The sequence below is a fragment of the Proteus mirabilis ATCC 29906 genome, from assembly GCF_000160755.1.
Classification (GTDB): domain Bacteria; phylum Pseudomonadota; class Gammaproteobacteria; order Enterobacterales; family Enterobacteriaceae; genus Proteus; species Proteus mirabilis.
Map to the genome: position 1 here is coordinate 46,781 of NZ_GG668580.1, position 57,671 is coordinate 104,451.

General features: G+C 39.4%; 51 protein-coding genes, 7 tRNA genes and 3 pseudogenes. 51 read left to right on the forward strand and 10 right to left on the reverse strand.

Annotated elements, in window-relative coordinates; all coding sequences use genetic code 11:
* From HMPREF0693_RS19590 to HMPREF0693_RS13460, 4 genes and pseudogenes are all read left to right on the forward strand, one after another.
* Window positions 1-106 (forward strand): annotated as a pseudogene (locus HMPREF0693_RS19590) (SAM-dependent methyltransferase); the annotation flags it as partial.
* Window positions 103-705 (forward strand): annotated as a pseudogene (locus HMPREF0693_RS13450) (MT-A70 family methyltransferase). The pseudogenes HMPREF0693_RS19590 and HMPREF0693_RS13450, both read left to right, overlap by 4 nt.
* Window positions 706-739: 34 nt before the next feature.
* Window positions 740-985, forward strand: coding sequence for an excisionase (locus HMPREF0693_RS13455; protein ID WP_004246013.1), 246 nt, complete (start codon window positions 740-742; stop codon window positions 983-985).
* Window positions 942-1,943, forward strand: coding sequence for a tyrosine-type recombinase/integrase (locus HMPREF0693_RS13460; RefSeq protein WP_036932466.1), 1,002 nt, complete (start codon window positions 942-944; stop codon window positions 1,941-1,943). Before HMPREF0693_RS13455 ends, HMPREF0693_RS13460 begins: the two co-directional genes overlap by 44 nt.
* A gap of 227 nt (window positions 1,944-2,170) precedes the next feature.
* Here HMPREF0693_RS13460 and nagE read toward each other — a convergent pair whose 3' ends face one another.
* Window positions 2,171-4,174, reverse strand: coding sequence for an N-acetylglucosamine-specific PTS transporter subunit IIBC (gene nagE, locus HMPREF0693_RS13465; RefSeq protein ID WP_004252221.1), 2,004 nt, complete (start codon window positions 4,172-4,174; stop codon window positions 2,171-2,173).
* Between the two features lie 387 nt (window positions 4,175-4,561).
* Here nagE and nagB point away from each other — a divergent pair, with 387 nt between their 5' ends.
* From nagB to fghA, 13 genes are all read left to right on the forward strand, one after another.
* On the forward strand, window positions 4,562-5,368 hold the full coding sequence (nagB, locus tag HMPREF0693_RS13470; protein ID WP_004246018.1) for a glucosamine-6-phosphate deaminase: 807 nt from the start codon (window positions 4,562-4,564) through the stop codon (window positions 5,366-5,368).
* A gap of 122 nt (window positions 5,369-5,490) precedes the next feature.
* Complete coding sequence (gene nagA, locus HMPREF0693_RS13475) at window positions 5,491-6,654, forward strand: N-acetylglucosamine-6-phosphate deacetylase (RefSeq protein WP_004246019.1); 1,164 nt, start codon at window positions 5,491-5,493, stop codon at window positions 6,652-6,654.
* A gap of 9 nt (window positions 6,655-6,663) precedes the next feature.
* The gene (nagC, locus tag HMPREF0693_RS13480; RefSeq protein WP_004246020.1) at window positions 6,664-7,896 is read left to right on the forward strand and encodes a DNA-binding transcriptional regulator NagC; all 1,233 of its coding nucleotides are present in this window, start codon (window positions 6,664-6,666) and stop codon (window positions 7,894-7,896) included.
* A 413-nt stretch (window positions 7,897-8,309) separates the two neighbouring features.
* Window positions 8,310-8,386 (forward strand) — tRNA-Met (locus tag HMPREF0693_RS13485).
* A gap of 8 nt (window positions 8,387-8,394) precedes the next feature.
* Window positions 8,395-8,479, forward strand: a tRNA-Leu gene (locus HMPREF0693_RS13490).
* A gap of 25 nt (window positions 8,480-8,504) precedes the next feature.
* Window positions 8,505-8,579: transfer RNA gene (locus HMPREF0693_RS13495), tRNA-Gln, on the forward strand.
* Between the two features lie 44 nt (window positions 8,580-8,623).
* Window positions 8,624-8,698: transfer RNA gene (locus tag HMPREF0693_RS13500), tRNA-Gln, on the forward strand.
* Window positions 8,699-8,742: 44 nt separating this feature from the next.
* A tRNA-Met gene (locus tag HMPREF0693_RS13505) sits at window positions 8,743-8,819 on the forward strand.
* 3 nt (window positions 8,820-8,822) lie between these two features.
* Window positions 8,823-8,897 (forward strand) — tRNA-Gln (locus tag HMPREF0693_RS13510).
* Between the two features lie 51 nt (window positions 8,898-8,948).
* Window positions 8,949-9,033: transfer RNA gene (locus HMPREF0693_RS13515), tRNA-Leu, on the forward strand.
* A gap of 262 nt (window positions 9,034-9,295) precedes the next feature.
* Complete coding sequence (gene frmR / locus HMPREF0693_RS13520; RefSeq protein ID WP_004246023.1) at window positions 9,296-9,571, forward strand: formaldehyde-responsive transcriptional repressor FrmR; 276 nt, start codon at window positions 9,296-9,298, stop codon at window positions 9,569-9,571.
* Window positions 9,572-9,590: 19 nt separating this feature from the next.
* Window positions 9,591-10,703: an S-(hydroxymethyl)glutathione dehydrogenase/class III alcohol dehydrogenase gene (locus tag HMPREF0693_RS13525; protein WP_004246024.1), complete on the forward strand. Its 1,113-nt coding sequence runs from the start codon at window positions 9,591-9,593 to the stop codon at window positions 10,701-10,703.
* Between the two features lie 53 nt (window positions 10,704-10,756).
* Complete coding sequence (fghA, locus tag HMPREF0693_RS13530; RefSeq protein WP_004246025.1) at window positions 10,757-11,587, forward strand: S-formylglutathione hydrolase; 831 nt, start codon at window positions 10,757-10,759, stop codon at window positions 11,585-11,587.
* A gap of 48 nt (window positions 11,588-11,635) precedes the next feature.
* On the opposite strand, the pseudogene ubiF reads toward fghA, so the two are convergent.
* A pseudogene (ubiF, locus tag HMPREF0693_RS13535) lies at window positions 11,636-12,824 on the reverse strand (3-demethoxyubiquinol 3-hydroxylase).
* 212 nt (window positions 12,825-13,036) lie between these two features.
* Here ubiF and miaB point away from each other — a divergent pair.
* The 6 genes from miaB to HMPREF0693_RS13565 all read left to right on the forward strand — a co-directional run bounded on the left by miaB (window position 13,037) and on the right by HMPREF0693_RS13565 (window position 19,260).
* Entirely contained in the window at window positions 13,037-14,467 is a 1,431-nt protein-coding gene (gene miaB, locus HMPREF0693_RS13540) for a tRNA (N6-isopentenyl adenosine(37)-C2)-methylthiotransferase MiaB (RefSeq protein ID WP_004246028.1), read from the forward strand.
* 28 nt (window positions 14,468-14,495) lie between these two features.
* A complete protein-coding gene (locus HMPREF0693_RS13545; protein ID WP_004246031.1) occupies window positions 14,496-15,557 on the forward strand; it encodes a PhoH family protein in 1,062 nt (353 codons plus the stop codon).
* A complete protein-coding gene (gene ybeY / locus HMPREF0693_RS13550; RefSeq protein ID WP_004246032.1) occupies window positions 15,550-16,017 on the forward strand; it encodes an rRNA maturation RNase YbeY in 468 nt (155 codons plus the stop codon). Before HMPREF0693_RS13545 ends, ybeY begins: the two co-directional genes overlap by 8 nt.
* A 70-nt stretch (window positions 16,018-16,087) precedes the next feature.
* Window positions 16,088-16,969, forward strand: coding sequence for a CNNM family magnesium/cobalt transport protein CorC (gene corC / locus HMPREF0693_RS13555; protein ID WP_004246033.1), 882 nt, complete (start codon window positions 16,088-16,090; stop codon window positions 16,967-16,969).
* A gap of 7 nt (window positions 16,970-16,976) precedes the next feature.
* Window positions 16,977-18,500, forward strand: coding sequence for an apolipoprotein N-acyltransferase (gene lnt / locus HMPREF0693_RS13560; protein ID WP_017827458.1), 1,524 nt, complete (start codon window positions 16,977-16,979; stop codon window positions 18,498-18,500).
* A 76-nt stretch (window positions 18,501-18,576) separates the two neighbouring features.
* Window positions 18,577-19,260: a hypothetical protein gene (locus HMPREF0693_RS13565; RefSeq protein WP_004246035.1), complete on the forward strand. Its 684-nt coding sequence runs from the start codon at window positions 18,577-18,579 to the stop codon at window positions 19,258-19,260.
* An 8-nt stretch (window positions 19,261-19,268) separates the two neighbouring features.
* On the opposite strand, the gene HMPREF0693_RS13570 is transcribed toward HMPREF0693_RS13565, so the two are convergent.
* The 4 genes from HMPREF0693_RS13570 to HMPREF0693_RS13585 all read right to left on the reverse strand — a co-directional run bounded on the left by HMPREF0693_RS13570 (window position 19,269) and on the right by HMPREF0693_RS13585 (window position 23,009).
* Window positions 19,269-19,772: a protein disulfide oxidoreductase gene (locus HMPREF0693_RS13570; protein WP_004246036.1), complete on the reverse strand. Its 504-nt coding sequence runs from the start codon at window positions 19,770-19,772 to the stop codon at window positions 19,269-19,271.
* Entirely contained in the window at window positions 19,772-20,503 is a 732-nt protein-coding gene (locus tag HMPREF0693_RS13575) for a DsbA family protein (RefSeq protein WP_004246037.1), read from the reverse strand. The genes HMPREF0693_RS13570 and HMPREF0693_RS13575 overlap by 1 nt, the downstream gene beginning before the upstream one ends.
* Window positions 20,503-22,539 carry a protein-disulfide reductase DsbD family protein gene (locus HMPREF0693_RS13580; protein WP_004246038.1) on the reverse strand — a complete coding sequence of 679 codons (2,037 nt, stop codon included), beginning with the start codon at window positions 22,537-22,539 and terminating at the stop codon, window positions 20,503-20,505. Before HMPREF0693_RS13580 ends, HMPREF0693_RS13575 begins: the two co-directional genes overlap by 1 nt.
* 80 nt (window positions 22,540-22,619) lie before the next feature.
* The gene (locus tag HMPREF0693_RS13585; RefSeq protein WP_004246039.1) at window positions 22,620-23,009 is read right to left on the reverse strand and encodes a hypothetical protein; all 390 of its coding nucleotides are present in this window, start codon (window positions 23,007-23,009) and stop codon (window positions 22,620-22,622) included.
* A gap of 356 nt (window positions 23,010-23,365) precedes the next feature.
* Between HMPREF0693_RS13585 and HMPREF0693_RS13590 the strand changes: the two genes are divergently transcribed.
* The 8 genes from HMPREF0693_RS13590 (at window position 23,366) to nadD (ending at window position 31,716) form a co-directional block, all read left to right on the forward strand.
* The gene (locus HMPREF0693_RS13590; RefSeq protein ID WP_004246040.1) at window positions 23,366-24,259 is read left to right on the forward strand and encodes an amino acid ABC transporter substrate-binding protein; all 894 of its coding nucleotides are present in this window, start codon (window positions 23,366-23,368) and stop codon (window positions 24,257-24,259) included.
* Window positions 24,260-24,377: 118 nt separating this feature from the next.
* Window positions 24,378-25,118, forward strand: a complete 741-nt coding sequence (locus HMPREF0693_RS13595) for an amino acid ABC transporter permease (protein ID WP_004247440.1) — start codon at window positions 24,378-24,380, stop codon at window positions 25,116-25,118.
* Window positions 25,118-25,792 carry a glutamate/aspartate ABC transporter permease GltK gene (gene gltK / locus HMPREF0693_RS13600; protein ID WP_004246042.1) on the forward strand — a complete coding sequence of 225 codons (675 nt, stop codon included), beginning with the start codon at window positions 25,118-25,120 and terminating at the stop codon, window positions 25,790-25,792. The genes HMPREF0693_RS13595 and gltK overlap by 1 nt, the downstream gene beginning before the upstream one ends.
* Entirely contained in the window at window positions 25,793-26,518 is a 726-nt protein-coding gene (locus HMPREF0693_RS13605) for an amino acid ABC transporter ATP-binding protein (protein ID WP_004246043.1), read from the forward strand.
* Between the two features lie 359 nt (window positions 26,519-26,877).
* Window positions 26,878-29,460 (forward strand): leucine--tRNA ligase, encoded by a 2,583-nt coding sequence (gene leuS / locus HMPREF0693_RS13610; RefSeq protein WP_004246044.1) that lies wholly within the window; start codon window positions 26,878-26,880, stop codon window positions 29,458-29,460.
* A 12-nt stretch (window positions 29,461-29,472) separates the two neighbouring features.
* Window positions 29,473-30,021 (forward strand): LPS assembly lipoprotein LptE, encoded by a 549-nt coding sequence (gene lptE / locus HMPREF0693_RS13615; protein ID WP_004246045.1) that lies wholly within the window; start codon window positions 29,473-29,475, stop codon window positions 30,019-30,021.
* Window positions 30,018-31,052 carry a DNA polymerase III subunit delta gene (gene holA, locus HMPREF0693_RS13620; RefSeq protein ID WP_004246046.1) on the forward strand — a complete coding sequence of 345 codons (1,035 nt, stop codon included), beginning with the start codon at window positions 30,018-30,020 and terminating at the stop codon, window positions 31,050-31,052. Before lptE ends, holA begins: the two co-directional genes overlap by 4 nt.
* On the forward strand, window positions 31,045-31,716 hold the full coding sequence (gene nadD, locus HMPREF0693_RS13625) for a nicotinate-nucleotide adenylyltransferase (RefSeq protein ID WP_004246047.1): 672 nt from the start codon (window positions 31,045-31,047) through the stop codon (window positions 31,714-31,716). Before holA ends, nadD begins: the two co-directional genes overlap by 8 nt.
* Window positions 31,717-31,729: 13 nt before the next feature.
* On the opposite strand, the gene HMPREF0693_RS13630 is transcribed toward nadD, so the two are convergent.
* Entirely contained in the window at window positions 31,730-32,485 is a 756-nt protein-coding gene (locus tag HMPREF0693_RS13630; RefSeq protein ID WP_004246048.1) for a YbgA family protein, read from the reverse strand.
* Between the two features lie 390 nt (window positions 32,486-32,875).
* On the opposite strand from HMPREF0693_RS13630, the gene rsfS reads away from it, so the two are divergent.
* The 11 genes from rsfS (at window position 32,876) to HMPREF0693_RS13685 (ending at window position 43,051) form a co-directional block, all read left to right on the forward strand.
* Window positions 32,876-33,202, forward strand: coding sequence for a ribosome silencing factor (gene rsfS, locus HMPREF0693_RS13635; protein ID WP_004246049.1), 327 nt, complete (start codon window positions 32,876-32,878; stop codon window positions 33,200-33,202).
* Between the two features lie 2 nt (window positions 33,203-33,204).
* Window positions 33,205-33,675 carry a 23S rRNA (pseudouridine(1915)-N(3))-methyltransferase RlmH gene (gene rlmH / locus HMPREF0693_RS13640; protein ID WP_004246050.1) on the forward strand — a complete coding sequence of 157 codons (471 nt, stop codon included), beginning with the start codon at window positions 33,205-33,207 and terminating at the stop codon, window positions 33,673-33,675.
* A gap of 37 nt (window positions 33,676-33,712) precedes the next feature.
* Window positions 33,713-35,608 (forward strand): peptidoglycan DD-transpeptidase MrdA, encoded by a 1,896-nt coding sequence (mrdA, locus tag HMPREF0693_RS13645; RefSeq protein ID WP_004246051.1) that lies wholly within the window; start codon window positions 33,713-33,715, stop codon window positions 35,606-35,608.
* Window positions 35,609-35,612: 4 nt separating this feature from the next.
* Entirely contained in the window at window positions 35,613-36,725 is a 1,113-nt protein-coding gene (mrdB, locus tag HMPREF0693_RS13650; protein ID WP_004246052.1) for a peptidoglycan glycosyltransferase MrdB, read from the forward strand.
* Between the two features lie 10 nt (window positions 36,726-36,735).
* Window positions 36,736-37,701 carry an endolytic peptidoglycan transglycosylase RlpA gene (gene rlpA, locus HMPREF0693_RS13655; RefSeq protein WP_004246053.1) on the forward strand — a complete coding sequence of 322 codons (966 nt, stop codon included), beginning with the start codon at window positions 36,736-36,738 and terminating at the stop codon, window positions 37,699-37,701.
* 126 nt (window positions 37,702-37,827) lie between these two features.
* A complete protein-coding gene (gene dacA, locus HMPREF0693_RS13660; RefSeq protein ID WP_004246054.1) occupies window positions 37,828-39,039 on the forward strand; it encodes a D-alanyl-D-alanine carboxypeptidase DacA in 1,212 nt (403 codons plus the stop codon).
* A gap of 198 nt (window positions 39,040-39,237) precedes the next feature.
* Window positions 39,238-39,501, forward strand: coding sequence for a DUF493 family protein YbeD (gene ybeD / locus HMPREF0693_RS13665; RefSeq protein ID WP_026090527.1), 264 nt, complete (start codon window positions 39,238-39,240; stop codon window positions 39,499-39,501).
* A 351-nt stretch (window positions 39,502-39,852) separates the two neighbouring features.
* On the forward strand, window positions 39,853-40,497 hold the full coding sequence (gene lipB, locus HMPREF0693_RS13670; protein ID WP_004246056.1) for a lipoyl(octanoyl) transferase LipB: 645 nt from the start codon (window positions 39,853-39,855) through the stop codon (window positions 40,495-40,497).
* Window positions 40,498-40,598: 101 nt separating this feature from the next.
* Complete coding sequence (gene lipA, locus HMPREF0693_RS13675) at window positions 40,599-41,564, forward strand: lipoyl synthase (RefSeq protein WP_004246057.1); 966 nt, start codon at window positions 40,599-40,601, stop codon at window positions 41,562-41,564.
* 15 nt (window positions 41,565-41,579) lie between these two features.
* Window positions 41,580-41,954, forward strand: coding sequence for a fluoride efflux transporter CrcB (gene crcB / locus HMPREF0693_RS13680; protein ID WP_004246058.1), 375 nt, complete (start codon window positions 41,580-41,582; stop codon window positions 41,952-41,954).
* Window positions 41,955-42,562: 608 nt separating this feature from the next.
* Window positions 42,563-43,051 (forward strand): hypothetical protein, encoded by a 489-nt coding sequence (locus tag HMPREF0693_RS13685; protein ID WP_004246061.1) that lies wholly within the window; start codon window positions 42,563-42,565, stop codon window positions 43,049-43,051.
* A 302-nt stretch (window positions 43,052-43,353) separates the two neighbouring features.
* Here HMPREF0693_RS13685 and cspE read toward each other — a convergent pair whose 3' ends face one another.
* Together cspE and HMPREF0693_RS13695 are read right to left on the reverse strand one after the other, a co-directional pair.
* Window positions 43,354-43,563 carry a transcription antiterminator/RNA stability regulator CspE gene (gene cspE, locus HMPREF0693_RS13690; protein ID WP_004246068.1) on the reverse strand — a complete coding sequence of 70 codons (210 nt, stop codon included), beginning with the start codon at window positions 43,561-43,563 and terminating at the stop codon, window positions 43,354-43,356.
* Between the two features lie 197 nt (window positions 43,564-43,760).
* The gene (locus HMPREF0693_RS13695; RefSeq protein WP_004246069.1) at window positions 43,761-44,234 is read right to left on the reverse strand and encodes a methylated-DNA--[protein]-cysteine S-methyltransferase; all 474 of its coding nucleotides are present in this window, start codon (window positions 44,232-44,234) and stop codon (window positions 43,761-43,763) included.
* Window positions 44,235-44,515: 281 nt separating this feature from the next.
* On the opposite strand from HMPREF0693_RS13695, the gene nrdH reads away from it, so the two are divergent.
* The 7 genes from nrdH (at window position 44,516) to proX (ending at window position 52,450) form a co-directional block, all read left to right on the forward strand.
* Window positions 44,516-44,740, forward strand: coding sequence for a glutaredoxin-like protein NrdH (gene nrdH, locus HMPREF0693_RS13700; RefSeq protein ID WP_004246071.1), 225 nt, complete (start codon window positions 44,516-44,518; stop codon window positions 44,738-44,740).
* Window positions 44,741-44,751: 11 nt separating this feature from the next.
* Window positions 44,752-45,156 carry a class Ib ribonucleoside-diphosphate reductase assembly flavoprotein NrdI gene (nrdI, locus tag HMPREF0693_RS13705; RefSeq protein WP_004246072.1) on the forward strand — a complete coding sequence of 135 codons (405 nt, stop codon included), beginning with the start codon at window positions 44,752-44,754 and terminating at the stop codon, window positions 45,154-45,156.
* A 28-nt stretch (window positions 45,157-45,184) separates the two neighbouring features.
* Window positions 45,185-47,311, forward strand: a complete 2,127-nt coding sequence (nrdE, locus tag HMPREF0693_RS13710; RefSeq protein ID WP_004252248.1) for a class 1b ribonucleoside-diphosphate reductase subunit alpha — start codon at window positions 45,185-45,187, stop codon at window positions 47,309-47,311.
* 25 nt (window positions 47,312-47,336) lie between these two features.
* Window positions 47,337-48,305 (forward strand): class 1b ribonucleoside-diphosphate reductase subunit beta, encoded by a 969-nt coding sequence (gene nrdF / locus HMPREF0693_RS13715; protein ID WP_004247427.1) that lies wholly within the window; start codon window positions 47,337-47,339, stop codon window positions 48,303-48,305.
* Between the two features lie 608 nt (window positions 48,306-48,913).
* A complete protein-coding gene (proV, locus tag HMPREF0693_RS13720; protein ID WP_004246075.1) occupies window positions 48,914-50,113 on the forward strand; it encodes a glycine betaine/L-proline ABC transporter ATP-binding protein ProV in 1,200 nt (399 codons plus the stop codon).
* Window positions 50,106-51,335: a glycine betaine/L-proline ABC transporter permease ProW gene (gene proW / locus HMPREF0693_RS13725; RefSeq protein ID WP_004246076.1), complete on the forward strand. Its 1,230-nt coding sequence runs from the start codon at window positions 50,106-50,108 to the stop codon at window positions 51,333-51,335. The genes proV and proW overlap by 8 nt, the downstream gene beginning before the upstream one ends.
* Window positions 51,336-51,454: 119 nt before the next feature.
* Window positions 51,455-52,450 (forward strand): glycine betaine/L-proline ABC transporter substrate-binding protein ProX, encoded by a 996-nt coding sequence (proX, locus tag HMPREF0693_RS13730; RefSeq protein ID WP_004246077.1) that lies wholly within the window; start codon window positions 51,455-51,457, stop codon window positions 52,448-52,450.
* 87 nt (window positions 52,451-52,537) lie between these two features.
* Here proX and HMPREF0693_RS13735 read toward each other — a convergent pair whose 3' ends face one another.
* The gene (locus HMPREF0693_RS13735; protein WP_004246078.1) at window positions 52,538-54,931 is read right to left on the reverse strand and encodes a TonB-dependent hemoglobin/transferrin/lactoferrin family receptor; all 2,394 of its coding nucleotides are present in this window, start codon (window positions 54,929-54,931) and stop codon (window positions 52,538-52,540) included.
* A gap of 378 nt (window positions 54,932-55,309) precedes the next feature.
* On the opposite strand from HMPREF0693_RS13735, the gene HMPREF0693_RS13740 reads away from it, so the two are divergent.
* Together HMPREF0693_RS13740 and mprA are read left to right on the forward strand one after the other, a co-directional pair.
* Window positions 55,310-56,518, forward strand: a complete 1,209-nt coding sequence (locus HMPREF0693_RS13740) for an MFS transporter (protein WP_004246079.1) — start codon at window positions 55,310-55,312, stop codon at window positions 56,516-56,518.
* 492 nt (window positions 56,519-57,010) lie between these two features.
* Window positions 57,011-57,538 (forward strand): transcriptional repressor MprA, encoded by a 528-nt coding sequence (gene mprA, locus HMPREF0693_RS13745; RefSeq protein WP_004246081.1) that lies wholly within the window; start codon window positions 57,011-57,013, stop codon window positions 57,536-57,538.
* Window positions 57,539-57,671 lie beyond the last annotated feature (133 nt).

The window sequence follows — 57,671 nt, forward strand, 5'->3', positions numbered from 1 at the left end:
TGTCAAACAAATTTTAGCACTAACAGACCAAAAACCAACAGCAATACAACGTGTAGGGAAAAATGATAAGACGCACTGGATCTCTTTTCTTAAGGAAGTTAAATGAAAAAATACGACCTTATCTATTGTGATCCTCCGTGGGATTACAAAAATAAAGTTTCAAACGGTGCTGCTAAAAATCATTATCCAACAACCTCCCTCTTCAATTTAACCCATATCTCTATTCATTCTATTGCATCTGATAACGCAGTTCTTGCCATGTGGTATACAGGCAATTTTGTACTCGAGGCTATCAGGTTAGCTGAAGCTTGGGATTTTAAAGTTAAGAATATGTTTGGGTTCGCATGGGTTAAATTAAATAAAAATGCAGGAGATAGAATAAATAAAAAACAGCCAGAGGACTTTTTCGATTTCATGGAAATATTAAATAATGAGACGAAAATTAATTGTGGTAATTATACTCGTCAAAATATCGAAATGTGTTTAATAGCCACAAGAGGAAATGGATTACCTCGTCAATCTGCAAGTGTTCGACAAGTTATTTATTTGTGCTTAGATGAACACAGCTAAAAGCTCAAAGAGGTACATCATCGTTTAGAAGAATTATACGGAGATGTTCCTCGCATCGAATTATTTGCTCGAGAGAAATACGGTGATAGAGATGTATATGGCGACAAAGCGGAAGAAAGTATTCAATTAATATAAAAGGAATAAAAAAAGTAAATAGGAGAAACAATAAATGAAGCGGATAACATTATCAGAATGGAATAATAAATATTTCGCCAAACCTAGAAGTCCACGGCAATTATCTCGCTATATAAAGGAAGGTAGGTTATACCCTGCTCCAGAAAAGGTTGGTAGAGAATATGAGTTAGAGCCGTGGACAATTCTAACAAATGACAAAATGGTAAGGGAACCGCAATATTTAATGGAGAAAATTAATGGGCAGAAGCAGAAGTGCAAAGAACAAGGGGCTACCGCCTAACTTGTATTTGCGTAAAGGGATTTACTATTACAGGGATGTAAGAACTAAAAAGGAATTTTCTGTTGGCTCAAACAAATCATTGGCAATAACCGAAGCCATACAAGCCAATTTAGCTATTTATAAACCTAAAGAGCCATTAGTTGACAGAATTAATAATGTTCACTGTGTAACATTGCATGAGTGGCTTGATACTTATAGGGGGAAGGTAAACAGCAGGGGGTTAAAAGAGAAGACGCTCTACGATTACGAATCAAGAATAAAGTTAATCAAATTACACTTTAATGACTGTCCAATTGAGAATGTAACACCAAGAGATGTAGCCACATTTATTTCAGAGTACCCTAAAAAGGCAATGGCAAAATTACTAAGGTCCACTATGCTAGATGCTTTTAATGAAGCCATTGCGGATGGTGTGATAAAGGAAAATCCCGTTTCCGTGACAAAGCCGCCAAAAACAAGCGTTCAGCGATCAAGGTTATCGCTAGAAGAGTTTAAATACGCCTTGGAGCACACAAATGACAAATATAGGCATATGTTTCTACTAGCGGCCCTTACAGCTCAGCGCATTAGCGATATTATCAATATGAAGTGGGATGATATAAAAAATGATAGGCTGTATGTCACCCAAATAAAAACAGGTTCTAAAGTAGCAATACCACTCTCATTAAGACTTGAGTCTATTGGTTATTCTATTAAAGATGTTTTAAATCTCATGAATAGGAACTCAGATAAAATCTGTGGCAATACCACAGCAAAAACATTAAGAGGTAAGTTTATCGAAGCCCTACCTGAGTATTTGGAAAATAAACCAACATTTCATGAAATTAGAAGTTTATCTGCAAGATTATATGAAGAAGAAAAAAGTGCTGAGTTTGCAAAGAAAATACTTGGCCACAAATCTATGAGAATGACAGATAAATACCTTGATGATAGAGGTAATGGCTACGTTGAATTGTGAGTTAATAGTGAGTGATTGTGAGTATCGATATGTATGATATTGATTTATAATACAAAAAAACGAACACCACTATAATCCAATAAGCAGGTTTCATAAATACCCTAGCGAAAGAGAGCGCAGAGATATTTATCAAGATAGGGATAAAAAAACGGGAAGTAGACAACACTCCCCGTTTTATCGTCTTATTTAACCATCTCTTTATAGAGGATTAAATATCTATATGATATTTATTTTAATACTTTATATATTATGGTGTTATTTGCCGTCACTTGACCGGATGCAATATCACTCACTTTATCAAAGTCATCGATATTACTGATGATAACCGGACTTATCATTGATTTAGCATTAGTGTTTAAATACTCAAGATCTAGCTCTAAGATAGGCTGGCCGAGTTTAACCTCTGTACCTTCTTCAACCAGACGTTTAAAGCCTTTTCCTCCTAATGCGACCGTATCAATCCCCATATGGACGATAATCTCAACACCGTTATCCGTTTCAATGCAAAATGCGTGGTTAGTATCAAAGATTTTTACTACCGTACCGGCAGCAGGTGCCATCACAATATTTGATGTGGGTTTAATAGCAAGACCATCTCCCACGACACCGCTTGAGAAAGCTTCATCAGGCACATCTTTTAATGCAACCACTTCACCATCAAATGGCGCGACCATTTCAAGAATGACTTTGGCATCATTATTAGTCTGTTTTTCTGATGTTTTTTCTGTCGATACCGCGTTATCTGTATGTCTACCAGCATAAGCGGCAACTGGGCCTTGTGCTAATACATCACGCATGGCACTCGCAACGATTTCAGCCCGTGTGCCCACAATCACTTGAACACTCTGTTTATTTAAGCGAATAACCCCTGAAGCACCTAGGTGTTTTGCGTAAGCATCGTTGACTACACTGGCATCTTTTACATTTAAACGTAAACGAGTAATACAAGCATCAATACCAGTTAAGTTATCTGAGCCACCAACTGCAGCGATATATTGACGTGCTTCTTGTTGCACTGCTTCTTTGCTATTAGTGGGGACGGCTTTGATATCTTCATCATAGCCGTCTGCGGTTTCATCCCCCGCCACTTCATCTTCACGACCCGGTGTTTTCAGGTTAAATTTAGTAATAGTGAAACGGAAAATACCATAGTAAATGAAGAAGAATGCGATACCTTGCACAATCAACATATACCATTTAACCGCCAGAGGGTTGCGTGAAGATAAGAACATATCCACAAGGCCCGCACTAAAGCCAAAGCCTGAAATCCACTCCATACTTGCGGCAATATAAACAGAAATCGCCATTAAGAATGCGTGAATAACATAAAGCACTGGAGCAACAAACATAAAGGAGAATTCAAGCGGTTCAGTGATCCCCGTAAAGAATGCCGCAAATGCCCCAGCCATCATGATACCGGCAACTTTTGCTTTATGCTCTTTGCGCGCACAATGATAAATAGCCAGTGCTGCCCCTGGTAAACCAAACATCATAACTGGGAAGAAACCTGCTTGATAACGTCCTGTCACACCGACCGTTGCCAAGCCCGCATCAATCGCTTGCTGACCAGCAAGGAAGTTAGGAATATCATTAATACCTGCCACATCAAACCAGAACACAGAGTTCAGCGCATGGTGTAAACCAACAGGAATTAATAGGCGGTTAAAGAAAGCATAAATACCGGCGCCCAAAGCCCCCATATCTTTAATGCTTTCACCAAAGCTCACTAAGCCGCCGTAAATTACCGGCCAGATATACATTAGAATAAAGGCGACGATAATCATCAAGAATGACGTGAGGATCGGCACTAAGCGACGACCACTAAAAAATGATAATGCACGAGGTAATTCGACACTGCTAAAGCGGTTATACAGCTCAGCTGAAAGTACCCCAACCAGAATACCGACAAACTGGTTGTTTATTTTACCAAAAGCCACAGGCACTTCTGCAAGTGGTAGACCTTTGATCATCGATACCGCAGCAGGTGAACAAAGTGTAGTCACCACTAAAAAGCCGACAAAGCCAGTTAAGGCCGCCGCCCCGTCTTTGTCTTTTGACATACCATAAGCAACACCTATCGCAAACAATACTGACATATTATCGATAATGGCAGCACCTGATTTGATCAGTAAAGCAGCTAGCGCATTATCGTTTCCCCAGCCTACCGGATCAATCCAGTAGCCTATTCCCATCAGAATTGCTGCAGCAGGCAATGTCGCAACGGGCACCATCAATGCCCGTCCTATCTTTTGCAGATAACTTAAAATATTCACACACTCCCCCTTGGATAACCCCTATTTGGGATCTTATTTATACTCATTTATATTTATTGATGAGTTAATTATTTAATTCCATTTTTAGTCTAAAAAAATTATTTTGTATCGCAAATTAATTAGTGCTAATTTGTGATTAAAGTCACCTATATAGGATATTTTTTAGCTTAAATGCTGGCTAAGTCAGAAAGCTTATTTTATGATTAAAAATATCTTTTGAAGGATTGATGTCTTCATTGACTAAAAATGAAAAGCAATTCGTGTTATAGATGAGTCACTGATAATCACGCATTGAAATAGTATGTAACTTGATTGTCAGATTTGTCTTTTTTCTATGAGGTTATTATGAGGTTAATCCCCCTATCCACGGCACAGCAAGTGGGAAAATGGTCGGCTAATTATATCGTTGAGAAAATCAACGCATTTGCGCCAAGCGCCGATCGTCCTTTTGTTCTTGGTTTACCTACTGGTGGTACGCCATTAGCAACGTACAAAGCGCTAATTGAATTACATCGTGCAGGTAAAGTAAGTTTCCAGCATGTTGTCACCTTCAATATGGACGAATATGTTGGCATTCCAGCAGATCACCCACAAAGTTATCGTACTTTTATGTATGAGAACTTTTTTAATCATATTGATATTAAAGATGAAAATATCAATTTATTAAACGGTAATGCAACAGATCCACAAGCAGAATGTGCACGTTATGAGGCGAAAATAAAGTCTTATGGCAAAATCAATCTGTTTATGGGAGGTGTTGGTAATGATGGTCATATCGCTTTTAATGAACCCGCCTCATCACTCTCTTCTCGTACACGGATGAAAACGCTGACTGAAGATACTCGTCTCGCTAATTCACGATTCTTCGACAACGATATCAATAAAGTACCTAAATATGCGCTAACTGTCGGTGTAGGGACATTATTAGATGCAGAAGAGTTAATGATTTTAGCGACTGGCATCAATAAGGCTCAAGCAGTACAGGTGGCAACAGAAGGTGCTGTTAATCATCTATGGACTATCTCTTGCGTGCAATTACACCCTAAAGCAATTTTAGTCTGTGATGATCCGGCGACAATGGAACTGCGTGTGAAAACACTGCGTTATTTTCAACAAATTGAAGCGCAAGAGCGCCAGCAATACCAAGATTAAGTTTAGTAAATTAAGTACCTACGATAAGTAGTGGAAAACTAAGCTCTCTTACTTATCAGCCAGAATTTGCTGGCTGATATCGGTTTTTTAGATTGACTTCCCTTATATTAGGAGACAAAGGTATGTTTGCCTTAACAAATGCTGTTATTTATACAGGTTATGACCGTTTAGAAGATCACGCCATTATTATTAACGGGTCACGTATTGAGCAGGTTTGCCCACAGGATCAACTACCAAAAGATATAGCCACTCGTGATATGCAAGGTGCGATTGTCTCCCCCGGTTTTATTGATTTACAAGTCAATGGCTGTGGCGGTGTACAATTTAATGACACCGCGGAAAATGTCACAGTAAAAACGCTAGAGATTATGCAAAAAGCCAATGAACGCTTAGGCTGTACTAGCTATTTACCAACATTAATTACCTGTTCTGATGAATTGATGAAAATAGGCATTGAAGCAACTCGCGCTTATATGCAAAAACACCAAAATAAAGTGTTGGGATTACATTTAGAAGGCCCTTATATCAATATCATTAAAAAAGGGACACATGATCCTCAATTTATTCGTCAACCAAGTGCACAGATGATTGACTATTTGTGTGATAACGCTGATGTCATCGCTAAAATTACACTCGCACCAGAAATGGTCGATGAAAAATATGTTCGTCAATTAATCACAGCAGGTATTGTTGTTTCTGCAGGCCACTCAAATGCCACCTATGAAGAAGCGCGTAAAGGCTTTCGTAACGGTATTTCATTGTCGACTCACCTTTATAATGCAATGCCTTATATTTCAGGTCGTGGCCCGGGTCTTGTAGGGGCAATTTATGATACCCCTGAGGTTTACGCAGGGATCATTGCCGATGGTTTACATGTTTCATGGGCAAATATCCGTAACAGTAAGCGCTTAAAAGGTGAAAAACTGTTATTAGTGACAGATGCGACAGCTCCTGCGGGGCTTGATCCAAATAAAAATGAGATGGATAGCTTCGTTTTTGCTGGAAAAACGATATATTATCGCAATGGGCTGTGTGTGGATGCGGACGGTACATTAAGTGGTTCATCACTCACGATGATTGACGCTATTAAAAATAGTGTACTTCATGTTGGTATTCCATTAGATGAAACATTACGTATGGCAACACTTTACCCTGCCCGTGCGATTGGTGCAGATAACGAACTCGGTACAATTGAAGCAGGTAAAATAGCAAATATTGCTTCTTTTGATAAGGACTTCAACCTTTGCACAACATTTGTCAATGGTATTGAAATAACAGATAACTAATGGATGTAAATGCTGATGAGTCACAACAACACTGAAACGCAAATTGGCAATATCGATCTTGTTAAGCAACTTAACAGTGCGATTGTATATCGGCTCATTGATCAACACGGGCCGATTTCTCGTATTCAAATCGCCGAACAGAGCCAACTCGCCCCTGCCAGTGTCACTAAAATTACTCGTCAGCTTCTTGAACGTGGCTTGATTAAAGAAGTTGATCAACAGGCTTCAACCGGAGGTCGTCGCGCAATATCCATTGTTGTGGAACATCGCCGTTTTAATACCGTCAGCGTCCGATTAGGACGCAATGATGCCACTGTTGCTCTTTATGATCTCAGTGGTAAAGCCTTAGTAGAGCAACACTACCCTTTAGAACAAAGTACCCAACAAGAAGTTGAAACCTTGCTTATTAATGCTATTGATGATTTTATTAAACAAAATCAACGTCGTATTAATGAGCTTATTTCAATTTCAATTATCTTGCCCGGGTTAGTTGATCCTAATAAAGGCATTGTCCACTATATGCCTCATATGAAGGTAAATAACTGGGCACTCGTTGATAACTTAGAAAAACACTTTGATCTGCCTTGCTATGCGGGCCATGATATTCGGAGTCTCGCCTTAGCAGAAAACTATTTTGGTGCCACCAGAGATTGTGAAGATTCTATCTTGGTTCGTATTCATCGTGGCGCAGGGGCTGGTGTTATTATCAACAACAAAATTTTGCTCAACCAGCGTGGTAATCTTGGTGAAATTGGTCATATCCAAATAGATCCATTAGGAGAGCGTTGCCACTGTGGTAACTTTGGTTGTTTAGAGACCATTGCGTCCAATAGCGCAATAGAAGCTAAAGTCCGCTACCAACTTGAACAAGGCTATCCCAGCCAGCATTTATCTGCAACACAATGCCAAATTCAAGATATATGCGATGCAGCGGTAAAAAACGATCCCCTCGCTGTTGAAACCATTAAACAAGTGGGTCTTCATCTAGGTAAAGCCATCGCCATTGCAATTAACCTATTTAACCCACAAAAAGTGGTTCTGGCAGGAGAAGTGACCGAAGCGGCTGAAATATTACTACCGTCGATCCAAAGTTGCATTAATACCCAAGTATTAAAAGAGTTTAGAGAAGCGCTTCCTGTTGTTATCTCCGAACTTGATCATCGCTCAGCCATTGGGGCATTTGCACTTACCAAGCGAGCAATGCTTAATGGAGAGTTACTACAATATTTATTCGACAAATAATCTTTTTGTTACAATAAAACGGATTTTTAAATGAAGGCTGTTATTTATCTCAATTAAGATTAATTTTAGGATAAATTTCAACCAGTCATCTTTGTTTAAAAAACAACGTGCAGCTAAAATAACTGTGCGTTGTTTTATTATGTCACCACCACACCGCAATATCCCCTTCCCTGTGCTATCAAATTATCACCTATTAGGCTGTTTTTTCTTTTTATTCAGACAATCTGTTGTTATTTACTTAGTAAGATTTTTCATCAATAAGGTTGTTTTTTGGATCTTTTTTCGACAAAATGATTAACCAGCGAGCAAACGAACACTTTTCTCGAAAATTAATGCAAAAAGCAGTTGACGGATTTGTCTGTAATACGCATAATGCGCCCCGCAACGCCGACGAAGGTTATGCAAAAAAAGATGGCTATGTAGCTCAGCTGGTTAGAGCACAACACTCATAATGTTGGGGTCACAGGTTCGAATCCCGTCATAGCCACCATCTTTTTTGCGGGAGTGGCGAAATTGGTAGACGCACCAGATTTAGGTTCTGGCGCCGCAAGGTGTGCGAGTTCAAGTCTCGCCTCCCGCACCATTTTAACCGTCGTCAATTTATCAGGTGGGGTATCGCCAAGCGGTAAGGCACCAGGTTTTGATCCTGGCATACCCTGGTTCGAATCCAGGTACCCCAGCCATTTTCCTGATAGATAATATGCGTGTTGACAATTGAATTAGCGGATGGGGTATCGCCAAGCGGTAAGGCACCAGGTTTTGATCCTGGCATTCCCAGGTTCGAATCCTGGTACCCCAGCCATATTTCTGCTAAATTCAATAAATAGTGAGAAATTATCTCCTATTGGCTATGTAGCTCAGCTGGTTAGAGCACAACACTCATAATGTTGGGGTCACAGGTTCGAATCCCGTCATAGCCACCATTTTGGGGTATCGCCAAGCGGTAAGGCACCAGGTTTTGATCCTGGCATGCCCTGGTTCGAATCCAGGTACCCCAGCCATATTCTGAAAGAGAGACTCGTTAAACGAGTCTTTTTTTCTCAAAGGTTGTTGCGGGAGTGGCGAAATTGGTAGACGCACCAGATTTAGGTTCTGGCGCCGCAAGGTGTGCGAGTTCAAGTCTCGCCTCCCGCACCATTGATTAATAGTGTCAAACACTAAATAAAATCAACAAACAAGACTCGCTATGGCGGGTCTTTTTTGTTTTTAGCCTTAAATATCCCCTCTCTCTCACCCTTTATCAATACGCTGACGCCTTGTCTATTTCCTCATTACTCTCATAGTTATCATTGTTTGCTCGATAATCTACATAGACTCATCGTAACGTTATTTTTTGATCAAGCTGTACATATATTCATACCAATACTATACTCCCCCATAGTATATTTAAGGATTATATATGCCACACTCACCAGCAGAAAAAAAAGCCGCGTTAACCCGTGTAAGAAAAATCAAAGGGCAAATTTTGGCATTAGAAACCGCCCTTGAAAACGAAAATGAATGCGGCCAAGTTTTACAGCAAATTGCTGCCATTCGGGGTGCTATCAATGGCCTGATGGCGGGCGTACTCGAAAGTCATTTACGTGAAGGTCTAATGGATGCCGTCGCTTCTCCTGAAGATCAAAAAAATTCCGTTGATGATGCAATCTCACTAATACGCACTTACCTGCGCTAATAACAACAAGGATATCATTATGAAATCTCGTGCTGCGGTCGCCTTTGGACCAGGAGAGCCTTTAAAAATTGTTGAAGTTGATGTGATGCCACCTCAAGCAGGTGAGGTATTGATTAAAATTAGTCACACTGGCGTATGCCATACTGATGCCTTTACCCTTTCAGGTGATGATCCTGAAGGTGTTTTCCCGGCCATTTTAGGTCATGAAGGCGCGGGGGTGGTGGTTGAAGTAGGTGAAGGCGTCACCAGTGTCAAACCGGGTGATCACGTGATCCCTCTCTATACAGCAGAATGTGGCGAATGCCTATTTTGTAAATCAGGCAAAACGAATCTCTGTGTAGCAGTAAGAGCAACCCAAGGTAAAGGCTTAATGCCTGATGGCACAACGCGCTTTTCCTATAATGGACAACCTATTTATCACTATATGGGTTGCTCTACCTTTAGTGAGTATACGGTAGTAGCTGAAGTATCACTCGCTAAAATCAATCCACAAGCCAACCATGAAGAAGTCTGCTTACTTGGTTGTGGCGTGACAACAGGTATTGGTGCTGTACATAATACGGCAAAAGTACAAGAAGGTGACTCGGTGGCTGTATTTGGTTTAGGTGGCATTGGTCTTGCTGTACTGCAAGGCGCTAGACAAGCCAAAGCAGGCCGTATTTTTGCGATTGATACTAATCCTGAAAAATTTGCATTAGCACGCCAATTTGGTGCCACAGACTGTTTAAATCCCAATGATTATGACAAACCTATTCAAGAAGTACTGGTTGAAATGACTCAGTGGGGCGTTGATCATACTTTTGAGTGTATTGGTAACGTCAATGTGATGAGAGCCGCTCTAGAGAGTGCTCACCGTGGTTGGGGGCAATCTATCATTATTGGTGTTGCGGGGGCAGGACAAGAGATCTCAACACGCCCTTTCCAACTCGTCACAGGTCGTTCATGGAAAGGGACTGCATTTGGCGGAGTAAAAGGTCGTAGCCAACTACCCAATATGGTTGAAGATGCAATGAATGGGAAAATCGAACTCAAACCTTTTGTGACCCACACTTTACCTCTTGAAAAAATAAATGAAGCCTTTGATTTAATGCATGAAGGTAAATCAATTAGAACTGTTATTCATTTCGATTAATCACTCTCAGGCCTATTATCAAATAGGTCTGACTTTGTTGTTAAGGAGTCAAAATGAACAACATTGAACGCCATGCCTGTTTTGGCGGTTGGCAAGAGGTTTATCAACACACCTCTACCACCCTCAATTGTGAGATGAAATTTGCTATCTATCTCCCGCCTATGGAAGATGGGCAAAAATATCCGGTTTTATATTGGTTATCTGGATTAACTTGTAATGAACAAAACTTCATTACCAAAGCCGGAGCACAGCAATATGCTGCGCAACACGGTGTTATTTTAGTGGTACCTGATACTAGCCCTCGTGGTGAAAATGTGGCTGATGATAGTGCTTATGATTTAGGACAAGGTGCTAGTTTTTATCTGAATGCCACACAAGCACCTTGGAATAGTCATTATAAAATGTATGACTACATTGTTAATGAACTCTCTAAATTGATTGAGACACATTTTCCTGCCAATGAGCGACGTGCTATTAGTGGACATTCAATGGGGGGACATGGTGCATTGATGATTGGTTTGCGTAATTTGTCTCGCTATTGCAGTATTTCAGCGTTTTCACCCATTGTTGCACCAACCCAAGTCCCTTGGGGACAAAAAGCCTTCAGCGCTTATTTAGGCGACGATATGGCACAATGGCAACAATATGACACGATTGAATTACTGAATAAAACACAACAGACAGTGCCCATACGAGTGGATGTCGGTCTTGATGATCCTTTTTACCAACAGCAACTACAGCCAGAACGTTTAGCACAAGTGTGTGATAAAAAACAGTTTGCGTGCTGTTTAAATTTACATCAAGGCTACGACCACAGTTACTATTTTGTCGCGAGTTTTATCGGTGAACATATAGCCTTTCATGCTAAGCACTTAAAGGCTTAAACCTAATGCGATGATCGATGAAGACAATTCAGATCATCGCATTGCTCATCATTTAATCCCTAAAGCATAACGTAGCGCGGCTTCTTTCGCTTTTCCTGCATGCTGCGCCGCTAATAATCCGATATTTCTGGCTAATTTTAAGCCTGGTAATTGATGGCTAAAAGCGTGGTAAAAGAGATCCATTCCTGCCTGCATCAGCATATTATCAGGCATACGACGGCGCTGATTATTTTTTTAACAATGCCATTGAATGCCAAGGTTCAAAATGCTGTTTCGCTTGCGCCACTAAATTAAGCAAGCAATCCACATCACGATAACCGAGGTTAACCCCCTGTCCTGCTAATGGATTAATAGTATGTGCCGCATCCCCCACTAAAATCACACCATTATCAACATAACGACTAGCATGCTGACGAGTTAATGGGAAAGAGCCTGCTGCAATAGGTGTCACTTTGCCTAAGCGTTCAGGGAAAGCATGTTCGATTTCTTTTTCTAACTGTGCCATTGACATCGTTTGTAGCTTTCTAATTCTCTGCGGAGAATCATACCAAACTAAGCAAGCCCAATTATCAAACAGAGGCAAATAAGCCCGTGGCCCTGAAGGGTAAAAGCGTTGCCATGTACCTTTTTCTGGTGGTAATTGCGTTTTCACGGTGATTAACATACAGGATTGACGATACTGCCAACCATTACTGCCAATCCCCGCCATTTGACGCACTTGCGAATTAGCCCCATCGGCTCCTACAACTAACTGAGTGGTGATTTCCTGACCATCAGCAAGCGTGACTTGCCATTTATTATCTAAGTATTTCATGTTACTTAGACTATTTGGGCATAATAAAGTGATATTGCTATAACGTTCTGCTTCTTGCCACAATGCCAATTGCAAAATGCGATTTTCAACCATATAACCTAATTCAGGTAAACCAAGACTTTTGGCATCAAAAATAACATGGGCATTATCTTCTTCCCATGTTTCGAGGGTTAGGTATGGCGCACTGCGCATCGCTAAAACATGTTGCCATGCACCTAGCTGTTTTAATAAACTAACGGACGCGCAGCTGATCGCAGAAATACGAATATCAGGATGAGATGAGGCATCAAAAGGTGCTGGAGATTGCCGTTCTACCATTGCAACACGCAACCCTTCTTGCGCCAGCCCAATGGCAACGGCTGCGCCAATCATGCCACCACCGGCAATGACTGCATCAAAATCGTTTTTTACATTTCTCATCATTGTTATGCCATAACTCATTGCTTTAAAAATAATAGGTAAGCGCTATATCAGTTTATTAGAAATAAGCAAAACTGAACGCCAGAAAGAATTAGCGCCGACTGACTCTAGTCACTGACCACACAAATGACTACAATAACCGCCTTATTGGCTTATTACACGCAACGTTTTTCAGTGATTAGCTATTATCTCACTGTAAATACCGGATTTATACAATGTCGACGATAAAAAAACTGTACATTAAAACTTGGGGCTGCCAGATGAATGAGTACGATTCATCTAAAATGGCAGACCTACTCGAAAGCACCCACGGTTATCAGTTAACCGATGTCGCCGAAGATGCGGACATTCTACTGCTAAATACCTGTTCTATCCGTGAGAAAGCACAAGAAAAAGTCTTTCATCAGTTAGGACGTTGGAAAAATTTTAAAGATAATAAACCTGATATTATCATCGGCGTTGGTGGTTGTGTTGCCTCTCAAGAAGGTGAATACATTCGTCAACGTGCGCAGTGTGTCGATATTATCTTCGGACCACAAACCTTACACCGCTTACCAGAAATGATTAATCAGGTAAAAGGCACCAAAAGCCCAGTGGTCGATATCAGTTTCCCTGAAATTGAAAAATTTGACCGTCTACCTGAACCTCGTGCTGAAGGCCCTTCTGCATTTGTTTCTATCATGGAAGGCTGTAATAAATACTGCTCATTTTGTGTAGTGCCTTATACGCGTGGTGAAGAAGTCAGCCGCCCTTGTGATGATATTCTATTTGAAATCGCACAACTGGCCGCTCAAGGGGTACGCGAAGTTAATCTATTAGGTCAAAACGTCAATGCTTATCGTGGTGAAACCTTTGACGGGCAAATCTGTAGCTTTGCAGAATTACTGCGCCTAGTGGCAGCGATTGATGGTATTGATCGTATTCGTTTTACTACCAGCCACCCTATTGAGTTTACTGACGATATTATTGCGGTTTATGAAGATACCCCTGAATTGGTTAGCTTCTTACACTTACCAGTACAAAGCGGATCAGATCGTATTTTAACCTTAATGAAGCGTAATCATACAGCTCTTGAATATAAGAGCATTATTCGTAAATTACGCAAAGCACGCCCTGATATTCTGATAAGCTCAGACTTTATCATTGGTTTCCCAGGTGAAACGCAAGATGATTTCGAAAAAACCATGAAATTAATTGCGGATGTAAACTTTGATATGAGCTTTAGCTTTATCTATTCAGCCCGTCCAGGAACCCCTGCGGCTGATTTACCTGATGATGTGAGTGAAGAAGAGAAGAAACAGCGTTTATATCTGTTACAACAGCGCATTAATCAGCAAGCAATGAACTACAGCCGTGCCATGCTTAACAGCGTACAACGTATTCTTGTAGAAGGCCCTTCACGTAAAAATGTGATGGAACTTTCAGGTCGTACCGAAAATAACCGCGTGGTTAACTTCGAAGGTACACCGGATATGATTGGTAAATTCGTTGATGTCGAAATTGTTGACGTTTACGCTAACTCATTGCGTGGTAAAGTGGTCAGAACGGAAGATCAAATGGATTTACGTATCCATGAATCACCAGAATCCGTTATTGCCCGTACTCGTAAAGAAGATGAATTAGGTGTAGGTGTTTACCAACCTTAATTGATCAGACTTAACAAAAGGATACTCAGTGACAGTAATAGCCCATACACAGGTAGCGACCCAAGAGATTTTCTTAGAGCCCGCAGATAATGACCGTTTAATGAGTTTATGTGGCCCATTTGACGACAATATTAAGCAACTTGAACGCCGTTTAGGTATCGAGATCAATCACCGTGATAACCGTTTTAAACTAACGGGTAAATCACTGAATGTGAATGCAGCTGCAGGAATTTTGCGACATCTGTATGTGGAAACCTCACCCATTAAAGGTGTGATACCCGATATCGACCCTGAGCAAATTCACCTTGCCATCAAAGAGAGCCGAGTGCTTGAGCAAAGTGATGAGCATGTGCCTGAATTTGGGAAATCGACCAATATTCGCACTAAACGCGGCGTGATAAAACCACGTACGCCTAACCAAGCGCAATATATTGCCAATATCCAAACTCACGATATTACTTTTGGTATCGGGCCTGCAGGTACAGGGAAAACCTATCTGGCTGTTGCTGCCGCTGTCGATGCCCTTGAGCGTCAAGAAGTACGCCGTATTTTACTGACTCGCCCTGCGGTAGAGGCGGGTGAAAAGCTCGGTTTTTTACCCGGCGATTTAAGCCAAAAAGTCGATCCGTATTTACGACCACTTTATGATGCGTTATTCGAGATGTTAGGTTTTGAAAAAGTTGAGAAACTGATAGAGCGTAATGTGATTGAAGTGGCCCCTTTAGCTTATATGCGAGGTCGTACACTCAATGACGCATTTATTATTCTCGATGAAAGTCAAAACACCACAATCGAACAGATGAAGATGTTTTTAACGCGTATCGGTTTTAACTCTAAAGCGGTCATCACAGGTGATATCACGCAAATCGACCTTCCTCGAGGCCATAAATCCGGATTGCGTCATGCCATAGAAGTGCTATCTAATGTCGATGATTTAAGCTTTAACTTCTTCCATAGTGAAGACGTGGTTCGCCATCCTGTGGTTGCTAAGATTGTTGTCGCATATGAAGCTTGGGAAGTTGAAGATCAAAAACGCCGCCAAGCAATTAAAGCAGAAAAAGAGAGACTGCAGAGAGAAAATCATGAGTGAAGTGATTCTTGATTTACAAGTTGCCACTGAAAATACACAAGGGCTTCCGAGTGAAGCCCAATTCATCACTTGGCTGGAAGCCGTACTACCGCAATTTCAGCCTATTAGTGAAGTGACTATCCGTATCGTTGATGAAGCGGAAAGTCATGAGTTAAACCTGACTTATCGTGGAAAAGATAGACCAACTAATGTACTTTCTTTTCCTTTTGAAGCACCGCCTGAAGTGGAATTACCTTTACTGGGTGATTTAATTATCTGTCGTCAGGTCGTTGAAAAAGAAGCCGATGAGCAAAATAAAACTGTTGAAGAGCACTGGGCACACATGGTTATCCATGGTTGTCTGCACCTTTTAGGCTATGATCATATTGAAGATGATGAAGCTGAAGAAATGGAAGGTTTAGAGACAGAAATCTTACAAAAATTAGGTTATGAAGATCCCTATTTGATTGAAAAAGAGTAACAGTTCTCTTTATTTTATGATAAATACTATATCTAATAACCATTCAATGAGGAAAAATAGTTAAAACGCCATGAGCGACGACCAATCTTCGAGTAACGATAACCCTGGTCCTAAAAAGGGGTTTCTCACATTGCTTAATCAGTTATTCCACGGTGAACCTAAAAATCGTGATGATCTGATGGAGCTTATCCGCGATTCTGAACAGAAAGAATTAATCGATCCTGATACCCGTGATATGTTAGAGGGGGTAATGGATATCGCTGAACAGCGTGTACGGGATATTATGATCCCCCGCTCGCAAATCGTCACATTAAAACGCAATCAAACCCTTGATGAGTGCCTTGATGTGATTATTGATTCAGCGCACTCTCGCTTTCCTGTCATCAGTGAAGACAAAGATCATATTGAAGGCTTATTAATGGCAAAAGATTTATTGCCATTTATGCGTACTGGTGCTGAGCCATTTAGTATAGACAAAGTTTTACGTTCTGCTGTCGTTGTACCAGAAAGTAAACGCGTTGACCGCTTACTAAAAGAGTTCCGTTCGCAACGCTATCATATGGCTATTGTCATTGATGAATTTGGTGGTGTTTCTGGTTTGGTCACGATTGAAGATATTCTTGAACTTATCGTCGGCGAAATTGAAGATGAGTATGATGATGAGGATGATATTGATATTCGTCCATTAAGTCGCCATACCTACTCAGTGAGAGCATTAACCCAAATAGAAGATTTTAATGAGGCATTTGGTACTCACTTTAGTGATGAAGAAGTCGATACGATTGGTGGTTTAGTTATGCAAGCCTTCGGTCATCTTCCTGCTAGAGGTGAAACTATTACCATTGATAATTACCAATTTAAAGTTGTTATGGCTGATAGCCGTAAAATTATTCAGGTTTATGTGCACATTCCTGACGATGCGCCTGTACCTGAACTAGGTAATGATGTGTAGGATATTAATGAATAATTTCTCTTTATTAAACCGCCAGTGGGTTCGCACCCTACTGGCGGTTTTTTTCGGTGCCAGTGGCACACTCGCGTTTTCTCCCTTTGATTTCTGGCCTGCAGCGTTAATTTCTTTATCAGGTTTGCTACTGATAATAACGCAACGAACCACACGACAAGGGGTATGGCTTGGTTTTGCCTGGGGATTTGGATTATTTGGTAGTGGTGTAAACTGGGTATATGTCAGCATTGCTGATTTTGGGGGAATGCCATTTGCTATCAATATTTTCTTAGTCATATTGTTAGCCCTTTACTTATCGCTTTATACCGCCCTATTTGCCGGATTATTAAACAAGTTCTTTCCTAAACCTACCGTTTGGCGTTTTGTCTTTGCGGCTCCCGCTGTATGGCAACTCACTGAATTTTTAAGAGGTTGGGTGTTATCAGGGTTTCCGTGGTTACAATTTGGTTATAGCCAAATTGATGGCCCATTAAAAGGTATTGCACCTATTTTTGGTGTCACCATGATAACCTTTTTGCTGACCATAATTAGTGGACTTATTGCTGTCGCTATCTATCGTAAATCACTATATAGTGCGGTGATCGGAGCAATATTATTACTCTTACCTATCAGCTTTAAATCTTATCAATGGTATCAACCTTTAACTGATGAAACACAAGAAATTGCCTTAGTTCAAGGCAATATCGCGCAATCATTAAAATGGCAACCCGGTACTTTAGAAAGTACGTTAAACACCTATCTCACCTTAAGTCGCCCTTTTATCGGTAAAGCAAACTTAATTATTTGGCCTGAGTCAGCTATCCCTGATGTTGAAATTCAGCAACAAGGCTTTTTAGCGCAATTGGATAAACAATTAAGAGCACAAGACACGCATCTAATGACAGGAATTATTGATGCGCGTCCCACCTTAGAAGGCTATCGTTTTTATAATAGTGTTATTACATTAGGTGAACACTATGCTTACCAATATCCGGCAACAGATCGCTATAACAAACATCATCTTGTGCCTTTTGGTGAGTATGTCCCTTTAGAGTCCTTATTGCGCCCATTAGCGCCATTTTTTAATTTACCTATGTCATCATTAAGCCAAGGTGAATATATACAACCTCAACTGACGGTAAATGATGCCAAAATAACCGCCGCCATCTGTTATGAAATTATTCTTGGAGAACAAGTTCGTGCTAACTTTAAGCCGGATACACGTTTCTTATTAACTATTTCAAATGATGCTTGGTTTGGTAATTCAATTGGTCCATGGCAACATTTTCAAATGGCTAGAATGCGTTCATTAGAGTTAGGACGCCCATTATTACGTTCAACTAATAACGGCATTACCGCCTTTATTGCTGCTAATGGTGATGTTATTGCCCAGCTTCCACAATTTGAAGCAGGTGCATTAGCTGAAAAAATGACACCCACAACAGGATCAACACCTTATTATAAAATGGGGAGTTATCCAGTGTGGATTTTAGCAGGGGTATTTTTAATTCTTGCTTTTATTAAGCGTCGTTCTTAATGTTAAATAAAGCCCTGCTCAATTAATCTTAAAACAATTAATTAAGTAAGGGCTTTTCTAATAAAAGGACTTTTCAATGATCCATTACCCTGAATATATTCTTGATATTATTTGGCAAAGAGCGAAAAAAATATCTGCCGATAATGAAACAAAAGGATTTCGTAAAGATAAAGAAACTAAATGGATCAAGCGCCAAATGTTTAATCAACAAAATGAATTTGGCTGGGTATTATCAAAACAACCCAGTTCGATTCATCAAATTATTGAAGATGAAACAATTGTGCCTTTACATTGGCAAACAGCGAGAGCCTATGAGCAAAAACAAGAAGCAAGCTCTAAACGTCTCAATATGATCCCACTTGACCCACCAGCACTATCGAAACTCATTCAATCACCAACAGATGTTTTACCTTATTGGCAACATGCCCATCAGATTTCCAGCGATAATGAAGAAAAAGGTTTTCGTAAAGATTATTACGGTCGTATTATCCAGAAAAATGCGTTTGGAGATAAACAACATCAATATGGTTGGACATTAGCTCAATTAACACCAGCCAATAAGAATAATCAAATCGTTATTCCTATTAATATTGTACCAATACATATTAATACCTCAAAACGCACTTACAATGAAAAGGAATTAATTGTTCAAGGTAGCCAAGAAGCAAAAATAAAACGCAGACGTAAAAAACTTGTCTATGAGATAATCGATTTTATTGTCAGCCTACCTGGCATTATTTTTTCTTCATTTAAACTCTGATAAACAAGTTAAATTGAAGCCCACCATAACCTAAGTTTTAATCCCCAAGAGGATGTCCAGCCACTTGTAAAGTGCACCATTTCACCTTTATAGAGAATAACAAAAGAAGGTGTAGCACTTATCCCCCAACGTTGAGAAATAGCCCCTCTATCATCATTAATAACCGGAAAAACTAGTTGCTTGGAGTTAATGCCACGTATTATTTTGGCATCATCACCAGAGAGGATAACTACAGACGTAACATTATAACCCTGTTGTGCTAAATCATTTACCGTCGGTGTAGTTAACTTACAAATGCCACACCAACTCGCCCAAAAATAGATCAGTAATGGTTTCTCTTGGCTAAGGGCAATCAATGAGACTGGTTTATCATCAACTGTATAAAGCGTAGATAAATCAGTAAGTTCTGGTGGCGTTGGTTGACGCCACCAGTCCATAGCAAATGAAATAGCCACAAAAATAAGGGCGAGAATAACTAATTCTTTACCCCATTTTCGTAAACGATTTGCCATTATTTTTTCACTTTCGCCAGTTGTTCTTTCACAATAATTTCTAACTGATCATAATCAACAGCACCCGGTAAAATAGTATCACCAATTACCGTCGCTGGCGTACCTTGAATACCCAGTTTACGAGAAAGCTCTAAGTTATTTTGCAACGTTTTTAAGCTGTCATCAGTTAACTTAATTTTGCTAGTATTAGTGCTCTTCATTGCATCTTCAATACTTGCATTATCTAGCATCGTTTTCTTCTGCATCAAACGTTGATGAAGTGCTAAGAATGCTTTTGGATCTTCTTTCCAGACAGAAAGCACCGCCTGAGAGGCTTTAGCAGAGCTTTCACCTTTAAATGGTAATGGTTTAATGATAACCGCCACATCAGGGTATTGTTCGGTGATCTTTTCTAATAATGGGTCAAAGCGTTTGCAATACGGGCAGTTATAATCAGTGAACGACACTAACACTAACTTAGCATCTTTAGCGCCAATACGTGGACTTGCCGCATCGTTGTATAATGCATCATGTTCAGAGGCCAATGCTTGACGGAACTGTGCTTGTTGCTCATCTGCCTTCTTAGTTTGCAATGCCATGATAGCTTCTTCCAAAATCTCAGGATTACTCACTAAAGTATCACGAACTAATGCACGTACTTCTTTTTCTTGAGCTGCATTCAAGGCAGCGGCTTGAACATTTGCACCAAAAAGTAACGAAGAGATAACCAGTGCAGAAAGTGTTTTTTTCATTATTGGGCTCCTTTAGCCTCTGAAAGAATAGTTAACATTAGATCTTTATTTAAAAGAGGCGGTAGGATCTCCCCCTCCTTGTTACATGGTCCATAAATCTGGTTAAACGGCACGGCGACTTGACCGCGCTGTTTTAAAAATTGGGTGATCTGTTCTGACGGTTTCGTCCAATCCCCTCTTAATGCGACAACATCAGGCTCTGAAAGTGCCTTTTGCACATCATCGCGTAATAATACATTGTATTTATTTGCTTTGCAGGTAACACACCAATCTGCAGTAACATCAATAAACACCCGTTTATTTTCAGCTAACGCTTGATGGATAGCCTCTTCTGAGAGTGGTTGCCAATTCACCTGATCTTGCCCCGCCAAGGTCTGAGTATCAGGCTGAGCAATAAATAGATAGCTTGTACCACCTAAAATAAGGGTGATCACCATTGAAGCAAATAGCGTTTTTTTGCCGTAATGTTTAGCAATAGCAAAAAGCAAGATCAGGGCGATAGCCACAAAAATAGCCGCAACAATGCCAATACCAAAATGGGGGATCAATAAAGTGATCAGCCAAATACAAGATAGCAACATCATAAAGCCTAAAACAACTCTTAGGCGATTCATCCATTTACCGGGTTTTGGCAACACTTTGGCAATTGATGGAAACATAGCAACCATGATCCATGGTAAACTCATTCCAAGACCTAATGCGGTGAAAATTAACCATAACTCACTTAATGGTGCTATCAATGCATAAGCAACCGCAGTCCCCAAGAATGGGGCAGAACACGGTGTGGCAAGCAATGTAGCAAAAGCCCCTTCCCAGAAATGTCGACTATAACCTTGGCCTCCTGCTGTCGCTATTTTGGTATTCATATTACTTGATAAACGTAATTCAAATAGGCCAAATAAATTAGCGGTAAAAATAGCCGTGATCAGCACCATAAAGCCAATAAACCAAGGGCTTTGAAACTGTATGCCCCAACCTATTGCTTCTTGGCTGTAGCGTAATACGGTCATAAACAGCGCTAAGGCCCAGAATGACACTAAAATTCCCACAACAGAAACAGAAAACTGTTTACGAATAGCCCCTGTATCACGTTTTTCGATATGAAGAATTGAGCCCAATTTCATTGCCAAAACAGGTAACACACAAGGCATTAAATTAAGAATTAAGCCCCCTAACAGCGCAAAGGCTAAAATACTCCATAATCCAACCCCCGAGTCAGCAGTAGGCAGAGATACGCTATCGCCTTGGCCTATAGTGTCATTGACTTGACGTGAATAGCCATCGTCAGTCACAACAAAGGAGAGTGGTTTTCCTACAATGTCACCTGCAGCGTCTCCCCAATCATCGGTTACATCGACAGTAACAGATAAATGATCACCTTTTGCTGTTAACTGTGGAATGCCATATAGCATTCCTTGTGGTGGATCGAGATAAATATTAGGTTGATGCCAGTCACCTTGTTCTCGTTGTAATGAGAGGGTTAATTGACTATTTCGATAATCAGATGAAACAGCAGAAATTAATCCACTTGTCACAGGTACTTTGGCCATGGCTTGATTATATTGCCATTCAAAATCAGCGGGAGCAGGCTCGTTTAAATCCAGATTTAATGAGTAATCAGTTAAAATACAGACATTACTACAGGTTGAAAGTGTTAATACCCCATTTAAGTTATCGCTATCGACAGATTTTAGTTCAATGGGGAAGACGACTTCTTTATCGTAACCTTGGGTATGAATACCTGCGACATCAAAAGCGGAAGGTGATGGCCAATGCCATATCATATCAGACACAGATTGCGTCCAATTAATTTCAGGTGCTACGCCACCTTCTCCGGGAGAGCGCCAATATGTTTTCCAGCCCGGCGCTAATTGCACCTCAAGCAATATTTTAACATCGCCTGTCGATGACTTGTCAGCCGTAGCCCTAACCTGAGCATGATCATTGTCTGGCATAGTTAGCCAACCTGTATCGGCGGCTAATGAAGATAATGAAAATAGCATCAACATCAATGCTATTAAAAAAGAACGAACCATAGCAACTCCCTAAAAAATCCTCTAACGCTACACATAAAACAACGCCTCAATATAAGACGTATTATTGAGTTAAAGCGCTACTAATCCCTTAGAATACAGTAATGAAGGTGAAGCCTTATTCGTGGAGGTGGGTGATGTTGTTTTTTCTGGCTACGTTGACGAGAAACATAAATGGCAGCCATACCAAATAAAAGTAATACCGCCCAAGTATAAAAAAGCGGTTCAATCGCTAAAGGAGGAATCGATAAGAGTGATTTAGCACTTAATTCGCAGGTTGAAAGTGAATATTTCCCTTCACTTGCATTTTGTTGCTCTGCAATTGGCGTCGAGAATGAGGACTGTGTTTGCGAAACAGCAGATGCTAAGCGCTCACTAATCACATGAGCCCCCATAGAGCGCTGAACAATACAACACAAGATCAGCAATACTGTTATCAACACTAGCCAGCGACCTGACCGCCAATTATGCATAGATTTCCTCATTTGTTGACCTGCTATCTTAACGGTAATCTACAGACAAACAACTCCTTAAGATAAACTTTACAAATTCTTTTCTTTTTTAGATTAACGCCTTTTTCTTCTTTGTTCTTTTTAACCTTTAACTTCTCATGGTTATTACCATAATAATTTTAAATATTGAAAATCACTTCCAAAAAACATTGAACAATTTTTTATTTCATCCTTTTATTGAGAGATAGCTCTCGTATTTGGAATATGGCACTTCCCAACCGTATGTTATTTGTTCTATTTATTAACATTATCAAAACAAATTAAAACAAAAAAGTAACACAAAGCAACACATCAATATCACCACGACAGGAGTTATTATGCGCATGCGTAAACTAGCATTATCATTAATGATTTTAGGGGCTGCAGGAGCTGTGCAAGCAGAAGAACTCACTGGTACCTTAAAAAAAATCAACGATAACGATATTATTATTGTTGGTCATCGTGAATCCTCTGTTCCTTTTTCATACTACGATAATCAACAAAAAGTGGTCGGATACTCTCAAGACTATTCCAACCTGATTGTTGAGGCAGTAAAAGAAAAATTAGGCAAACCTAACCTACAAGTTCGTCTTATCCCTATCACTTCTCAGAATCGAATTCCACTATTACAAAATGGTACATTTGACTTTGAGTGTGGCTCAACGACCAATAATCTCGCTCGCCAACAACAAGCTGATTTCTCGAATACTATTTTTATTGTTGGTACACGTTTACTTGCGAAAAAAGACAGTGGAATTAAAGATTTTGCTGATCTTGCGGGCAAAAATGTGGTTGTTACGTCAGGCACCACATCTGAAATGTTACTCAACAAGCTCAATGATGAGAAAAAAATGAATATGCGCATTATTAGCGCAAAAGATCATGGCGACTCATTCCGTACACTTGAATCAGGGCGTGCCGTTGCTTTTATGATGGATGACGCCTTATTAGCGGGTGAACGTGCTAAAGCGAAAAAACCTGCGTTATGGGAGATTGTGGGAACACCTCAATCGGAAGAAGCTTATGGCTGTATGTTACGCAAAGGTGATACACAATTTAAGTCGTTAATTGATGAAACCATTGCTAATGCGCAAAAATCTGGCGCAGCAGAAAAATCGTTCAATCGTTGGTTTAATGCCCCAATTCCACCGAAAAACCTCAATTTAGAATTCACTATCTCGGATGAAATGAAAGCACTGTTTGCATCACCAAATGATAAAGCATTGAACTAACAATGCATATAAGTAATTGATGCAAAATTAATAATTATAAAGTATCTGTTGGACAGACAGATCAGTGAAGTTTGGGGCAGCCGTTCCCTGCCCCATTTTTTTCACCGGAGGTGAAATCATGTCGATTGATTGGGATTGGGGGATATTCTTCCAAGAAGCCCCTTTTGGAAATACCACTTACTTAGGTTGGCTTATTTCAGGCTTTCAAGTTACTGTCGCTTTATCTCTTTGTGCTTGGATCATTGCTTTTATTGTCGGCTCTTTTTTTGGTATTTTACGAACCGTACCTAATCGCTTGCTCTCTAGTTTAGGGGCTATCTATGTTGAACTATTTCGTAACGTCCCCCTGATTGTACAATTCTTCACATGGTATTTAGTGATCCCTGAACTCTTACCACAAGCTATTGGTGATTGGTTCAAAATGGACTTAACGCCGAATATCCAATTCTTTGTCTCTTCAGCACTCTGTTTAGGTTTGTTTACCGCAGCGCGCATGTGTGAACAGGTGCGGGCGGCAATCAATTCATTACCAAGAGGACAAAAAGCAGCAGGCTTAGCACTAGGCTTAACACTGCCACAAACCTACCGCTATGTTTTATTACCTAATGCTTATCGCGTCATTATTCCGCCAATGACCTCTGAAATGCTGAACTTAGTCAAAAACTCTGCAATCGCCTCAACGATTGGCCTGATTGATATGGCTGCGCAAGCGAATAAATTATTAGATTATTCAGCTAAAGCTTATGAATCCTTTACCGCTATCACGCTAGCCTATGTCTTTATTAACGTCATTATTATGTTGATTATGCACTGGTTAGAAAAACGGGTGCGTTTACCTGGCACAGCAGGAGGTCAATAATGTACGAGTTTGACTGGAGTTCTGTTGTTCCTAGCCTACCTTTTTTAATGGATGGCATGGTCATTACTTTAAAAATCACCATAACAGCAATTGTTATCGGTATTTTATGGGGAACAATACTTGCAGTGATGCGCTTATCTACTTTTAAGCCCATCAGTTGGTTTGCGGCCGCTTACGTTAATACCTTTCGTTCTATTCCTTTAGTGATGGTATTACTGTGGTTCTATTTAATTGTGCCTAACATATTACAAAATGTTCTAGGCCTTTCACCAAAAAGTGATATCCGTTTAATTTCAGCAATGGTAGCGTTCTCTCTATTTGAAGCTGCTTATTACTCTGAAATCATCAGAGCAGGTATACAAAGTATCAGTAAAGGCCAGTTTTCAGCATCCTTAGCTTTAGGAATGACAAAATCACAAACGATGCGTTTAGTGATTTTACCTCAAGCATTTCGTGCCATGATCCCTTTATTGCTCACACAAGGTATCGTTTTATTTCAAGATACCTCACTCGTGTATGTATTAAGTCTGACCGATTTTTTCCGAACAGCGGCAAATATTGGTGAGCGTGATGGCACACAGGTTGAAATGATCCTTTTTGCTGGTTTTGTCTACTTTATAATTAGTTTCTCCGCTTCAATGTTAGTGAACTTTCTTAAAAAAAGGACTACTTAGATGATTTCCCTAAAAGATGTATCCAAATGGTATGGTCAGTTTCAAGTACTGACAGATTGTTCCACTGAAGTGAAAAAGGGGGAAGTTGTTGTTGTCTGTGGACCTTCAGGATCAGGTAAATCGACGCTTATCAAAACCGTTAATGGTTTAGAGCCTATACAACAAGGTGAAATCCTAGTAAATGATATAAAAGTCAATGATAAACGAACTGATTTAGCTAAGTTACGAGCCAAAGTTGGTATGGTGTTTCAACACTTTGAATTATTTCCTCACCTTTCCATTATTGAAAATCTTACACTAGCGCAAGTGAAAGTCCTTAATAGAGAGAAAGGTGCAGCAAAAGAGAAAGGGCTAAAATTATTAGAGCGCGTAGGCTTAGCCAACCACGCTAATAAATACCCTGCTCAACTTTCTGGTGGTCAACAACAACGCGTTGCTATTGCTCGTGCTTTATGTATGGATCCTATTGCGATGCTATTTGATGAACCCACATCCGCACTTGATCCTGAAATGATTAATGAAGTTCTTGATGTTATGGTTGAGCTGGCTAATGAAGGCATGACCATGATGGTGGTTACACACGAAATGGGCTTTGCTAAAAAAGTTGCTGACCGTATTATTTTTATGGATGAAGGTCGTATTGTCGAAGATAGCCCGAAAAATGACTTCTTTGATAATCCTAAATCAGAAAGGGCTAAAGATTTCCTAGCTAAAATCTTACATTAATCTTCAATTTTCTTTTTCATCCCACTCACTTTTCCCCTTTGCTGGCATGAATTATTACATGCCAGCAAAATATCGCTAAAAATAATCATCAACCTTTGATGACGCAACACAGTAGCAATTAATTCATTTTTATTGCAATAATTAGGCTAACCGCTTGAAAATCTTGCATTTATCATTAACAAAAAAATGCTGTTTTCGCGCTATCTCGCCATTGTGGCAAAAAAGTTATGCAAACAATGGCTTTCCTTGAGATCAATAGTTGTGGCTATTAGACAAAATCAGCTATGCTATGCAAGTCTTAATTCATCATAGCGGTTACCCTTCGGTAGCCATTAATTCACCATAGGATTATCGGTGCCATGCAAGAACAATATCGTCCCGAAGATATAGAGCAAACTATCCAGGAACACTGGGAAAAGAACAATACATTTAAAGTGACAGAAGATAATAACAAAGAAAAATATTACTGCCTGTCAATGCTACCTTATCCTTCTGGTCGACTACACATGGGACACGTCCGTAACTACACCATTGGTGACGTGATTTCCCGTTATCAACGTATGTTGGGTAAAAACGTCTTACAACCTATTGGTTGGGATGCGTTTGGTTTACCTGCAGAAGGTGCTGCCGTAAAAAATAACACTGCACCTGCACCGTGGACTTATGAAAATATCAATTATATGAAAGGCCAGTTAAAAAAACTGGGCTTTGGTTATGATTGGGATCGTGAAGTCACCACCTGTACACCAGAATATTATCGTTGGGAACAGTGGTTTTTCACTAAGCTGTATGAAAAAGGTTTAGTGTATAAAAAAACCTCTGCTGTAAACTGGTGCCCACACGACTTAACCGTACTGGCTAACGAACAAGTCATCGATGGTTGTTGCTGGCGTTGCGACACCCCTGTCGAGCGCAAAGAAATTCCACAGTGGTTTATTAAAATCACCGATTATGCTGAAGAGCTGTTAAACGACTTAGATACGTTAGATGAATGGCCAGAACAAGTTAAAACCATGCAACGTAACTGGATTGGCCGGTCTGAAGGTGTAGAAATTACCTTTGATGTCGCAGATAGCGACGATACCATGACCGTATATACCACACGTCCAGATACCTTTATGGGTGTCACTTATGTTGCTGTGGCCGCCGGTCATCCATTAGCTCAAAAAGCCGCTCAAAATAATCCTGAAATTCAGCACTTCATTGATGAATGCCGTAACATGAAGATGGCAGAAGCTGAAATGGCAACCATGGAGAAAAAAGGTATTGCTACAGGTCTGTATGCTATTCATCCATTAACCCAAGAGAAAGTCGCTATTTGGGTAGCCAACTTTGTCCTAATGGAATACGGTACAGGTGCAGTTATGGCCGTTCCAGGCCACGATGAACGCGACTGGGAATTTGCCACTAAATATGGTTTGCCGATTAAAGCGGTTATTGCTGATGCAGAAGGTAACCAACCTGACTTATCAACAGGCGCTCTGACTGAGAAAAATAGCCTGATTAACTCTGGTGAATTCTCAGGACTTGATAACCAAGCTGGTTTTAATGCTATTGCAGATAAACTTACTGCAATGGGTGTGGGTGAACGTAAAGTGAATTACCGTTTACGTGACTGGGGTGTTTCTCGTCAACGTTATTGGGGTGCGCCAATTCCAATGGCGACCTTAGAAGATGGTACCGTTGTTCCAGTTCCTGATGACCAATTACCGGTTATTTTACCAGAAGATGTGAAAATGGACGGCATTACCAGTCCAATTAAAGCGGATCCTGAGTGGGCTAAAACAACGATTAATGGTCAACCAGCGCTACGTGAAACAGATACTTTTGATACCTTTATGGAATCTTCTTGGTATTACGCACGTTATACCTGCCCTGATTACGACAAGGGAATGTTAGATCCAAAAGCTGCTAACTATTGGTTACCGGTTGACTGGTACATTGGTGGTATTGAACACGCTATCATGCACCTGATGTATTTCCGTTTCTTCCATAAATTGATGCGTGATGCTGGTTTAGTTAATTCTGATGAACCTGCTAAACGCTTACTGTGCCAAGGCATGGTATTAGCAGATGCATTTTATTATACCGGTGAAGATGGCGCTCGCCATTGGGTCTCTCCTGCAGAAGCGATTGTTGAACGTGATGAAAAAAATCGCATCATCAAAGCAACTGACAGTGCAGGCCATGAACTGACTTACGCTGGTATGAGCAAAATGTCTAAATCAAAAAATAACGGCATCGACCCACAAACCATGGTTGAGCGTTATGGTGCTGATACCGTACGTCTATTTATGATGTTTGCTGCACCACCAGAATTAACACTTGAGTGGCAAGAATCAAGTGTTGAAGGTGCGAACCGTTTCTTACGTCGTTTATGGCGTTTAGTTCATGAGCATACCGAAAAAGGAACGACTCAATCACTTGATTTGGCAACATTAACCACAGAGCAAAAAGACTTACGTCGCGATTTACACAAAACTATCGCCAAAGTTTCTGATGATGTAGGTCGCCGCTTAGCATTCAATACGGCTATTGCTGCGATTATGGAGTTAATGAATAAATTAACCCGTGCACCACAAGAGACGGAGCAAGATCGTGCTTTAATGCAAGAAGCATTAGAAGCGGTGGTACGTATGCTTTCTCCTATCATTCCACATGCTTGTTTTGTTATGTGGCAAGCGTTAGGTGGTAAAGAGGATATTGATGTTGCACCATGGCCTGTTGCTGATGAAGAAGCGATGGTCGATGATACGAAACTTATTATTGTTCAAGTTAATGGTAAAGTACGTGGTCGTATCACTGTTCCTGCTAATTCAGAAAAAGATTATGTTCAGGAAATGGCAACAAAAGAGTACAGTGTTGCTAAATATTTAGAAAATGTCACCGTACGTAAAGTGATTTATGTACCGGGCAAATTACTGAACATCGTTGTTGGCTGATAAGGAGGCTTAGTGCGATATCTATTTTCGCTGTTTTTTGCGTTAGCGGTGTTGGTCACCGCTGGCTGCGGTTTTCACCTACAAGGTAAAACCCAAGTTCCAGCTGAATTAAAAACGCTTTACCTAAGCTCTGGTGACCCATACGGGCCACTGTCTCGTGTAATGCGTCAACAATTGAGATTAAGTGGAGTTCAGCTGGTTGAAACGCCAAAAGCAGATATTCCTGTTCTCAAAATTGTTGGATCTTCAGAAAATAAAGAGACTGTCTCTGTGTATCAAGACGGTAAATCGGCTGAACGTCAGCTCACTTTTGTCCTAGATGCACAAGTGATTATGCCTGATGGAACTATCTACCCTATTTCATCACAGGTTTCACGTCCATTCTTTGATAACCCATTAGAAGCATTAGCTAAAGATGCCGAAAATGATATTATCAAACAGGAAATGCGTGAACAGGCTACCGCTATCTTAGTACGTAAATTATTGGTGGTTCACAATGCTGAACGCCAAAAAGCGTCAGAGGCAGCTAAAGCGAAACAGATAATCTCACCAGCCAAATGATCCGCCTTTATCCAGAACAACTTAATGCGCAACTCCAAGAGGGGTTGCGCCAAAGTTACCTACTTTGGGGTAATGAACCGCTATTACTCCAAGAGTCTCAAGATGCCATTCAAACGGTGGCAAAATCACAAGGCTTTACGGAACATTATCAATTTACCCTTGATAACAGCACTGATTGGAATGAAATATATTCACTCTGCCAGTCACTGAGTCTTTTTTCACAAAAGCAATCTATCTTACTCCATCTTCCTGAAAATGGTCCTAATGCGGCAATGTCAGAAAAGCTTTTACGCTTATCTCACGAATTGCATGAAGATCTCTTGTTAATTTTACGTGGACATAAATTAACCAAGGCACAGGAAAATAGCGAATGGTTTAAAACACTCAGCCAGCAAGGTATTTATGTGACTTGCTTAACCCCTGAGTTAGATAAATTACCAAATTGGGTAGCGAGACGCGCCAAGCAAAAAGGCCTTGAGCTTGATGAACAAGGTAATCAATTACTGTGTTACTGCTATGAAGGAAATTTACTCGCTTTAGCTCAAGCAATTGAACGCCTCTGTTTGCTCTATCCTGATGGTAAATTAACCCTGCCAAGAGTTGAAGCGGCTGTCAATGATGCCTCTCATTTTACTGCTTATCATTGGATTGATGCATTATTAGCAGGCAAAACCCAACGGGCATGGCATATCTTGCAGCAACTAAAAAGAGAGGATACTGAACCCGTTATTCTGCTTAGAACATTGCAACGCGAATTAATGCAATTAATTACCTTACATCGTAGCGCTAAAACGGCCTCCTTAAAATCCGTTTTCGATCAACATCGGATATGGCAAAACCGACGTCCGATATTTACCGCCGCGTTACAACGTTTGTCAGAGCATCAATTACTCACTGCCATGCGATTACTTACCCAGATTGAAATAACCCTTAAACAGGATCACGGACAAAACGTTTGGCCTGAACTTCATGCCCTTGGCTTATTATTATGTGGAAAAGCATTACCGGAAGGATTTATTCGCCATGGCTAGCACCAATAATAACTCCCCTTTAATTCATCAAGCCATTGCTCTATATGGTGGTACTTTTGATCCGATCCATTATGGGCATTTACGTCCTGTAGAAGCCCTTTCTGGCTTGATAGGGCTAAAAGAAGTGATTTGGTTGCCTAATAATATTCCCCCTCATCGCCCCCAACCAGAAGCCTCTTCACAACAGCGATTAGCCATGGTGCGGCTCGCATTACAACCTTTTAGTGCTTTCAAAGTCGACACTCGAGAGTTAGAGAAACCGACTCCCTCTTATACCATTGAGACATTAAAAGCGTTTAGACAAGAAATTGGTGAGAAACAGCCATTAGCCTTTATTATTGGACAAGATTCATTACTTTCAATTGATACTTGGCATAAATGGGAAGAGTTGTTAGATGTGTGTCACTTATTGGTTTGCGCTCGCCCGGGTTACCAAACCACATTTACATCACCACAAATGCAAACCTGGCTTGAACAACATCAAACCAAACAGCAAGCAGATATTCACTGTTTACCCGCCGGGAAAATTTTTCTTGCTGATACTCCTTTATACAATATTTCAGCGACCGATATTAGGGCTAGACATAAAGCAGGATTAGATTGTCATGATCTTCTGCCTGAGTCTGTTGAAAACTATATCAAACAGCATCAGTTGTATCGATAACAGATCTTAGAGATTAAAATTGCGCTCTTAAGTCATCAAATACCGCTGGATAAGGTGAAAAATAGCGTTGAGAAAGTAGATAATTATCAGGATAAAACGCCAAGTAGTTTTTCAACCGTGACAAAGGAGCCGAAAGACTCGTTTTTCCTTGCCGATAAGATAAAATCTCTTGTGTTAACAACTGTTTTTGCTCTGCGCTAAGTGCTCGCTTAAAATATCCCGCCATATGCATTAATGCATTGGTATGCCCTTCTCGAGTTGCTGGTATTGACAGTGCTTTCATTAAGGCCTTTTGATACTGCTCGGCAAATTGTAACAGCGGTAGCGAATTAGGGATATTGGCCATATAACGCCCCAATTCTCGATAAGCGACTTGAGAATAAGCCATTAACAAATATTTATATCGACTATGAAATTGGATCAGTGCTTTTTTGCTCAACTTAGCATTTACCTGCTGTTGATAATCAATTAAGGCAAAAAACTGTGTCAGAAAATGTTCCAATCCACTAGGTTGAGAAAATTGTTCAAGGGTTAATTGTAACTCTCCTTCCCCCAAAATCTGCGTGAATAAGGTTGATGAATATTCCCCTTTCATTTTAACCCGACAAATCACTGCCTTATTTTGTCGTTTTTCATCATTATTTTGTTTAATTTCAATGCCTTCATAGCATAACAATTGACAAAATCGTTGCCAATCTGCCTGTAACAATGCGTTTTTGTTACTCGCTATTTCTGAAGTTTGCTCCAAATAATAATAATTTTCTTTCATTCGTCTGTTTCTCTTAGTCACTATCTCAACATTACACCGTATAATGATACAATCATTGACGTGATGATACCGTTATCAGGTATTTCACGAGCATTGACAGACATTGTTTTACTGTTATTCTCACCCTCGGTTCCTATTAAGGGAACTGTGGAGTAAAACTGTCGTCTAATTGGAAAGTTCTTATCTGCCGGCTTTTATTATTTATTATGGCGCAATAAATAGGCATATATGAATTTTTCTAAATCAAGCGTCGAATAGCAACCATACTTGATAGATGTTTTTGCTATCGACAACTGGAATAAATCATCGAGTAAAATAGATTTATTGGTATAAATTCCTTTAAAATAGCGCTTTGTTATTTTCTCGATTGAGTTAACTAAATAGAAAAAGGTGACCCTTTTGCAAGGCTCAGAATTACAGCAATTTATTATTGATAAACTTGAGGATTCTAAAGCTCAAGACATTATCGCATTAGATGTTCGTGGAAAATCAAGTGTCACTGATTACATGATCATCTGTACGGGAACTTCAAACAGACACTTAATGTCTGTCGCCGATAATCTGGTTGATGACTGTCGTGAAGCAGGATTACAACCTTTAGGCATCGAAGGACAAGGCGTTTCTGATTGGATTGTTGTTGACCTTGGTGAAGCCATGGTACACGTAATGCAAGAAGACAGTCGCCGTATGTACGAACTCGAAAAACTCTGGAGCTGAGTTTGAAATTACAGCTCATCGCCGTTGGTACAAAAATGCCGGACTGGATCCAGACCGGCTTTATGGATTATCTTAACCGCTTTCCCAAAGATATGCCCTTAGAACTCATCGAGATCCCCGCGGGTAAACGAGGGAAAAATGCTGATATTAAGCGTATTCTCGAAAAAGAAGGCGAACAGATGTTAGCAGCGGTAGGTAAAGGAAATCGTATCGTCACCCTTGATATTCCTGGCGCCCGTTGGGATACCCCAAAACTTGCCGAGCAACTCGATCGCTGGAAGTTAGATGGAAGAAATGTCAGCTTATTAATTGGTGGCCCTGAAGGTTTAGCCCCCGCTTGTAAAGCAGCTGCAGAACAAAGTTGGTCTTTATCTCCATTAACTATGCCACATCCGCTAGTACGTGTAGTGGTAGCAGAAAGCCTTTACCGTGCATGGAGTATTACCACAAACCATCCTTATCATCGGGAATAATAAATTGGCGGGTAAGTAAGTGAAATCAACTAATGGGATGAAGAAAAGAAAACGCACCCCGTTTCGAGATTATACAGCGGAGTCAAAACTCTTTATCCGCCGTGTTATTGTCGCATTTTCAGGGATCTTAGTTTTAACGGGCATCTTAGTTTTTAACTTGTATCACTTACAAGTCGCTCGCCACGATGATTATCAAACTCGCTCGAATGATAACCGGATCAAATTAGTTCCCATCCCACCGAGCCGAGGCATTATTTACGATCGTAATGGGGTTCCACTTGCCCTAAATCGTACTATCTATCAATTAGAAATCGTACCGGAGAAAGTGGCTAATATCCAAGAAACATTGGAGAGTTTACGAGAGGTCGTTGATTTAACTGACGACGATATTGCTGCATTTGAAAAAGAGCGAAAACGCTCTCGTCGTTTTAGTTCTATTCCGCTTAAAACGTCACTTGACCAAGTGCAAGTGGCACGTTTTGCCATTAATCAATATCGCTATCCCGGATTAGAAATCAAAGGCTATCAACGTCGCTATTACCCTTATGGTTCAGCCCTTACTCATGTTATTGGTTATGTTGCAAAAATTAATGATAAAGATGTAGAACGTCTTGAAAAAGAAGGGCTCTATCCTAATTACGCAGCAACCCGAGATATCGGTAAATTAGGTATTGAACGCTATTATGAATCTGTTTTGCATGGTAAAACCGGTTATGAAGAGGTCGAAGTTAATAGCCGTGGCCGTGTGATCCGCCAATTGCATGAGCAACCACCACAAGCCGGTAAAGATATCTACCTAACTATCGATCTTGAATTACAAACCTATATTGAAACGCTATTAACCACTAGCCGAGCGGCTGTGGTCGTCACAGATCCTCGTAACGGCGAGATATTAGCACTGGTTTCTAATCCAAGTTATGACCCTAACCTATTTGTTGGGGGAATATCTAATACAGACTATCAAGGCCTACTTAATAATCCCGATAGACCATTAATAAACCGGGCAACCCAAGGGCTCTATCCTCCGGCATCAACGGTTAAACCCTTTATGTCTGTTGCAGCCCTAAGTGAAGGGGTTATTACTCCTAACACAACTATCCATGATCCGGGCTGGTGGCAACTGCCCGGCTCTGAAAAACGCTATCGTGACTGGAAACGTTGGGGACATGGAAAACTCAATGTTACTAAATCCATTATTGAGTCAGCAGATACCTTCTTCTATCAAGTTGCCTATGATATGGGTATTGATCGTATTTCCACATGGATGTCTCGCTTTGGCTATGGTGAATACACGGGGATTGACCTGTCTGAAGAGCGTAATGGCATTATGCCAACCCGAGAATGGAAACAACAACGATATAAAAAACCTTGGTATCAAGGGGATACCATCCCTGTTGGTATAGGTCAAGGTTACTGGACGGCGACCCCAATCCAAATGTCAAAAGCGTTAATGACCTTAATTAACGATGGTCAGGTTAAAACCCCTCACTTACTTTATGGCACCAAGTTAGGTAATGAAATGCTACCTTACGTGGATAAAGAGACACGCCAAATTGGCGATATCAACTCCGGTTATTGGGAGTTAGCGAAGTACGGTATGTATGGTGTTGCCAATCTACCCAATGGTACAGGGCGACGTAGCTTTGCTGATGCTCCTTATAAGATTGCTGCAAAATCAGGTACAGCACAGGTATTTAGTTATGAAACCTATAATGCTAGCCAATTAGCAGAACATCTTCGTGATCATAAATTAATGATTGCTTTTGCGCCTTATGAAAACCCTACCGTTGCCGTCTCTATAATTTTAGAAAATGGTGGTGCTGGCCCATCTGTTGGGGATATTACTCGCCAAATACTTGATCACATTATACTTGGAGACAACAACACCGAGTTGCCTATTTCCCCGCCTTCACCGCGTGGCTCAGAGGAATAACCCAATGACAGAAAATAACAAGAAAAAATCACTCTGGACGCGTTTACATATCGATCCATTCTTTATGCTCTGTATTATTGCCTTATTATGCTATAGCGCATTTATTATGTGGACAGCAAGTGGGCAAGATCCCGATATGATGGAACGCAAGCTGGGACAAATTGCTACGGGTTTTATCGTTATGATTATCATGGCGCAGATCCCTCCACGGGTGTATGAAAACTGGGCTCCTCACCTTTACGTATTTTGTGTTGTATTACTTATTTTTGTTGATGTCTTTGGGCAAATTAGTAAAGGTGCACAACGCTGGCTTGATTTAGGTATCATACGTTTTCAGCCTTCTGAAATTGCCAAAATTGCCGTTCCTCTAATGGTCGCTCGCTTTATGAACCGTGATGTTTGCCCGCCAACATTACGTAACACAGCAATAGCCTTAGTGTTGATCTTCGTTCCCACCCTTTTAGTGGCAGCACAACCTGATTTGGGTACCTCTATTTTAATTGCTGCTTCAGGAATTTTTGTTATCTTCCTTGCCGGTATGAGTTGGCGTTTGATTACTGTCGCAACACTATTAATTGCTGGATTTATTCCGATACTCTGGTTTTTCTTGATGCATGATTACCAACGAACACGGGTCATGATGTTACTTGATCCTGAAATTGACCCCTTAGGAGCCGGATATCACATTATCCAATCTAAAATTGCTATCGGTTCTGGTGGATTACATGGCAAAGGTTGGTTACAAGGGACTCAGTCTCAACTTGAATTTTTACCAGAGCGCCATACCGACTTTATTTTTGCCGTACTCGCAGAAGAATTAGGACTGATTGGTGTTTTAATCCTACTAACGCTCTATATACTCTTAATTGCTCGAGGTCTTTATCTCGCGACAAAAGCACAAAATACATTTGGCAGAGTCATGATTGGTGGATTAATGCTGATCTTCTTTGTTTATGTTTTCGTCAATATTGGTATGGTGAGTGGGATCCTCCCAGTAGTCGGCGTGCCATTACCACTGGTAAGCTATGGGGGATCGGCATTAATTGTACTAATGGCAGGATTTGGCATTGTTATGTCAATTCATACACACCGAAAACTATTATCAAAAAGTTTATAATGAGGTTTCTATGCGTTTGCAATGGGTTTTGATGGGTGTCAGTGCATTGCTACTTGCAGGATGTGTTGCTGATAAACCTGTGAATAATAATCAGCCAACCACAAGGTTGCCAAATGTACCTACACAACCCGTATTAGGTATAGAGCCTCGTTATGAGCCTTATCACCCGACTGCGAATCAAGATTATCGTAAAAATGGGGTAATTTATCGCATAGTCAAAGATCCGGCGAACTTTAGTGAACGAGGACAAGCGATTGTTTACGACAGCTTAGCAATGAGTCGCTTAACAACCATAGGTGAACGAGTCAACCCTTATGAGTTTGCTGCGGCACACCCAACATTGCCTATTCCAAGTTATGCGAAAATAACAAACTTAATCAATGGACGCACAATGATTGTGCGAATTAACGATCGTGGCCCTTACGTTGAAGGCAAACAAATACAGGTTACACCTGCTGTTTATAACAGTTTGCAGTTAATGCCAACAACCCCTATTCAAATTGAAGGTATTGTCGTTGATCAAAATGGCCAAATAAGTGGTATTGGTACTCAAGGTGCACAAATAGAGAAAAGAGCCACTACATTACCTGAGCGTCCTAACTTTAATACTCAGCCATCGACAATGGCTCCCCAACCCTCTGTAACAGCACCGTCTCCCATAACAGTGACTCAACCAGCTCCAGCTCCAGCTCCAGCTCCAGCTCCAGCTCCAGCTCCAGCTCCACAGCCAGTATCTTCATCTAGCGCAATAGCGCAAGGATACTATGTACAAGTAGGTGCTTTAAGTAATCAAACTAATGCACAAACATGGTTATCTGAATTAACCAATGCTTTAAATACCCAAGGTGTCATTAATACAACTGATGGACTACATAAAGTGCAATTAGGCCCCTACTCATCAAAAACGCAAGCCGAAACAATAAAAAGTGCTTTGAAACAAAGTAAAAATATCGATGGGTTTATTGTTAGCCAATAAAGGGTAATAATTCGTAAAAACTCTTTTTCTAAAAGCAAATTCAGGCATAGAATCACCTGAGTTTGCTGATATTTTTCTTATCAACTTTTATTTATTTTCCCTGAATTTCCGGAACAGACAAACAGAATGAAACAGACACGCCCAGTGAAATTACTAAGAACACGTCTATTTAGTGCAACCTTTATTTTATTAGCTATTAGCCATCATGCTATTGCTGATGACACATTAAAAACAATGATACCCGCTGTTCCTAATATCGAAGCCGAATCCTATATTCTTATCGACTATAATTCTGGGAAAGTCCTCGCGGAAAAAAACGCAGATGTCCGTCGTGATCCAGCCAGTTTAACCAAAATGATGACCAGTTATGTTATAGGTCAAGCCATTCGTGCAGGAAAAATATCGAACAACGATATTGTTCCTATTGGTGAAGAAGCATGGGCAACGGGCAACCCTGTATTTCGCGGCTCATCATTAATGTTTTTAAAACCCGGTGATAAAGTCACCGTTTCACAATTAACACGCGGTATCAATCTACAATCAGGTAATGATGCCTGTGTAGCAATGGCCTCTTATGTTGCGGGAAGCCAAGATACCTTTGTCACTATGATGAATGACTATGTTAAGCGTCTAGGTTTACAAAACACACAATTTCAAACTGTACATGGTTTAGATGCACCTGGGCAATACAGTAGTGCACGAGATATGGCATTGATTGGCGCCGCATTAATTCGTGATGTTCCAGAAGAATATGCCATTTATAAAGAAAAAGAGTTTACCTACAATAATATCCGTCAAACTAACCGTAATGGGTTACTTTGGGATACTAGCCTCAATGTTGATGGTATTAAAACAGGTCATACTGAAGCTGCGGGTTATAATCTTGTTGCCTCTGCAACAGAAGGAAATATGCGCTTGATTTCTGCCGTGATGGGTGGACACTCATCTAAAGGCCGTGATGCTGAAAGTAAAAAACTACTTACTTGGGGTTTTCGCTTCTTTGAAACGGTAAAACCGCTGCAGGTGGGTAAAGAGTTTGCCGCTGAACCTATCTGGTATGGTGATACTGATAAAGTGCAATTAGGGGTTGATAAAGATGTTTATCTCACGATCCCCCGTGGCCGACTCAAAGATCTAAAGGCCAGTTATGTATTAGATAATGTTGAATTACATGCGCCAGTCAGTAAAAACCAAGTGGTTGGCACCATTAATTTCCAACTTGATGGGCAAGTCATTGAACAACGTCCACTTGTTGTTATGAATGAAGTGAAAGAAGGTGGCATTTTCAGCCGCTTGATTGATTACATCAAATTATTATTTTCACGTTGGTTTGGTTAAGGCTTGAAAAGGATAAATGTGTCCATATATAAAGATTATATCGATATTGGAATAAACACATTTACCCATTCTATATTTACCCTAACTATCAGTATCGCATTCCTCATTATAGGAGGAATGCGCTTTTTATTTGTGCTGATGAGGTGTAAAAGAGATTATTAAAACAACATCGCCTGTTGTCTTAAGGATTACATTATGATGAAAACAAAATTAAACGAACTATTAGAGTTCCCTTGCTCATTTACTTACAAAGTCATGGGTCATGCTAAACCCGAATTAGTTGACCAAGTCGTTGAAGTGATCCAGCGTCATGCACCCGGTGATTATACACCTTCAGTAAAACCAAGTAGCAAAGGTAACTATCACTCAGTCTCTGTGACTATCAACGCAACGCATATTGAACAAGTAGAAACCCTCTATAAAGAGTTAGGTGAATTAGAGCTTGTTCGCATGGTGTTATAATTTTTTTCTATTTGCCCCCTTACCCTATTAGGGGGCATTAGACGTACTTAAGAAGCAATATTACGCAGTATCTTCTCTTTATCTTTCTCTTTCACCTTACTTCTTATATTAATTCTTATTATTTCGTTATTGATTTGTCACCTAGATTTAGTAAGTCTCACTTAAATAAAAGCCTAATTGGGGTTAATCGCCAATTAAGCACTGCTTGGTTAATCACATCTATCCCCCTTCTCACTACGTCGTTTTTTTATCAATATTCCTTTATCAAACACAAACTGAAGCAATAATCTCATCTCATTCTGGTAGTTCATTTGTTGGAGCGTTATACTGCCTTTCACAATTACGCTACAAATGAAGATTTTCACGGTGCAAGATAAAACAATCATTATTCGCCAATTGGGTATGAAACCCTATTTACCGGTTTCTGATTCTATGCATCAGTTTACGGAAAAACGGGAAAGTCATACACCTGATGAAATATGGCTGGTTCAACATGAACAGGTTTTTACCCAAGGTCAAGCGGGTAAAGCAGAACACCTTTTAAACACAGGCTCTATACCGGTGATCCAATCTGACCGAGGTGGACAAGTGACCTACCACGGCCCTGGCCAACAAGTGATGTATGTTTTGCTTGATCTAAAACGTAACCATATTGGCGTTCGCCAATTAGTCACTGTTTTAGAGAATACTGTGATCAACACACTCGCAGAATTTAATGTAGACGCATATGCTCGTGCAGATGCACCGGGCGTGTATGTTAATGGTGATAAAATTTGCTCTTTGGGATTACGTATACGCAAAGGTTGCTCTTTTCACGGTCTAGCACTTAATGTTGATATGGACTTATCTCCTTTTACGCGAATAAATCCTTGTGGTTATCCTGATCTAAAAATGACACAACTGGTTGATTTGGCGCCGAATGCAACATCGGAACAAGTGGCATCATTATTAATCAACCATTTTTGTACACAACTGGGATTCCAACCACAGCAATAAAAATGCTATAATTTTTTTAACATTTATCATTTTTTTTTAAAACCTTGATTACCTCAGTCACATCGTGTTAATCACCCTAGATAACTGGAACTGGCACAATTATGAGTAAACCTATTCAGATGGAACGCGGCGTAAAATATCGTGACGCCGATAAAATGGCACTTATTCCTGTTAAAACAATCGTTACAGAACGTGAAGAACTGCTACGCAAACCTGAGTGGATGAAAATAAAGTTGCCCGCAGATTCAAGTAAAATTCAAGGTATTAAAGCGGCCATGCGTAAAAATGGCCTGCATTCTGTTTGTGAAGAGGCTTCATGCCCTAATCTTGCAGAATGTTTTAACCACGGTACCGCAACCTTTATGATCTTAGGGGCAATCTGTACGCGTCGTTGCCCATTTTGCGACGTTGCTCATGGTCGTCCTAACGCACCCGATCCCCAAGAGCCAATTAAATTAGCCCAAACGATAAAAGATATGGGATTACGTTATGTTGTTATCACCTCAGTAGATCGCGATGACCTACGCGATGGTGGTGCACAACATTTTGCCGATTGTATTACCGCTATCCGTGAAAAAAATCCTAATATTCGCATCGAAACTTTAGTCCCTGATTTCCGTGGTCGTATGGATAAAGCATTAGAGATCCTCACTGACACACCACCAGACGTCTTTAACCACAATTTAGAAAACGTACCTCGTGTTTATCGTCAAGTGCGTCCTGGTGCGAACTATCAATGGTCTCTAACGTTACTAGAACGCTTTAAACAAGCCCACCCAAATATTCCAACTAAATCGGGGTTAATGGTCGGTTTAGGTGAAACAAATGAAGAAATTATTGACGTGATGCGCGATCTGCGTAAACATGGTGTAACGATGCTGACATTAGGGCAATATTTACAACCCAGTCGTCACCATCTTCCTGTTCAACGCTACGTCAGTCCTGACGAGTTTGAATATATGAAAGAGCAAGCATTAGCAATGGGCTTTACCCACGCCGCTTGTGGACCATTTGTTCGTTCGTCTTATCATGCTGATCTTCAAGCTCAAGGGATTGAGGTTAAATAACGATTAATCTCTCTTATGCTTAACATTGCAATAGCTGTATTTATCGGCGGTGGTTTAGGTAGCGTACTACGCTGGCTAATTAGCTACCGCCTCAATTCTCTTTTTCCCCATTTTGCAACGGGGACCTTGGTCGCTAACTGTATTGGTGCCTTTATTATCGCCTTTGGCATTGCTTGGTTTAGTAAGGCTCCCAATATTGATCCTATTTGGAAAATCATGCTTACCACAGGTTTTTGTGGTGGCTTAACCACCTTTTCTACTTTTTCCGTTGAGGTGGTCGCCTTATTTAATGAAGGACGAATAGGCTGGGCATTAGGCACCATGGGGGCAAACTTAGCGGGCTCGTTTCTGATGACGGCATTCGCATTCTGGCTACTCCGTGAAATGTAGTCTCTTTAACAAGATAAAAACCGTTAATCATAAAGTTGTACTCTTTTAGTTAAGCGATTTATAAGGCCTGAACTTAATATTCAACCAATGTCAGGCCTTTTAATTTGATTTTGTTCCCGGTGGTATTACTCAATAAATTAGCCAATTTTATCAATACATTCATTGATATTTTGAAATGATAGCTATGATGTATTCTTGATTTTAATAATTTAAAAAACTTTCAACCACGGTATTTATCCCGCAGCTAGATACGCAAGCTCCTCTTTAAATTTCTCAAGTCTTTTTTCATCATCAAAACGAGCGAGAGTTATGCAGTGTGGCAAGCATAGTCACCCTAAGTAGCAATGATGATGTTTAAATCCCCCCTGTATTTGACATAAAAAGACCCCCAATAATGGGTTGTCCAACTATTAGAGTATTTCAAATAGTATTTTTAAGAAAACAGTTTAATTTATTATTATCTATTTTCAATTTTTGTTATTTTTAGGTTTTTTATTATTGTTTTTGATGAGGGTTTTATATCTAATAAATGAAATTTTTTGTTGGTATCTTGATGATTTAATTGTTATTAAATTAATTCAATTATTTTTATAATAATGAGAAATTAAATGCCTCACCATTCACATTACATTTTACATGATGAGCTTATTGGTTTTGATATCTTTAAATATATAGATATTAAATTTATTTTTTCCAATAATAGGAAAAGGAGTGTTATTTACAGGCTTATTTTTTGCCGAGATGAAAATTATCATTCATTAATTAATAAGTTATATGCCGAAAATATAAAAAATTTAACTATTAGTGTTGTTAGTTTTTATAATATAGAGACTGAAAACTATCAAAATTGTGATATGTTTGATAAACCGCCAGATTCAATTAATTTGACATCATCAGAAACTCGGTATCTTTACATAACACTCATTGACATTATTCTTTTGATAGCACAAACTGAAAAAATAGATATTTTGACTTTCCAAGCATACAGTGAAGAGCTCAGAAGAGTTTATATTCGATTAATTAATAAGTACGCTGAATCGAAAAATTTAAATGTTTACGTTGAGGAGGCTTATTTTGTTATACAAACAAATATCTAAAAAGACAAACGACAATGTTGACTATAACGCTATTAAAGTCCAGAAAAATGAGTTACTTCTTCGTTTTCAGCAGGCTAAAAAGAAGGCAGAACAAGATAGTCAGCTTTTAGTAAAATAGTTTTAATTTATTTTAATAAATACTGTTCAGAAAGTGTCTGAAATGCTTCACCCGCTGACCATTGATTGGCAATGATGATGTTTAAATCCCCCCTGTATTTGACATAAAAAGACCCCCAATAATTGGTTGTCCAACTATTGGGGGTCATTTCAAAAACGTTTTTTACTTTTGGAGAAGTCGTTAATTAGATAGCGACAACGTTTGCAGCAGATGGCCCTTTCGCGCCGTCAGTAACTTCAAACTCTACCTTTTGACCTTCAGCAAGTGTTTTAAAACCTTCTGAAACAATAGCGGAAAAGTGGACGAACACATCTTTACTGCCATCTTCTGGAGTGATAAAACCAAAACCTTTAGTTTCGTTAAACCACTTAACGTTACCTTTTAATTTAGACATCAAGTTTACCTTTAAAATAGAAAATAAACGCAAGCGTTTTGCGTTGGCTATAGTAAAACAAAAATGATGATTCGCTGTCCACAGTCTAGATCACGAAACGCGTATTTTTTTTCTGTTAAACGATTATTATTCAGACAAATCCCATAACTTAAGCCATTAATCACTTAAGAAATAGTGCTTAATACTTACAATATAAACTATTCGTCAATATCCACTTTTTCATAGTGTAATAGCCAACGTTTGATATCAAGTCCCCCAGTATAGCCTACTAACTTACCATTATGACCAATGACGCGATGGCAAGGAATAATTAACGAGATTGGGTTACGTGAATTTGCCATTCCTACCGCTCTGCAATAGTTGACGGAACCTAATGTAAGTGCCAACTTTTTATAACTCCAAATTTCACCATAAGGAATAGACTGTAAAGTCTGCCAAACGCGTATTTGAAATTCGGTTCCTTTAGGCGCTAGTGGCACTGAAAATAGGGTGCGTTTACCCGAAAAATACTCTTTTAACTGTTTTATACACAGGTCAATTATGGCATTTGAATTAACTAACGCCTCTTTTTCACTAACAAAGTTAAGGCTGGTGATGCCATCATCATCTGCAGTAATGGATATATAAGGCTTTGGAAAACCTTTCGGCGTATTGAGATAATCTTGGTACATAATGTGTTCTCTATTGATTTGTCTGTATCATCAAGATTAAAACATGCTTTGTAAGTAAATCAATCATCTAATTTTCTACTATACCTAATAAAAATTGCTCAAATGAGCGATAAGAAAATAAAATAAATCTGCTAACTGCTTAATTTTAATAATAATCATTATCAAAAATAAAAAACACCATATCTAGTGTGGTTGAAAAAGAATAAACCTATATATAGTATTTAAGTACTTTTCATTGTGACTGTGAGCAGACACATTCACATTTTTATAAGGGTTATTCTATGTCTGTGATCCTCTATACCAAACCAAATTGTGTTCAATGCAGTGCAACCGAGCGCGCATTACAACAACAAAAAATTCCTTTCACTGCGGTTGATCTCACCCAAGACACTCAAGCATTAGCAAAAATAGTTTCTATGGGATATCGCCAAGTACCAGTTGTCGTTAATGGTGACGAACATTGGTCTGGCTTCTGCCCAGATAAAATTCGTCAAATAGCGCGCTAAAGGAGCAACTTATGCAATCGACTGCCCCTTTAATTTATTTCTCTAGTCGCTCAGAAAATTGTCACCGCTTCGTACAAAAACTTAATCTACAAGCGACAAGGATAAAAGAGGATGAACCACTACAAGCCACACAACCTTTTGTGTTGCTCTGCCCAACTTATGGTGGCGGTGGCGTTAAAGGCGCAGTGCCTAAAGCGGTGATCCAGTTTTTAAATATTCCTGAAAATCGCCAATTAATACGCGGTGTTATTGCTTCAGGAAATACCAATTTTGGCTCTGCTTACGGCTTAGCAGGTGACATTATTGCACAAAAATGCCAAGTCCCTTTTCTCTATCGTTTTGAGTTACTTGGTACGCCTGAAGATGTTAAACGTGTAAAAACCGGATTAAGCACATTTTGGTCAGCTAGCAAATAATGACTAAAAAGTGAATGAGATAAAAAATATGACCCACTCTATAGAACAACTCGATTATCACGCCTTAAATGCCATGCTCAATCTCTATGATGAGCAAGGCAATATCCAGTTTGATAAAGACAAATTAGCCACCCACCATTTTTTTCGTCAACACGTTAATCAAAATACGGTGTTTTTTCATGATCTAAAAGAAAAGCTCGATTTTCTGGTGCAACAACACTACTACGAAGCACAAGTATTAGAGCAGTACGATTTCCCGTTTATCAAACAGCTTTTTAAGCATGCCTATAGCAAAAAATTTCGCTTTCAATCGTTCCTAGGTGCATTTAAATACTACACCAGTTACACCTTAAAAACCTTTGATGGTGAGCGTTATCTCGAACGCTATGAAGATCGTGTTTGTATGGTTGCCTTAACCCTAGCACAGGGGAATACCAAACTCGCCACTCACCTTGTCGATGAGATAATTAGTGGCCGTTTCCAGCCTGCAACCCCTACTTTCTTAAATTGTGGAAAAAAACAGCGTGGCGAATTGGTCTCTTGTTTTTTATTACGTATCGAAGACAACATGGAGTCCATTGGCCGAGCAGTCAATTCTGCGTTGCAATTGTCGAAACGTGGCGGAGGTGTTGCTTTCTTACTGACTAATTTACGAGAAGCAGGAGCCCCCATAAAACGCATTGAAAACCAATCGTCTGGCGTAGTACCGGTGATGAAAATGCTTGAAGATGCCTTCTCATATGCCAATCAATTAGGCGCAAGACAAGGTGCTGGAGCGGTTTATCTCCATGCTCATCATCCTGATATCTATCATTTTCTAGATACAAAACGAGAAAATGCTGATGAAAAAATACGTATTAAGACGCTTTCATTAGGTGTCGTTATTCCCGACATTACCTTTGAATTAGCTAAACGCAACGAAGATATGTATCTATTTTCACCTTATGATGTAGAACGAGTATATGGCGTTCCTATGTCAGAAATCAGTATTAGCGAAAAATATACTGAAATGGTCAACAATGCAGAGATACGTAAGAAAAAAATTAAAGCACGGGCATTTTTTCAAACTTTAGCTGAAATTCAATTTGAATCAGGTTATCCCTATATTATGTTTGAAGATACCGTCAATCGCGCAAATCCGATTGCGGGCCGAATTAATATGAGCAATTTATGCTCAGAAATCTTACAAGTAAATAGTGCCAGTGAATACAATCCTGATTTAAGTTATCGACAAATTGGTCATGATATTAGCTGTAATCTCGGATCAATGAATATCGCCATGGCGATGGACTCACCAGATTTTGCGCATACCGTAAATGTTGCCATCAGAGCACTGACGAGTGTGGCACAAATGACTAAAATAGAATCAGTACCTTCTATTGAAAAAGGCAACCAAGCATCTCATGCCATTGGCTTAGGGCAAATGAACTTACATGGTTATTTAGCCCGTGAAGGGATTTATTATGGTTCAGAAGAAGGACTTGATTTTACCAATATCTATTTCTATACCGTAACATACTATGCCCTTTTAGCCTCTAACCAATTAGCGATAGAGACTAAACAGCGCTTTAAAGGGTTTGAACAGTCAAAATATGCCACTGGGGAGTATTTTGATAAATATTTATCAAAACAGTGGTTACCTAAAACCCAAAAAGTCCACCAGCTATTTAGCCAATCCAATATTCATATTCCAACCCAAGAAGATTGGCAAAAACTTAAGCTCTCGATTATGACTCACGGTATTTATAATCAAAACTTACAAGCAATACCACCAACAGGATCAATCTCTTATATCAATCACTCTACATCGAGTATTCACCCCATTGTGGCACCGATTGAAATAAGAAAAGAAGGTAAAATCGGTCGGGTTTATTACCCCGCCCCTTTTATGACCAATGAAAACCGTCATTTTTATCAAGATGCTTATGAAATTGGCGCAGAAAAAATTATCGATACCTATGCCCAAGCATCACAACATATCGACCAAGGATTGTCGCTAACATTATTCTTTTCTGATGAAGCAACCACAAGGGATGTTAATAAAGCACAAATTTATGCATGGCGTAAAGGTATAAAGACCTTGTATTACATTCGTATTAGACAAACAGCATTAGCCGGCACAGAAATAAAAGGCTGTGTTTCATGCGCCCTTTAATAATAATGATAAGGAAAGTGTTACTATGTCTGCATCTTATTTAAGTCGTGTTAATGCGATAAATTGGAATCGTATTGAAGATGAAAAAGATTTAGAAGTTTGGAACCGTTTAACCATGAATTTTTGGTTACCCGAAAAAATTCCACTTTCTAATGATATACCTTCATGGAATACCTTAACCCAAGCTGAAAAACAGTTGACTATCCGTGTATTTACAGGGCTTACACTGCTCGATACGATACAAAATACGGTCGGGGCACCAACCTTAATGCCTGATGCTCAGACTCCCCATGAAGAGGCGGTATTATCGAATATCTGTTTTATGGAAGCGGTACATGCTCGCTCTTATAGCTCGATATTTTCGACACTCTGCTTAACAACAGATGTTGATGATGCTTATCGTTGGAGTGAAGAAAATACCTATTTGCAAAAGAAATCAGATATTATTCTGCGTTATTATCAAGATAGTGATCCATTAAAGAAAAAAATTGCCAGTGTATTTTTAGAGTCTTTTTTATTCTATTCTGGATTTTATTTACCAATGTATTGGTCAAGTCGAGGGAAATTAACCAATACAGCCGACTTAATTCGTTTAATTATTCGTGACGAAGCTGTGCATGGTTATTATATTGGCTATAAATTCCAAAATCAGTTATTAAATAAATCATCATTAGAGAAACAAGATATTAAAGACTTTGCTTTCTCATTATTATTAGATTTATATGATAATGAAGTTAAATATACAGAAGATCTCTACGACTCTGTCGGTTGGACAGAAGATGTAAAAAAATTCCTTCATTATAATGCGAATAAAGCGCTGATGAATTTAGGTTATGAAGCACTATTTCCAGATGAAATAACTAATGTTAGTCCAGCAATACTTTCATCACTATCGCCAGATGCAAATGAAAATCATGATTTCTTTTCTGGCTCAGGCTCTTCTTATGTTATTGGTAAAACGATCAATACCGAAGATGATGACTGGGATTTCTAGCTAACCCTCTACAGTAAAAAATAGAATACATTCATATTAATTATGAATTAATCAATTAATATAATGCACTGAAAAATAAAACTTATTTTTTAGTGCCTTTTTATTTGCTTGAAAAACAACCTTATTGTGTAATTTTTACCGTCCCATTAACCAGAATTATCAATTTTTTACGAATGATTTTTATGACTAGTTATCGATAACTTAAGATCACCCCTCAAAAAACATAAGATTTTTTAATGTTAATGCATTTTTTTCTATTTTTATTTTATCAGTATCTTTTTACATTTTTTTATTTTGTTGTTATTTCTATTGTGATGATAATTAAAATTAACATCTGAATAAAAATAATGTTATTTCATACAGTTAGTATGTTTTTTTTGACTTCTTTCTTTTCTATAATTTTACTTTATTTAATTATTAATTATCAAAAAAAACCTAAAAAAATCACAAAATTATTTGTTTAATTATAATTAACATAGGGTTGTCAGGCTTGTTCATTATGATAGGGTAATTCCCCTACTAAAAATCTCAATTTAGGAAAAACAACAAACTAATTTATTAACATTTAATTTATTCCTTTCATATTTAAATAGGAAAATAGATATTGCATGGCAATTAAACTCGAAGTAAAAAACCTATATAAAATATTTGGTGAGCACCCTAAACGTGCCTTTGAATTATTAGGATCTGGTATGAACAAAGACCAAATCTTTGATAAAACAGGGTTAACCGTTGGTGTGCAAAATGCCAATCTGGCCATTGAAGAAGGCGAAATATTTGTCATCATGGGATTATCAGGCTCTGGTAAATCTACATTAGTGCGCCTTCTCAATCGTCTGATAGATCCCACTAAAGGCGAAGTCCTTATTGATGGTGAAAATATCACCACCATGTCTGATAAAGATTTACGACAAGTTCGACGTAAAAAAATCAGTATGGTGTTTCAATCATTCGCTTTAATGCCTCATATGAATGTACTCGATAATACAGCATTTGGTATGGAGCTTGCAGGCATTAGCAAAGAAGAGCGCTATGAAAAAGCCATGGCAGCATTAGAGCAAGTTAACTTAAGCTCTCATGCTCAATCTTGGCCGGATGAGTTATCCGGTGGGATGCGACAACGTATTGGGCTTGCTCGTGCACTGGCCAATGATCCTGATATCTTATTAATGGATGAGGCATTCTCCGCACTTGACCCATTAATCCGAACAGAAATGCAAGATGAGTTATTGAGCTTACAAGGTGATAAACAACGCACCATTGTATTTATTTCTCATGATCTGGATGAAGCCATGCGTATTGGTGATCGTATCGCGATTATGCAAGGCGGTGTGGTGGTACAAATCGGTACCCCTGATGAAATTCTTAATAACCCAGCCAATGATTATGTACGTACCTTCTTCCGTGGCGTTGATATCAGTCATGTATTTAGCGCTAAAGATATTGCTAAACGTCGCCCAGAAACACTACTGCATATTGCGCCAGGTTTTGGTCCCCGTTCAGCATTAAAAGTACTGGAAGATGAAGATAGAAACTTTGGTTATTTAATTGAGCGAGGACGGAAATTTGCAGGTATTGTTTCTGTCACTTCTCTTGAAGAAGCATTAAAAGCGAAGCAACCTATTGGATCCGCTATTTTAACTGAACCTTGTGCGATTAATGGTGATACACCATTAAATGAACTGATTTCTACTGTTGCGCAATCTCCCTGTGCGATCCCTGTTATTGATGAAAAAAACCGTTATATCGGCTTAATTTCGAAAGGAATGTTGTTACAAGCACTGGATAAGGAGACACCAAATGAGTAAGACAAATAACCAAGCCAATCCTTGGGAAGCGGACACTCAAGAAGCGGCAACAGAAAACGCCAATACAACACAAAATTCAGCGCAAGAAACGCATAACAACACAGATACAGACAATGATCCTTGGGCAACCACGGATAGCAACACTACTGATACCGACCCTTGGAGTAGTAGCGCTGGCGGTGATACCGGTGGAGCTGATGCTGATCCTTGGGGTACAGGGAGTGGCACTGACGGCAGTGATCTCTCTTCTGGTACTGATTGGCTAGATGCCATGCCAACAGAAAGTACACCTGATCACTTTAATATTATGGATCCATTTAATCATACGCTGATCCCACTAGATTCTTGGGTAACGGATGGTATTGACTGGATTGTGCTGCATTTTCGTCCTATTTTCCAAGGGATACGCGTTCCAGTCGATTTAGTATTAGGTGGCTTTGAAAACTTTCTTACCTCAATGCCTGCACCTGTTGCGATTATTTTATTTTCACTGATTGCATGGCAACTTTCAGGTAAGGTGATGGGAATAAGCGCTTTTATTTCACTGATCTTAATCGGTGCTATTGGTGCATGGTCTGAAGCGATGATAACCCTTGCATTAGTGCTGACCTCATTACTATTCTGCCTGATTATTGGTCTCCCCTTAGGGATATGGCTTGCACATAGTGACAGAGCATCAAAAATTGTCAGACCACTTTTAGATGCCATGCAAACAACCCCCGCTTTCGTTTACTTAGTACCTATCGTGATGTTATTCGGGATTGGTAACGTACCCGGTGTAGTTGTCACGATTATTTTCGCCTTACCACCGATAGTGCGATTAACTATTTTAGGTATCAAACAAGTACCGGAAGATCTCATTGAGGCGGCTCAATCATTTGGGGCAAATCCTCGACAAATGTTGTTTAAAGTACAATTACCGCTGGCAATGCCAACGATTATGGCTGGGGTAAACCAAACCTTAATGTTAGCACTGTCAATGGTTGTTATCGCATCAATGATAGCCGTTGGTGGTTTAGGTCAAATGGTATTACGTGGTATTGGTCGCCTAGATATGGGATTAGCGGCTGTAGGTGGTGCCGGTATTGTGATCCTCGCGATTATTCTTGACCGCTTAACTCAATCTTTAGGCCAAAATAGTCGCCTGAAAGGTAATAGACGCTGGTATATGACAGGCCCGATTGGTTTGATCTGCCGCCTGTTTGGTAAAAAAGCCGCATAACTCATACTGGCAATAAGATTAACTAACAATCAAACATATTTATTCAATTAATATAAGAGATAACAGTAGCACGACACAGCGACTATTATCTCTTACCCATCACAACAGAAGGAAAAACTATGCGTAATCCAGTTCTCTGGGCAACAGTATTGTCCGCCACACTGATAAGCACTCAGTTATCCGCTGCTGATTTACCCGGTAAAGGGGTTTCGGTTCAACCGGTACAAAGTACTATTTCTGAAGAAACTTTTCAGACACTCATTGTCAATAAAGCACTCGAAAAACTCGGCTACACAGTGCAACCCATTAAAGAAGTTGACTACAACGTAGCTTATTCTTCTATTGCTAATGGTGATGCCACTTTTATGGCGGTTAGTTGGGTACCTTTGCATAACTCACAATATGAAGCCGCAGGTGGCGATAACACATTTTATCGTAAAGGTGATTATGTGGTTAATGCAGCCCAAGGTTACTTAATCGATAAAAAAACGGCTGAAAAATATAACATCACTAATATAGAGCAATTTAAAGATCCGAAAATTGCCAAATTATTTGATGCCAATGGTGATGGAAAAGCAGATTTAACCGGTTGTAACCCTGGCTGGGGTTGTGAAGAAGCTATTAATAATCACTTAAAAGCCTATGATTTAGAGAAATCAGTCACCCATAATCAGGGTAACTATGCGGCAATGATGGCAGATACCATTACTCGTTACAAAGAAGGTAAATCTATCTTCTATTATACTTGGACACCGTACTGGATAAGTGATGTATTAAAGCCGGGTAAAGATGTCGTTTGGCTACAAGTTCCCTTCTCTTCATTACCGGGAGATGACAAAACCGATACAACCTTACCCAATGGTAAAAACTACGGTTTCCCACCGAGTACAATGCATATCGCGACAAATAAAAAATGGGCCGAAGCCAACCCTGCTGCTGCTAAATTATTTGAAATAATGAAAGTTTCAGTGGCTGATATCAACGCCCAAAACTTACGTATGCATAATGGTCAAAAATCACAAGCAGATATTGAACGTCATGCTAACGCGTGGATCAAAGCACATCAAAAAACCTTTGATGGCTGGGTAGAAGAAGCGCGTAAAGCGGCTAATTAATAGTGATAATCCTTAAATAACGTCAAAGCAGAGCATTATTAATATGCTCTGCTTTTTTTATCTTATGGCTGTTGTCCTGTTGTCTAACTAAAAACTTTTAACCACGGTAAAACGATAATCTCGCCCAGTACCAGATACCGACTCACCTAAATAAGGGTAATAATCACGGTTAAATAAATTGGCGACAGTAAAACGTATCTCGGTATTATCGATAAAAGCAGGTTTCCAATTAGCGAATAGTCCATGAATGGCATAGCCTTTACTTTTTGGTAATGACCAATAAGTAGCAGCCGGATCAGCATCCATCGGTGAACGACGTTGAGCGCCAATAAAGTCCCCTGTCCACCCTGCAACCATATTTATTTGTGGGATTTTCATTCCAAGGGTGGCATGTAATGCATCCGGTTGAATTTCTGCAATCCATGTTTTTTGTCCAAACCACGGATCACGAGGAGATTGATCGCGTTTACCTTTCATTGTCGAATACGCTAAGCGACCAAAGAGATTAGCACTGTCATAAAATGCCTCTATTTCCATACCTTGAATATGGTAGCCAGGTAAATTGCGATAATTTCCAAGGGAAGGAGGACAACTTCCATTGTTTCCGATTACTTTTCCGCTTTCACAATAGACACCGCGACGACGGAATATCTCATCTTTCCCACGAGTATCAAAAAATGTGCTTCGAAGTTGCAGCTGATCTTCTTGTTGGAAAACATTTTCAAAATCAACAATGGCGCCAATCCGTGTTGCGGTAACGGTCTCTTTATCTAAATGGCGACTCGTGCCTGTCAAACTAGAGATACTGGCTTGCACTTCATATTGTTCATCAATTAACGGCGCACGCCATGTATGAGTTATATCACCAAAAAATCTAATATTGGGGCTCGCTTTCCATAAAATACCCAAATGAGGTGTAATGCCACGATAAGTTACATCACTATAATCATGACCGTAATAGGGATTAGGATCTTGATAAACCTTCGCTCGACTCCCTACTCCTTGATTTTTCACTATATCATAACGCACACCAGGCGTGAGGGTTAGTGTTCGATAACTAATTGAATCTTGAAGATAAAAACTCGTGGTTGTTTGCGTCCCTTCTGGCATATAAGGTGGTGCATAATAGCCATAATTATAATTTGGATTTTTCGCTTTATCCCGCGTAAACATTAACACATTACGATCATTACGGTGCCAACGCGCTCCTACTAAAATCACATGTTCGGTAGCTCCTTGCATCACGGTACTTTCATTTTTCACTTCAATTTGATGATTTTTATAGTTAACCCAACTTTGGTTACCCATACTACTACTTAGATAAGAACTCGCATTATCAGGGCGTTTATCATTCTGTTTGGTATTTGAATAACCATAAGTCAATGTGAAATTAATCAGGTCAGAATCAATTGGCTGAATATTCCATTTCACACTCACAGTGTCATCTTTTTGGTCACGATAAACTAACTTACGTTTCATCGCTCCATCAAAACCATATTTATCAACATCATATTGGCTCGGTTTTGCCAGTTCATCTCGCTTCGCAGCCCAAGGCGTCCAGCCATCACTGACAGATCTTGATGCTGATAAAGTTAATGTTTGTGCGTCTGTTAAATAGACATTGGTTTTAATTAAAAACGAATCTTGATCTGATTGTGAATAACCAAATTTAGTGCCATCAGGACGACGTAAATCATCACTTTTACGACGATTAAAATAAAATAGACCGTCAGCCGTTCCATCCATTAACTTGCCATATATCGCACCACTATAACGATTTTGCCTATCATTAGTATGATGTCCATATTTTAAAAACATACCAATATGCTGATCAGGTAACAGTAAGTCATCCGGATCTTTCGTTTCAATCCGTACGGAGCCACCCAATCCTCCATTTCCTTGGGTGATATTATGTGGCCCTTTATCGACATCAAGGCGTTTAATTAATTCAGGATCGATAAATATGGAACCTTGACGATATTTTTCAAACGTCTTCGGTGTACCATCAAGAGTGATTTTCACATCTTCCGGATTGCCCATTCCCCAAATATTTAAAGTTTGCCCACCAGGTCTTGGCGAGCCAGATGAAGAAATCCCTGGTAATTTATCTACCAATTCAGCGATATTATTTGGCTGAATTCTATTGATATCTTTTAATGTCAAAGCCGTGCTTCCTGCTTCAACACTCGAATTTAATTTTCCGGAAACATAAATAGGATCAAGCACCACAGTTTCAGATTGTTGAGTTTGTGATGCTTTTTCTGTGCTTTGTGAAGCAACGCTATTAAACGAAGCAAGTGTAGTGAGTAATAAAAAAATCGCATGAGATGAAAATGAAACGGCCCCCATTCCCTGAAAATGAGGCTCATGCTTAATTAACAAAAAGTTCATAATAGTATCTTTTATATGGTTATTAATACGCAAATAAATAGCTAAAAATACATTTAACAACACAATCATGTTAATGATAATTATTATCATTACATAGCTTTTTTTGATCTAAACCATAAAAAAGTTAACTAAACTAAAAATGAGCTATATTTAAAACAGAATGACTAAATAATTTAATATTAATGATATAATTAACTAATAACATTGGTTACTATATGGATTAATACTTGTCTAATCAGAACAGTGAGGGAATGGGGCTATTTATCTATTTAGCATAATAAATGATGCAAATATGCGGTTATCTGCTGAGAATAAATCACATTTTACTTTTAATATTAATCTATTATAAAAATAGATTAAAAACTTTCATGCCCGATTGATTGAACATTGCTATCACAGTAATTCTTTCCGCAAAAAAATGACTCATGTTACTATCATTTACCTTACAAATAATTTGTGATCAGTATTATGGAAAACACAGCACCACAAACCTCTCTTAGTAAAGGCCTTATTTTACTTATGGCCGTTGCCACTGGCATGGTTGTCGCAAGTAACTATTATGCACAACCGCTACTTGATTCAATTGCAAATTATTTTCATATCTCTGCCACTTTAGCTGGCTTTATTGTCACTACAGCACAATTAAGTTATGCCTTAGGTTTAATGCTATTGGTTCCCCTTGGCGATATTTTTGAACGTCGTTCACTGATTGTTATCATGACGCTGATTTCAGCGAGCGGCTTATTAATTACGGCAATGGCACCTAATATTTGGCTTATGTTAATTGGTACTGCCCTATCAGGTATGTTCTCGGTCGTCGCCCAAATTCTGGTTCCTTTTGCCGCTACACTTGCTGCACCTCATCAACGAGGAAAAGCGGTAGGTACTATTATGAGTGGGCTTTTACTTGGTATTTTACTGGCAAGAACAGCGTCAGGGCTGATGGCTTCCTTTACTAATTGGCAGGGCATTTTCTGGCTAGCAAGTGTTTTTCTAGCTATTTTAGCTATTACACTATGGCGCTGTTTACCTACCTATAAAAGTCAAACAAATTTAAATTATTTTCAACTGCTCGGTTCTATTTTTAAATTGTTTGCCACGACCCCAGTATTACGTACCCGCTCACTGATTGGTGCACTTATCTTTGCCCACTTTGGTTTACTGTGGACATCAATGGCTTTTTTACTCGCTTCTGATCCCTTTAATTATTCCGATGCAGTTATTGGCCTGTTTGGACTTGTCGGTGCTGCGGGAGCACTAATGGCGGGTAAAGCGGGTGTATGGGTTGATAAAGGCAAAGGTAAAAAAACGACTACTTCAGGTTTAATTCTTCTCTTCATTTGTTGGGGACTTATTGTTATCGCCCCTTATTATCAATGGATTGGACTGATTAGTTTTATTATTGGTGTGGTTTTATTAGATTTAGCCGTTCAAGGTGTTCATGTCACTAACCAAAGCACTATCTACCGTATTTTACCTGATGCCCGAAATCGGCTTACTGCCGCTTATATGACTAGCTATTTTATCGGGGGCGCCCTAGGCTCTTTATTATCGGGTTACGCTTATCACCAATATGGCTGGATTGGTGTTTCCAGCGCCGGTGCAATCATTGGCTTATTAGGTTTACTGGTTTGGTTATTTGGTTATAAAAATGATCCAGTGATCCAATCTGAATAATAAAACTTATCTCAAAAGGGGTATTTTATGTCAGCAATACCCCTCTAAACAGAACAAAACGTAAATGTTTTAACAGCGTGATTACTATTTATGTATATCATCATCTCATTCTTTATTAAGAAATACATATCAATTATATCAATATAGCATAAACGGCATAGTTTCTAAGTGGTATTATTAACAATAGAATCATTATAGTGTAAAATAAATTTATTACGTGTTTTATCGTAGAAATCGATCCATTTTTTCCTAAATAGACTATTATTCATAAGTAAATAAGGGATAAATTGATTTTTATAACTTATTGTAAATAGATAAGCACCTAGTGATTTTTTTATGTTATCATTCAAAAAATTTATGAATCAGGTAGCATAATCAAAAAAACATAGTGACTATAAATAATAAAAATTGCTAAATTGTGTGTTTAATATACCATTTAACATGTTGATAACAACGTTATCCTAATTATCGAAACTAACAAGGTGTCTAAAAATGGAAAGCTCATTTACGCCAACAGAAGAACTACTAAACACTCGCGCTACACAACAGAAATCGCTTAACAAAGATATTCCTTACCAAGAAATTTTGTTAACTCGCCTGTCTATGCACGTCCAGAGCAAACTTCTTGAAAGTCGTAATAATATGTTAAAGTCTCAGGGCATTAACGAGACATTATTTATGGCACTTATGATTTTAGATACAACGGAAAATCGTAGTATTCAACCATCAGAATTGAGTGCGGCGTTAGGCTCATCAAGAACAAATGCCACTCGTATTGCAGATGAATTAGAAAAACAAGGATGGATTGAGCGTCGTGAAAGTCATAATGACCGTCGCTGTCTACATCTTCATTTAACTGATGCTGGAGAAGAGTTTTTAAATAGCTTATTACCACCACAGCACGAATGTTTAAAGAAAATTTGGTCGGTATTAGATGAAGGTGAACAAAAACAGCTAGAAACCCTAATGCGTAAATTATTATTACAACTTGATACATTAGCGGATAATCAGCAGGAATAACCATCACTATCAATAAACTTATTGATCTAATCTGTATTAGCTCAGATTTGACCTGACTAGCTATGGCACAGAGCTAACATAAATCTGACAGGTCGCTCTGTGCCAAAAGCCAATATTCCCCAGCCTTGCACTC

Excerpts from the sequence above, each read along its gene's own strand:
- HMPREF0693_RS13455 (WP_004246013.1), top strand. The coding sequence starts at position 740 with ATGAAGCGGATAACATTATCAGAATGGAATAATAAATATTTCGCCAAA.
- HMPREF0693_RS13460 (WP_036932466.1), top strand. The coding sequence starts at position 942 with ATGGGCAGAAGCAGAAGTGCAAAGAACAAGGGGCTACCGCCTAACTTG.
- nagE (WP_004252221.1), bottom strand. The coding sequence starts at position 4,174 with ATGGTGCCCGTTGCGACATTGCCTGCTGCAGCAATTCTGATGGGAATA.
- nagB (WP_004246018.1), top strand. The coding sequence starts at position 4,562 with ATGAGGTTAATCCCCCTATCCACGGCACAGCAAGTGGGAAAATGGTCG.
- nagA (WP_004246019.1), top strand. The coding sequence starts at position 5,491 with ATGTTTGCCTTAACAAATGCTGTTATTTATACAGGTTATGACCGTTTA.
- nagC (WP_004246020.1), top strand. The coding sequence starts at position 6,664 with ATGCTGATGAGTCACAACAACACTGAAACGCAAATTGGCAATATCGAT.
- frmR (WP_004246023.1), top strand. The coding sequence starts at position 9,296 with ATGCCACACTCACCAGCAGAAAAAAAAGCCGCGTTAACCCGTGTAAGA.
- HMPREF0693_RS13525 (WP_004246024.1), top strand. The coding sequence starts at position 9,591 with ATGAAATCTCGTGCTGCGGTCGCCTTTGGACCAGGAGAGCCTTTAAAA.
- fghA (WP_004246025.1), top strand. The coding sequence starts at position 10,757 with ATGAACAACATTGAACGCCATGCCTGTTTTGGCGGTTGGCAAGAGGTT.
- miaB (WP_004246028.1), top strand. The coding sequence starts at position 13,037 with ATGTCGACGATAAAAAAACTGTACATTAAAACTTGGGGCTGCCAGATG.
- ybeY (WP_004246032.1), top strand. The coding sequence starts at position 15,550 with ATGAGTGAAGTGATTCTTGATTTACAAGTTGCCACTGAAAATACACAA.
- corC (WP_004246033.1), top strand. The coding sequence starts at position 16,088 with ATGAGCGACGACCAATCTTCGAGTAACGATAACCCTGGTCCTAAAAAG.
- lnt (WP_017827458.1), top strand. The coding sequence starts at position 16,977 with ATGAATAATTTCTCTTTATTAAACCGCCAGTGGGTTCGCACCCTACTG.
- HMPREF0693_RS13565 (WP_004246035.1), top strand. The coding sequence starts at position 18,577 with ATGATCCATTACCCTGAATATATTCTTGATATTATTTGGCAAAGAGCG.
- HMPREF0693_RS13570 (WP_004246036.1), bottom strand. The coding sequence starts at position 19,772 with ATGGCAAATCGTTTACGAAAATGGGGTAAAGAATTAGTTATTCTCGCC.
- HMPREF0693_RS13575 (WP_004246037.1), bottom strand. The coding sequence starts at position 20,503 with ATGAAAAAAACACTTTCTGCACTGGTTATCTCTTCGTTACTTTTTGGT.
- HMPREF0693_RS13580 (WP_004246038.1), bottom strand. The coding sequence starts at position 22,539 with ATGGTTCGTTCTTTTTTAATAGCATTGATGTTGATGCTATTTTCATTA.
- HMPREF0693_RS13585 (WP_004246039.1), bottom strand. The coding sequence starts at position 23,009 with ATGCATAATTGGCGGTCAGGTCGCTGGCTAGTGTTGATAACAGTATTG.
- HMPREF0693_RS13590 (WP_004246040.1), top strand. The coding sequence starts at position 23,366 with ATGCGCATGCGTAAACTAGCATTATCATTAATGATTTTAGGGGCTGCA.
- HMPREF0693_RS13595 (WP_004247440.1), top strand. The coding sequence starts at position 24,378 with ATGTCGATTGATTGGGATTGGGGGATATTCTTCCAAGAAGCCCCTTTT.
- gltK (WP_004246042.1), top strand. The coding sequence starts at position 25,118 with ATGTACGAGTTTGACTGGAGTTCTGTTGTTCCTAGCCTACCTTTTTTA.
- HMPREF0693_RS13605 (WP_004246043.1), top strand. The coding sequence starts at position 25,793 with ATGATTTCCCTAAAAGATGTATCCAAATGGTATGGTCAGTTTCAAGTA.
- leuS (WP_004246044.1), top strand. The coding sequence starts at position 26,878 with ATGCAAGAACAATATCGTCCCGAAGATATAGAGCAAACTATCCAGGAA.
- holA (WP_004246046.1), top strand. The coding sequence starts at position 30,018 with ATGATCCGCCTTTATCCAGAACAACTTAATGCGCAACTCCAAGAGGGG.
- nadD (WP_004246047.1), top strand. The coding sequence starts at position 31,045 with ATGGCTAGCACCAATAATAACTCCCCTTTAATTCATCAAGCCATTGCT.
- HMPREF0693_RS13630 (WP_004246048.1), bottom strand. The coding sequence starts at position 32,485 with ATGAAAGAAAATTATTATTATTTGGAGCAAACTTCAGAAATAGCGAGT.
- mrdA (WP_004246051.1), top strand. The coding sequence starts at position 33,713 with ATGAAGAAAAGAAAACGCACCCCGTTTCGAGATTATACAGCGGAGTCA.
- mrdB (WP_004246052.1), top strand. The coding sequence starts at position 35,613 with ATGACAGAAAATAACAAGAAAAAATCACTCTGGACGCGTTTACATATC.
- rlpA (WP_004246053.1), top strand. The coding sequence starts at position 36,736 with ATGCGTTTGCAATGGGTTTTGATGGGTGTCAGTGCATTGCTACTTGCA.
- dacA (WP_004246054.1), top strand. The coding sequence starts at position 37,828 with ATGAAACAGACACGCCCAGTGAAATTACTAAGAACACGTCTATTTAGT.
- ybeD (WP_026090527.1), top strand. The coding sequence starts at position 39,238 with ATGAAAACAAAATTAAACGAACTATTAGAGTTCCCTTGCTCATTTACT.
- lipB (WP_004246056.1), top strand. The coding sequence starts at position 39,853 with ATGAAGATTTTCACGGTGCAAGATAAAACAATCATTATTCGCCAATTG.
- lipA (WP_004246057.1), top strand. The coding sequence starts at position 40,599 with ATGAGTAAACCTATTCAGATGGAACGCGGCGTAAAATATCGTGACGCC.
- crcB (WP_004246058.1), top strand. The coding sequence starts at position 41,580 with ATGCTTAACATTGCAATAGCTGTATTTATCGGCGGTGGTTTAGGTAGC.
- HMPREF0693_RS13685 (WP_004246061.1), top strand. The coding sequence starts at position 42,563 with ATGCCTCACCATTCACATTACATTTTACATGATGAGCTTATTGGTTTT.
- cspE (WP_004246068.1), bottom strand. The coding sequence starts at position 43,563 with ATGTCTAAATTAAAAGGTAACGTTAAGTGGTTTAACGAAACTAAAGGT.
- HMPREF0693_RS13695 (WP_004246069.1), bottom strand. The coding sequence starts at position 44,234 with ATGTACCAAGATTATCTCAATACGCCGAAAGGTTTTCCAAAGCCTTAT.
- nrdH (WP_004246071.1), top strand. The coding sequence starts at position 44,516 with ATGTCTGTGATCCTCTATACCAAACCAAATTGTGTTCAATGCAGTGCA.
- nrdI (WP_004246072.1), top strand. The coding sequence starts at position 44,752 with ATGCAATCGACTGCCCCTTTAATTTATTTCTCTAGTCGCTCAGAAAAT.
- nrdE (WP_004252248.1), top strand. The coding sequence starts at position 45,185 with ATGACCCACTCTATAGAACAACTCGATTATCACGCCTTAAATGCCATG.
- nrdF (WP_004247427.1), top strand. The coding sequence starts at position 47,337 with ATGTCTGCATCTTATTTAAGTCGTGTTAATGCGATAAATTGGAATCGT.
- proV (WP_004246075.1), top strand. The coding sequence starts at position 48,914 with ATGGCAATTAAACTCGAAGTAAAAAACCTATATAAAATATTTGGTGAG.
- proW (WP_004246076.1), top strand. The coding sequence starts at position 50,106 with ATGAGTAAGACAAATAACCAAGCCAATCCTTGGGAAGCGGACACTCAA.
- proX (WP_004246077.1), top strand. The coding sequence starts at position 51,455 with ATGCGTAATCCAGTTCTCTGGGCAACAGTATTGTCCGCCACACTGATA.
- HMPREF0693_RS13735 (WP_004246078.1), bottom strand. The coding sequence starts at position 54,931 with ATGATAATAATTATCATTAACATGATTGTGTTGTTAAATGTATTTTTA.
- HMPREF0693_RS13740 (WP_004246079.1), top strand. The coding sequence starts at position 55,310 with ATGGAAAACACAGCACCACAAACCTCTCTTAGTAAAGGCCTTATTTTA.
- mprA (WP_004246081.1), top strand. The coding sequence starts at position 57,011 with ATGGAAAGCTCATTTACGCCAACAGAAGAACTACTAAACACTCGCGCT.